General features: G+C 46.3%; 60 protein-coding genes (1 of these 60 running past the window's edge). 10 read left to right on the top strand and 50 right to left on the bottom strand.

Annotation, left to right across the window (positions count from 1 at the left end; translation table 11 throughout):
* Window positions 1–301: the end of a DUF362 domain-containing protein gene (locus DW819_RS10530; RefSeq protein WP_118733245.1), read on the top strand. The gene continues 830 nt to the left of window position 1, outside the view; the window shows 301 of its 1,131 coding nt (coding positions 831–1,131); its start codon lies off the left edge, out of view; its stop codon occupies window positions 299–301.
* Window positions 302–314: 13 nt separating this feature from the next.
* Here DW819_RS10530 and rsmH read toward each other — a convergent pair whose 3' ends face one another.
* The 3 genes from rsmH to tyrS all read right to left on the bottom strand — a co-directional run bounded on the left by rsmH (window position 315) and on the right by tyrS (window position 4,677).
* Window positions 315–1,397, bottom strand: a complete 1,083-nt coding sequence (gene rsmH / locus DW819_RS10525) for a 16S rRNA (cytosine(1402)-N(4))-methyltransferase RsmH (protein WP_118733244.1) — start codon at window positions 1,395–1,397, stop codon at window positions 315–317.
* A gap of 23 nt (window positions 1,398–1,420) precedes the next feature.
* Window positions 1,421–3,301 carry a DNA helicase RecQ gene (gene recQ / locus DW819_RS10520; RefSeq protein ID WP_118733243.1) on the bottom strand — a complete coding sequence of 627 codons (1,881 nt, stop codon included), beginning with the start codon at window positions 3,299–3,301 and terminating at the stop codon, window positions 1,421–1,423.
* A gap of 149 nt (window positions 3,302–3,450) precedes the next feature.
* Entirely contained in the window at window positions 3,451–4,677 is a 1,227-nt protein-coding gene (tyrS, locus tag DW819_RS10515) for a tyrosine--tRNA ligase (protein ID WP_118733242.1), read from the bottom strand.
* A 602-nt stretch (window positions 4,678–5,279) separates the two neighbouring features.
* On the opposite strand from tyrS, the gene sstT reads away from it, so the two are divergent.
* The gene (gene sstT / locus DW819_RS10510; RefSeq protein WP_118733241.1) at window positions 5,280–6,503 is read left to right on the top strand and encodes a serine/threonine transporter SstT; all 1,224 of its coding nucleotides are present in this window, start codon (window positions 5,280–5,282) and stop codon (window positions 6,501–6,503) included.
* Between the two features lie 59 nt (window positions 6,504–6,562).
* On the opposite strand, the gene DW819_RS10505 is transcribed toward sstT, so the two are convergent.
* The 5 genes from DW819_RS10505 to DW819_RS10485 form a co-directional block, all read right to left on the bottom strand.
* Entirely contained in the window at window positions 6,563–6,973 is a 411-nt protein-coding gene (locus tag DW819_RS10505; protein ID WP_118733240.1) for a ribonuclease Z, read from the bottom strand.
* 10 nt (window positions 6,974–6,983) lie between these two features.
* Window positions 6,984–8,765 carry a ComEC/Rec2 family competence protein gene (locus tag DW819_RS10500; RefSeq protein WP_279220951.1) on the bottom strand — a complete coding sequence of 594 codons (1,782 nt, stop codon included), beginning with the start codon at window positions 8,763–8,765 and terminating at the stop codon, window positions 6,984–6,986.
* Between the two features lie 203 nt (window positions 8,766–8,968).
* The gene (locus tag DW819_RS10495) at window positions 8,969–9,949 is read right to left on the bottom strand and encodes a hypothetical protein (protein ID WP_118733238.1); all 981 of its coding nucleotides are present in this window, start codon (window positions 9,947–9,949) and stop codon (window positions 8,969–8,971) included.
* Window positions 9,950–10,120: 171 nt separating this feature from the next.
* A complete protein-coding gene (locus DW819_RS10490; protein WP_118733237.1) occupies window positions 10,121–10,432 on the bottom strand; it encodes a hypothetical protein in 312 nt (103 codons plus the stop codon).
* A gap of 86 nt (window positions 10,433–10,518) precedes the next feature.
* The gene (locus DW819_RS10485) at window positions 10,519–10,839 is read right to left on the bottom strand and encodes a helix-turn-helix transcriptional regulator (RefSeq protein ID WP_118733236.1); all 321 of its coding nucleotides are present in this window, start codon (window positions 10,837–10,839) and stop codon (window positions 10,519–10,521) included.
* Window positions 10,840–11,228: 389 nt separating this feature from the next.
* On the opposite strand from DW819_RS10485, the gene DW819_RS10480 reads away from it, so the two are divergent.
* The 6 genes from DW819_RS10480 to DW819_RS10455 all read left to right on the top strand — a co-directional run bounded on the left by DW819_RS10480 (window position 11,229) and on the right by DW819_RS10455 (window position 16,563).
* Entirely contained in the window at window positions 11,229–11,606 is a 378-nt protein-coding gene (locus DW819_RS10480; protein ID WP_118733235.1) for a helix-turn-helix transcriptional regulator, read from the top strand.
* Between the two features lie 137 nt (window positions 11,607–11,743).
* Window positions 11,744–13,609, top strand: a complete 1,866-nt coding sequence (locus DW819_RS10475) for a recombinase family protein (protein WP_118733234.1) — start codon at window positions 11,744–11,746, stop codon at window positions 13,607–13,609.
* Window positions 13,602–14,321, top strand: a complete 720-nt coding sequence (locus DW819_RS10470) for an integrase (RefSeq protein WP_118733233.1) — start codon at window positions 13,602–13,604, stop codon at window positions 14,319–14,321. Before DW819_RS10475 ends, DW819_RS10470 begins: the two co-directional genes overlap by 8 nt.
* On the top strand, window positions 14,281–14,673 hold the full coding sequence (locus DW819_RS10465; RefSeq protein WP_243025796.1) for a hypothetical protein: 393 nt from the start codon (window positions 14,281–14,283) through the stop codon (window positions 14,671–14,673). The genes DW819_RS10470 and DW819_RS10465 overlap by 41 nt, the downstream gene beginning before the upstream one ends.
* Window positions 14,670–15,650: a hypothetical protein gene (locus DW819_RS10460; protein ID WP_118733232.1), complete on the top strand. Its 981-nt coding sequence runs from the start codon at window positions 14,670–14,672 to the stop codon at window positions 15,648–15,650. The genes DW819_RS10465 and DW819_RS10460 overlap by 4 nt, the downstream gene beginning before the upstream one ends.
* Window positions 15,640–16,563, top strand: coding sequence for a DUF6551 family protein (locus tag DW819_RS10455; protein WP_118733231.1), 924 nt, complete (start codon window positions 15,640–15,642; stop codon window positions 16,561–16,563). The genes DW819_RS10460 and DW819_RS10455 overlap by 11 nt, the downstream gene beginning before the upstream one ends.
* Here DW819_RS10455 and DW819_RS10450 read toward each other — a convergent pair whose 3' ends face one another.
* The 42 genes from DW819_RS10450 to DW819_RS10250 all read right to left on the bottom strand — a co-directional run bounded on the left by DW819_RS10450 (window position 16,564) and on the right by DW819_RS10250 (window position 55,702).
* Complete coding sequence (locus DW819_RS10450; RefSeq protein ID WP_118733230.1) at window positions 16,564–17,958, bottom strand: recombinase family protein; 1,395 nt, start codon at window positions 17,956–17,958, stop codon at window positions 16,564–16,566.
* Entirely contained in the window at window positions 17,900–19,408 is a 1,509-nt protein-coding gene (locus tag DW819_RS10445; protein ID WP_118733229.1) for a recombinase family protein, read from the bottom strand. The genes DW819_RS10450 and DW819_RS10445 overlap by 59 nt, the downstream gene beginning before the upstream one ends.
* A 151-nt stretch (window positions 19,409–19,559) precedes the next feature.
* Entirely contained in the window at window positions 19,560–20,834 is a 1,275-nt protein-coding gene (locus tag DW819_RS10440; protein ID WP_118733228.1) for a glucosaminidase domain-containing protein, read from the bottom strand.
* Window positions 20,827–21,246, bottom strand: a complete 420-nt coding sequence (locus tag DW819_RS10435; RefSeq protein ID WP_118733227.1) for a phage holin family protein — start codon at window positions 21,244–21,246, stop codon at window positions 20,827–20,829. The genes DW819_RS10440 and DW819_RS10435 overlap by 8 nt, the downstream gene beginning before the upstream one ends.
* A 76-nt stretch (window positions 21,247–21,322) precedes the next feature.
* Complete coding sequence (locus DW819_RS10430) at window positions 21,323–22,741, bottom strand: hypothetical protein (RefSeq protein WP_243025794.1); 1,419 nt, start codon at window positions 22,739–22,741, stop codon at window positions 21,323–21,325.
* 2 nt (window positions 22,742–22,743) lie between these two features.
* On the bottom strand, window positions 22,744–23,853 hold the full coding sequence (locus DW819_RS10425) for a hypothetical protein (protein ID WP_118733226.1): 1,110 nt from the start codon (window positions 23,851–23,853) through the stop codon (window positions 22,744–22,746).
* On the bottom strand, window positions 23,846–25,759 hold the full coding sequence (locus DW819_RS10420; RefSeq protein ID WP_243025792.1) for a hypothetical protein: 1,914 nt from the start codon (window positions 25,757–25,759) through the stop codon (window positions 23,846–23,848). Before DW819_RS10420 ends, DW819_RS10425 begins: the two co-directional genes overlap by 8 nt.
* A 318-nt stretch (window positions 25,760–26,077) precedes the next feature.
* Window positions 26,078–26,440 (bottom strand): hypothetical protein, encoded by a 363-nt coding sequence (locus DW819_RS10415; protein WP_118733224.1) that lies wholly within the window; start codon window positions 26,438–26,440, stop codon window positions 26,078–26,080.
* A gap of 2 nt (window positions 26,441–26,442) precedes the next feature.
* Window positions 26,443–29,373, bottom strand: a complete 2,931-nt coding sequence (locus tag DW819_RS10410) for a phage tail tape measure protein (RefSeq protein ID WP_118733223.1) — start codon at window positions 29,371–29,373, stop codon at window positions 26,443–26,445.
* A 101-nt stretch (window positions 29,374–29,474) separates the two neighbouring features.
* Entirely contained in the window at window positions 29,475–29,891 is a 417-nt protein-coding gene (locus tag DW819_RS10405; protein ID WP_118733222.1) for a hypothetical protein, read from the bottom strand.
* Window positions 29,892–29,941: 50 nt separating this feature from the next.
* Window positions 29,942–30,358 carry a YjdF family protein gene (locus DW819_RS10400; RefSeq protein ID WP_118733221.1) on the bottom strand — a complete coding sequence of 139 codons (417 nt, stop codon included), beginning with the start codon at window positions 30,356–30,358 and terminating at the stop codon, window positions 29,942–29,944.
* A 401-nt stretch (window positions 30,359–30,759) separates the two neighbouring features.
* Window positions 30,760–31,137, bottom strand: a complete 378-nt coding sequence (locus DW819_RS10395; protein WP_118524431.1) for a hypothetical protein — start codon at window positions 31,135–31,137, stop codon at window positions 30,760–30,762.
* A gap of 13 nt (window positions 31,138–31,150) precedes the next feature.
* Window positions 31,151–31,762: a major tail protein gene (locus DW819_RS10390; protein ID WP_117682654.1), complete on the bottom strand. Its 612-nt coding sequence runs from the start codon at window positions 31,760–31,762 to the stop codon at window positions 31,151–31,153.
* A gap of 3 nt (window positions 31,763–31,765) precedes the next feature.
* Window positions 31,766–32,083 carry a hypothetical protein gene (locus DW819_RS10385; protein WP_118733220.1) on the bottom strand — a complete coding sequence of 106 codons (318 nt, stop codon included), beginning with the start codon at window positions 32,081–32,083 and terminating at the stop codon, window positions 31,766–31,768.
* Window positions 32,080–32,463: an HK97 gp10 family phage protein gene (locus tag DW819_RS10380; protein ID WP_118733219.1), complete on the bottom strand. Its 384-nt coding sequence runs from the start codon at window positions 32,461–32,463 to the stop codon at window positions 32,080–32,082. Before DW819_RS10380 ends, DW819_RS10385 begins: the two co-directional genes overlap by 4 nt.
* A gap of 4 nt (window positions 32,464–32,467) precedes the next feature.
* The gene (locus tag DW819_RS10375; RefSeq protein ID WP_118733218.1) at window positions 32,468–32,797 is read right to left on the bottom strand and encodes a phage head closure protein; all 330 of its coding nucleotides are present in this window, start codon (window positions 32,795–32,797) and stop codon (window positions 32,468–32,470) included.
* Entirely contained in the window at window positions 32,797–33,072 is a 276-nt protein-coding gene (locus DW819_RS10370) for a head-tail connector protein (RefSeq protein ID WP_118733217.1), read from the bottom strand. The genes DW819_RS10375 and DW819_RS10370 overlap by 1 nt, the downstream gene beginning before the upstream one ends.
* A gap of 9 nt (window positions 33,073–33,081) precedes the next feature.
* On the bottom strand, window positions 33,082–34,290 hold the full coding sequence (locus tag DW819_RS10365; RefSeq protein ID WP_008117772.1) for a phage major capsid protein: 1,209 nt from the start codon (window positions 34,288–34,290) through the stop codon (window positions 33,082–33,084).
* Between the two features lie 13 nt (window positions 34,291–34,303).
* The gene (locus DW819_RS10360; RefSeq protein ID WP_118733216.1) at window positions 34,304–35,113 is read right to left on the bottom strand and encodes a head maturation protease, ClpP-related; all 810 of its coding nucleotides are present in this window, start codon (window positions 35,111–35,113) and stop codon (window positions 34,304–34,306) included.
* Window positions 35,110–36,408 carry a phage portal protein gene (locus DW819_RS10355; protein WP_118733215.1) on the bottom strand — a complete coding sequence of 433 codons (1,299 nt, stop codon included), beginning with the start codon at window positions 36,406–36,408 and terminating at the stop codon, window positions 35,110–35,112. The genes DW819_RS10360 and DW819_RS10355 overlap by 4 nt, the downstream gene beginning before the upstream one ends.
* A 73-nt stretch (window positions 36,409–36,481) precedes the next feature.
* Entirely contained in the window at window positions 36,482–36,970 is a 489-nt protein-coding gene (locus tag DW819_RS10350) for a hypothetical protein (RefSeq protein WP_118137957.1), read from the bottom strand.
* A gap of 131 nt (window positions 36,971–37,101) precedes the next feature.
* The gene (locus tag DW819_RS10345) at window positions 37,102–38,649 is read right to left on the bottom strand and encodes a terminase TerL endonuclease subunit (RefSeq protein ID WP_118733214.1); all 1,548 of its coding nucleotides are present in this window, start codon (window positions 38,647–38,649) and stop codon (window positions 37,102–37,104) included.
* Complete coding sequence (locus tag DW819_RS10340) at window positions 38,649–39,128, bottom strand: phage terminase small subunit P27 family (RefSeq protein WP_118733213.1); 480 nt, start codon at window positions 39,126–39,128, stop codon at window positions 38,649–38,651. Before DW819_RS10340 ends, DW819_RS10345 begins: the two co-directional genes overlap by 1 nt.
* 71 nt (window positions 39,129–39,199) lie before the next feature.
* Complete coding sequence (locus DW819_RS10335) at window positions 39,200–39,556, bottom strand: hypothetical protein (protein ID WP_118733212.1); 357 nt, start codon at window positions 39,554–39,556, stop codon at window positions 39,200–39,202.
* Window positions 39,557–39,689: 133 nt separating this feature from the next.
* Window positions 39,690–39,911 (bottom strand): DUF4314 domain-containing protein, encoded by a 222-nt coding sequence (locus tag DW819_RS10330; RefSeq protein WP_118733211.1) that lies wholly within the window; start codon window positions 39,909–39,911, stop codon window positions 39,690–39,692.
* Window positions 39,899–40,681: a hypothetical protein gene (locus DW819_RS10325; protein ID WP_243025790.1), complete on the bottom strand. Its 783-nt coding sequence runs from the start codon at window positions 40,679–40,681 to the stop codon at window positions 39,899–39,901. The genes DW819_RS10330 and DW819_RS10325 overlap by 13 nt, the downstream gene beginning before the upstream one ends.
* Window positions 40,682–40,777: 96 nt before the next feature.
* Entirely contained in the window at window positions 40,778–42,037 is a 1,260-nt protein-coding gene (gene dcm / locus DW819_RS10320) for a DNA (cytosine-5-)-methyltransferase (RefSeq protein ID WP_347560197.1), read from the bottom strand.
* Window positions 42,024–43,280, bottom strand: a complete 1,257-nt coding sequence (locus DW819_RS10315) for a site-specific DNA-methyltransferase (RefSeq protein ID WP_118733208.1) — start codon at window positions 43,278–43,280, stop codon at window positions 42,024–42,026. Before DW819_RS10315 ends, dcm begins: the two co-directional genes overlap by 14 nt.
* Window positions 43,261–43,716 (bottom strand): hypothetical protein, encoded by a 456-nt coding sequence (locus DW819_RS10310; protein ID WP_004843272.1) that lies wholly within the window; start codon window positions 43,714–43,716, stop codon window positions 43,261–43,263. Before DW819_RS10310 ends, DW819_RS10315 begins: the two co-directional genes overlap by 20 nt.
* A gap of 263 nt (window positions 43,717–43,979) precedes the next feature.
* Window positions 43,980–44,333, bottom strand: a complete 354-nt coding sequence (locus DW819_RS10305) for an HNH endonuclease signature motif containing protein (RefSeq protein WP_055180055.1) — start codon at window positions 44,331–44,333, stop codon at window positions 43,980–43,982.
* A gap of 158 nt (window positions 44,334–44,491) precedes the next feature.
* Entirely contained in the window at window positions 44,492–45,895 is a 1,404-nt protein-coding gene (locus tag DW819_RS10300; protein WP_118733207.1) for a hypothetical protein, read from the bottom strand.
* Between the two features lie 88 nt (window positions 45,896–45,983).
* Window positions 45,984–46,340 (bottom strand): type II toxin-antitoxin system PemK/MazF family toxin, encoded by a 357-nt coding sequence (locus tag DW819_RS10295; RefSeq protein WP_118733206.1) that lies wholly within the window; start codon window positions 46,338–46,340, stop codon window positions 45,984–45,986.
* Between the two features lie 9 nt (window positions 46,341–46,349).
* Window positions 46,350–46,835 carry a hypothetical protein gene (locus DW819_RS10290; RefSeq protein WP_243025788.1) on the bottom strand — a complete coding sequence of 162 codons (486 nt, stop codon included), beginning with the start codon at window positions 46,833–46,835 and terminating at the stop codon, window positions 46,350–46,352.
* A complete protein-coding gene (locus DW819_RS10285; protein WP_118733205.1) occupies window positions 46,804–48,177 on the bottom strand; it encodes a DEAD/DEAH box helicase in 1,374 nt (457 codons plus the stop codon). The genes DW819_RS10290 and DW819_RS10285 overlap by 32 nt, the downstream gene beginning before the upstream one ends.
* Window positions 48,158–48,439, bottom strand: coding sequence for a VRR-NUC domain-containing protein (locus tag DW819_RS10280; RefSeq protein WP_055180048.1), 282 nt, complete (start codon window positions 48,437–48,439; stop codon window positions 48,158–48,160). Before DW819_RS10280 ends, DW819_RS10285 begins: the two co-directional genes overlap by 20 nt.
* A 217-nt stretch (window positions 48,440–48,656) precedes the next feature.
* Complete coding sequence (locus tag DW819_RS10275; protein ID WP_207665307.1) at window positions 48,657–51,041, bottom strand: virulence-associated E family protein; 2,385 nt, start codon at window positions 51,039–51,041, stop codon at window positions 48,657–48,659.
* Entirely contained in the window at window positions 50,998–51,144 is a 147-nt protein-coding gene (locus DW819_RS15705; protein ID WP_021943365.1) for a hypothetical protein, read from the bottom strand. Before DW819_RS15705 ends, DW819_RS10275 begins: the two co-directional genes overlap by 44 nt.
* Before the next feature lie 9 nt (window positions 51,145–51,153).
* Entirely contained in the window at window positions 51,154–53,088 is a 1,935-nt protein-coding gene (locus DW819_RS10270) for a DNA polymerase (RefSeq protein ID WP_055272577.1), read from the bottom strand.
* 216 nt (window positions 53,089–53,304) lie between these two features.
* On the bottom strand, window positions 53,305–53,847 hold the full coding sequence (locus DW819_RS10265; protein ID WP_118733203.1) for a DUF2815 family protein: 543 nt from the start codon (window positions 53,845–53,847) through the stop codon (window positions 53,305–53,307).
* A gap of 3 nt (window positions 53,848–53,850) precedes the next feature.
* On the bottom strand, window positions 53,851–54,978 hold the full coding sequence (locus DW819_RS10260; protein WP_118733202.1) for a DUF2800 domain-containing protein: 1,128 nt from the start codon (window positions 54,976–54,978) through the stop codon (window positions 53,851–53,853).
* Window positions 54,978–55,319, bottom strand: coding sequence for a hypothetical protein (locus tag DW819_RS10255; RefSeq protein WP_118733201.1), 342 nt, complete (start codon window positions 55,317–55,319; stop codon window positions 54,978–54,980). Before DW819_RS10255 ends, DW819_RS10260 begins: the two co-directional genes overlap by 1 nt.
* 140 nt (window positions 55,320–55,459) lie before the next feature.
* Window positions 55,460–55,702, bottom strand: coding sequence for a helix-turn-helix transcriptional regulator (locus tag DW819_RS10250; protein ID WP_118733200.1), 243 nt, complete (start codon window positions 55,700–55,702; stop codon window positions 55,460–55,462).
* 171 nt (window positions 55,703–55,873) lie between these two features.
* On the opposite strand from DW819_RS10250, the gene DW819_RS10245 reads away from it, so the two are divergent.
* Together DW819_RS10245 and DW819_RS10240 are read left to right on the top strand one after the other, a co-directional pair.
* Window positions 55,874–56,227 carry a helix-turn-helix transcriptional regulator gene (locus DW819_RS10245; protein WP_118733199.1) on the top strand — a complete coding sequence of 118 codons (354 nt, stop codon included), beginning with the start codon at window positions 55,874–55,876 and terminating at the stop codon, window positions 56,225–56,227.
* Entirely contained in the window at window positions 56,227–57,615 is a 1,389-nt protein-coding gene (locus DW819_RS10240) for an ImmA/IrrE family metallo-endopeptidase (RefSeq protein ID WP_118733198.1), read from the top strand. Before DW819_RS10245 ends, DW819_RS10240 begins: the two co-directional genes overlap by 1 nt.
* Window positions 57,616–57,671: the final 56 nt, after the last annotated feature.

The following is a 57,671-nucleotide window of genomic DNA, read 5'->3' as shown; positions in this document are numbered from 1 at the left end:
GATTGTGGATGTTTCTCCAAACTGTGACTGCCATGGCGAAAACGATGTCCCGATCCTGCCAAATATCGGCATGTTCGCGTCCTTCGACCCGCTTGCCCTTGACCAGGCCTGCGTAGATGCCTGCATGGCCGCACAGCCAATGCCGGGAAGCCAGCTGGCAAAGCATCTGGCAGATCCTGACTTTCATGATCACCATGACCATTTCACAAACTCTACCCCGGAATCTGAATGGCGTTCCTGCCTGGAGCATGCAGAGAAGATCGGACTCGGCAGCCGTGACTATGAACTGATCCAGATGTAATTTCTGCTATTTCTTATTCTGCCCGCACAGCCCAGCGCAGCTTTGTAGATCTTGCGCGGCTGTTGCGGACACATTCTTCTGCAGACGGGCGGATGACATCGTCTGAAATCTCAGAGTAAAGTCCGGCTTTCCGGTACTGTTTAAAGGATTTCTTTACCATGCGGTCTTCGCCGGAATGGAAAGTAAGAACAGCCACCCGGCCGCCCGGCGCCAGAACATGAGGAAGCTTGTCAAGGAAGGCATATAACACCTCAAACTCACTGTTTACGTCAATGCGCAGCGCCTGAAAGGTTCTTGCGCAGGCTTTCTTTACCGCTTCTTTGCGCTCTTTTTCCGGGATAAAGCTGAGAGCCTCTTCAATGAGTTCCCTCACCTTTGTGGTAGTGTCCACCTTCTCACCGCGGCGGACCGCACCGGTGATGCAGCGGGCAATCTCCTCCGCATATGGCTCATCGGAGTTTTCCACCAGCATCCCGGCCAGTTCTTCCCGATCTACTTCTTTTAACCGTTCTGCGGCAGAAATGCCGGCCTGCGGATTTAAACGCAGATCCAGCGGGCCGTCAAATTTGTAGGAAAAACCGCGTTCCGGATTATCGATCTGCATAGAGGATACGCCAAGGTCCGCCAGAATAAAATCGAACGGACCAGCCTCCTCCGCGATCTGGTCGATATCTGCAAAATTCATCTGGCGCACAGTCATAATGTCCTCGCCAAATCCCAGATCTTCCAGTCGTTTCTTTGTCTTTACAGACTCGATCGGATCTACATCCAGGCCGTAGATATGGCCCTCGCCCTGCAGCTGCTCTAACATTGCACGCGTATGGCCGCCATAACCCAGAGTTGCATCCAGGCCTTTTTGTCCCGGCCGGATCTGTAGAAAATCCAGAATTTCCTTTACCATAATCGAGATATGCATCCCGGCCGGTGTGCCGCCTTTCTGAATGACATGCTCAATGGTATCTGCATATTTTTCCGGGTTCAGCTCTTTGTATTTTTCTTCGAATCTTCTCGGATGAGTTCCTTTGTAGCGGACGCGGCGCTTATGTGGCGTCTGCTGCTCCGGATTCTGATTTATGTTCTGATTCTTTTCTTCCATATATATTGATCACTCCTTTCTGCTCACACATGCTCCGCAATCCGCTGCAGAAACCGTGCGCCATACTTCTCAAATTTATGCTCTCCCACGCCGGATACCTCCAGCATTTCTGCCTTCTTCTCCGGACGCAGGCGGCACATAAGCACCAGGGTCTTATCAGAAAATACAATGTAAGGCGGCACACTCTCTTCCCTTGCGATCTCGGTTCGTAGGCCGCGCAGCGCCTCGAAAAGGAGTTCTTCCTCCTCCGTGAGAACCACGGAAGCCGCTGTTTTGAGTTTCTTCTTTTTACCCTTTGTATCGGCAGATTCCTTCGGTGCCTTGTCCTGCTCCTTTGCCATTTTCATAAGAAGCGGGCCATGTTCTGCCTGCTGTTCCGGATCCAGAAGCTGCGCGGATTTTTTCGTCAGCTGCAGGATGGCGTAAGTGTCATCGGTTACACTTAAGTAATCGTGCATCAGCAGATAGTTTAATACCTGGCGCATGCGGTAAGCAGGAACCTTGGCGAACTGGCCATACTGCGGCACCTCATCCATGCGGTACTGACGGATTTTCGCCGTCTTTGCGCCGCGCAGGGTATCCAGAACCACATTCACGCCATAGCGCTGCCGGCAGGCAGCCACGCAGCCGATGAGTCCGATGGCATACTCGGTCACATCCACCTCTTCAAACTGCGTCAGGCAGTTCTGGCAGTTGCCGCAGTAACAGGAGGAACCGTACTCGCCAAAATACTTCAGGATGTACTCCCGCAGACATTCGTTGGTATAACAGTAATAGGTCATCTTCCGCAGACGGTCGCGGTCCCGCTCTTTTACGATCTGAGCTGTGTAAGGATCCAGCTCCTGGTTTTCCTGGCTGTTCTCGATGAAAAACTGGTTGGTGATGACATCCTGGCCACTGTAATAGAGAATGCACTCTGCCGGTTCCCCGTCACGCCCGGCTCTTCCAGCCTCCTGATAGTAGGATTCCACGTTCTTCGGCATGCCGCAGTGCAGAACAAACCGCACGTTGGATTTGTCAATGCCCATGCCAAACGCGTTGCTGGCTACCATGATGGGCGAACGGTCATAGAGGAAATCATCCTGGTTCTGCCGCCGCTCTGCGTCGCTGAGTCCCGCATGATACCGGGTAGCCGCAAAGCCATCCGCGCGCAGGCGCTCGCAGATTTCTTCCACGTTTTTGCGGGTCAGGCAGTAAATGATGCCGCTCTCCCCCGGATGTGTTTCCAGGTAATGATGAATGGCGCCGTAACGGTCCTTGGGCGTCATAACCCCAAAGTATAAGTTTTTCCGGTCAAAGCCGGTGGTCTCCACCGCCGGTTCCCGAAGCTGCAAAATGTCGATGATATCGTCCCGCACCTCTTTTGTGGCGGTGGCGGTGAACGCGCTGACCACCGGGCGCGTCGGCAGACGGTCGATAAATTCTGTGATTTTTAAGTAGCTGGGGCGGAAATCCTGTCCCCACTGGGAGACGCAGTGAGACTCATCCACCGCCACCATGGAGATATTGGCGTTCAGGGCGAAGGACAGGAAGCTGTCCGTTAAAAGCCGCTCCGGTGCCACATAAATGATAGGATAACGCCCCGCTCTCGCGAAATCCAGTGCCTTAAAATACTGGTTCTGGGTCAGGGAGCTATTTAAATAGGCCGCATGGACACCTGCCTGATTTAAGCCCTCCACCTGGTCCTTCATCAGGGAAATCAGGGGCGAAATCACCAGGGTGATGCCCGGAAATAACAGCGCCGGAACCTGATAGACGATGGATTTTCCCGCGCCGGTCGGCATAATGCCAAGCACATCCTTTCCCGCAAGGATGGCGTTGATCAGGTGCTCCTGGCCCGGCCGGAAGCTATCGTAGCCGAATACCTGCTTTAACACCTGATATTTATCTGTAAATGTTGTCATAAAATCCTCATATATAAAATTTGCAAATGGTTGCAAAAATCCCCTGTGGCAGTTTCGTGCGAATGGTTCGCATCCTCCTGCCGCAGAGGATCTTTTGTCTGTTTCTGCTTTTGCGATGTCAGGCCAATATTCCGGCCTGTTTTCCTTTTTTATTCAGCAGTTACCTTCATAAATTTCTTCTTGCCGCGTTTTACGACCATGCCTTCGCCGGCAAAATCTTCTCTGGTGTAGGATGCCTTGATATCCTTCACCTGCTCACCGTTTACCGATACACCGCCCTGCTCTACGTTTCTTCTTGCCTCAGAACGGGTCGGAGCCAGGCCGGATTTCTGCAGGACTGCCAGAATATCGATGCTGCCGTCGGTAAAGTCCTCAGCGGTTAAGTTGTAGCTCGGCATATTTTCCAGGCTGCCCTGACCGCTGAACAGTGCGCGTGCTGCGGTCTGCGCCTTCTCTGCCTCTTCCTCTCCATGAACCAGCTTGGTCAGCTCGTATGCCAGGATTTCTTTTGCGGTATTTAACTGGCTGCCTTCCCATTTGTCCATCTCATCAATCTGCTCAAGCGGCAGGAAGGTCAGCATGCGCAGGCACTTTAATACATCGGCGTCTGCCACATTTCTCCAGTACTGGTAGAATTCAAACGGGGTGGTCTTATTCGGGTCTAACCATACAGCTCCGGACTGGGTCTTGCCCATCTTCTTGCCTTCAGAATTTAACAGCAGGGTGATGGTCATCGCATGCGCATCCTTACCTAATTTACGGCGGATCAGCTCAGTACCTCCTAACATGTTGCTCCACTGGTCATCGCCGCCGAACTGCATGTTGCAGCCATATTTCTGGTATAACATATAGAAATCATAGCTCTGCATGATCATGTAGTTGAACTCTAAGAAGCTTAAGCCTTTCTCCATGCGCTGCTTATAGCACTCTGCGCGCAGCATATTGTTGACGGAGAAGCATGCGCCAACCTCACGCAGCAGCTCCACATAATTTAACTTCAACAGCCATTCTGCATTGTTTACCATGAGTGCCTTTCCATCAGAGAAATCAATGAAGCGGCTCATCTGCTCTTTGAAGCAGTCGCAGTTATGCTGGATCATCTCCGGGGTCATCATCTTTCTCATGTCGGTACGTCCGGACGGATCGCCGATCATACCGGTACCACCACCGATGAGGGCGATCGGCTTGTTGCCTGCCATCTGCAGACGTTTCATCAGGCAAAGTGCCATGAAGTGACCAACGTGCAGGCTGTCTGCAGTCGGGTCAAAGCCGATATAAAAGGTTGCTTTGCCTTCATTTACCATTTTTTTGATTTCTTCTTCATTTGTAACCTGGGCGATAAGACCGCGGGCTACCAGCTCTTCGTAACAGTTCATAGCGGATTCTCCTTTTTTCATTACTTTTTATTGTTTCACAGGATGCAATTTCCTATTTCCTATGAAATAAAAAACTCGTCCTCCCGGCCGGAGCCAGAAAGGACGAGGGACGTCTCGTGTTACCACCTTACTTCACAGACAGCTCACACTGCCTGCCTCAGTGAACAAACTGCCTGCTGTGCCGGATTTCCCTGAAAGAATGCCGACTGCCGCATCTTTGTTCCAGCCTGATAACGGATGCTGTGCTCCGGCGCAGCCTACTGAAAACCACAAAGGTTTTGTTCGATGCGCGGCTCCGGGATGTATTCGCAGTGCGTCTCCCGCGCGCCTCTCATCTGCCGGCTGCTTTCTGTGCGGTACCTCAGACTGTTACTTGTTCCCTTCTATGCCTGGGATATATGTGTAATTGCATACATACTTATACCGCATTATAAAGGGGATGTGTAAAAATGTCAAGTGCCTGATGTAAGGATACGCATCCTGTGGAAATACACTCTCTCCAAAATGTCCGTGTATAAAAAACATTTGTATTACTTACACACATTGTGTATAATAACCTTTGGACTTTTATCCACTATCCAATGAAAGAAAGAGGAAAGATTATGAAAAAGCTATTTGAAACCTGGTGCGGCATCAGTCTTGTCAAACGGATCGTTGCCGGCCTGATCATTGGTGCTGTCCTGGGTCTTGCGCTTCCGCAGTTCTCCGCCATCGCCATTCTCGGCAGTGTCTTTGTAGGTGCCTTAAAAGCGGTCGCGCCGCTTCTGGTATTCTTCCTGGTCATCAGTTCCCTGTGCCACTCCGGTAAGAGCCACGGCGGCGTTATCCGCACCGTGATCATTCTGTATATGTTCAGCACCTTCCTTGCCGCAGTGATCGCCGTGATCGCCAGCATGATGTTCCCGATCACCCTGACGCTGGCCGAGGGCGCATCCGACCTGGCTGCCCCGGAAGGTATTGTGGAGGTATTAAGTTCTCTGCTCCTGAATATGGTAAGCAATCCGGTTCAGTCCATTGCAAGCGCCAACTATATCGGTGTCCTGGTTTGGGCTGTACTCTTTGGCATTGGCCTGCGCGGTGCCAGCGAAAACACCAAGAACCTGTTTGGTGAGATTTCAAACGGACTTGCAAGAGTAGTTACCTGGATCATCAGCTTTGCTCCGTTCGGTATCCTGGGCCTGGTCTTCAACACCGTTTCCGAAAACGGACTTGCCATCTTTACCGAATACGGAAAGCTGCTGGCTGTTCTGGTCGGCTCCATGCTGTTCATTTATTTTGTCACAAACCCGATCCTGGTATTCTGGTGCATCCGCAGGAATCCGTATCCGCTGATCTTTAAATGCTTAAAGAAAAGTGCCATCACCGCCTTCTTCACCAGAAGCTCCGCAGCAAACATCCCGATCAACATGGAGACCTGCGAGGAAATGGGACTGGATAAGGATACCTACTCCGTAACCATCCCGTTAGGTGCGACCATCAATATGGATGGTGCCGCGATCACCATTACCGTTATGACTCTGGCAACTGCGCATACCCTCGGTATTTCCGTGGATATCCCAAGTGCCATCATCTTAAGTGTTCTGGCTGCCCTGTCTGCCTGCGGCGCATCCGGTGTAGCCGGCGGCTCCCTGCTGCTGATCCCGATGGCCTGCTCCTTATTCGGAATTCCGAATGACATCGCCATGCAGGTTGTTGGTGTCGGATTCATCATCGGAGTGATCCAGGATTCCGTAGAAACCGCACTGAACTCTTCATCCGATCTTCTGCTGTCCGCATCTGCGGAGTTCAGACAGTGGAGACTGGAAGGAAAAGAAATTCTGTTCTAAAAAATCCATTGCCGTATCAAAAAGGAGGAAGCCTGCGCCTGCAGTTTTCCTCCTTTTTATCAGCCCTTTACATACCACTCCTGTGTGATCTTCTCATGAGAGCTGCCTGCGAACTCTTCTGTTGTCTTCTGTTTCCACTCCGACAGATCCAGAGTACAGCAAAGATCTGCAGGGTAGGTTCGGTTCCAGTGAAACAGAATCAGCTCCTCAATCTGTTCTTTGTACTGCGCCGGATCCTTATCCTCCAGAAAACAGTATTCGCCTGACCGGATATTCTGAAATCCGTTTTCCGCCACTGCAATGCGGCTCTCATCTTCTTTAGGAAACTGCTTTCGGCTGTACGCATTCATCCACAATTTCTTATCTCCTGCCAGCTCCAGCATGTGCTGACGCAGCACACGATCCTGACTCTGACGGCGTTTGTTGAACATCATTCCATTTTTATCATCTACACATACCATTACGATCATCGTTCTCCTCCTATCTTTTCCAGCTTTTCCAGGTTATATGGTGCCCGTCTGTTTTCCAGATGATAGCGCCGCTTTCTTTTGTCTGCAGGATCTCACTTCCACAGTCCGAAAGACGCTTCAGCGCATCCGGATGCGGATGGCCGTAGCGGTTTTTTTCTCCGCAGGAGATCACGGCATAATCCGGATGCATCCAGCCAAGGAAAGCTTCGCTGCTGGAATATCCTGAGCCATGATGCGCGACTTTTAATATCCGGATTTCATTTGCTTCCGGCATGGCTGCCCTCCATCTGTCCCAGATCTGGCCTGCATTCTGCGCATCCTCCGACTCCAGCGCAATCAGCTTTTTCTCTCCGTCTGCACTCATATCACCTGTTAAGAGCATATGAAACACTCCGTAATCCAGACAGAATACCAGAGAATGCTCATTGCGGTCCGTACCGGATGCCGATTGGCCTCGCCCGGAAGCAGACTCCGGGTACAGGCATGTAAGATGAAGCCCGGCATCCCTGCTTTCTTCATAGCCCCGCGCGATCCACAACACCTCTCCCCCCTGCTGGACGCACAACTGTTCAAGACGCCCATACACATCCTCTCCCTTTCCGATTTCCGGCATGGCCAGCTTTCTGATCAAAACAGCATCGGAAGCTCCTCTCGCCTTCTCCGCTGCTTTCTGCTCCATCAGCCAGCTTATCCCACTGATATGATCCCAGTCCCCATGCGTGACAATAGCCAGGTCAACCTGACGGATGCCCATGCTTTTTAAAAACGGTTCCAGACGATATCGGCCCAGTTCTTTCTGATCGGTACTGCCGCCATCCACCAGAATCACCTCGCTCTTGGTCCGGATGCAGATACCATCCCCCTGTCCGGTGTCCAGAATGGTCACTTCGAGACCGCGGACTGCCGGTGGACGCAAAAAAGTCAAGGCCGCAAGCAGAAGGAAAACCATGACTGTCTCCGATTTCCCATACAGGCTCCTGAGAATCCCCAAACCAGATTTTACCGCCGGTTCTGACCACCCCGGCACCCGGTATGCCAGTGCGGACTTTCTGTATCCACTGACAACAAATGTTATGATAACTCCCAGCACCATATAATACACCAGGATCTGCCACAGCTTTGGCCTCCCGCACAACAGGCTGCTGCCCGGAAGCTTCATAAAGCACCTGCAGCAGAATTCGTACCAGGCAAGCACGGCACGGCCGCCTCCGGTTATCCATGTACCCGCATGAATCGAAAACAGACTGCCCAAAATACCTCCGGCACCGGTTCCCACAATCACTCCCGTCAGCGGGACTACCAGAAGATTTAAAGCAATTCCATAAAGCGGATAGGAAAAGAAATGCCACAGGATGATGGGGAGGGAAACCAGCTGCATACAAAGTGAGAGGCGCAGCGTCTGTCCCCACGGATGGATTTCGCCACACTCTGTTTCCGGCGAAGGTTCAGCCATGGATGAGCTCACAGCTGATTCCTCCATTTCTTTTGCCAGTCCGATTCCTCCGATGGCCGCAAACGAAAGCTGCACGCCGGCCTGGTCGATCAGATACGGACTATTCCACAAAAGCATCAGAGCCGCCAGCCCCATGGCCGACAGAAGATCATAGGTACGTCCCAGATAAGCTGCCAGAAATCCGCACAAGGTCATAATGAAAGCGCGGATCACAGAGGGAGACGCCCCGGTCAGAACACTGTAGCTCATCAGGATCAGGCTGCCCGCAACAGCAGCTTTTCCATATCCGGCTCCCGCCTTTCGCAGAAGACCGTATGCCGCCATGCTCACCAGCGACAGATGCAGGCCCGTCTGGGATTTTCCCCTGTCATTTATAGAGAGCGTAACTTCTTATTAAAAAGGGATACCTAGCCCTCACGGCTTAGGGGGACTATCCCCTATAGGATATGCTCCCGGGGATAGCTTGAAAATCACATAATTTTCAGATTTGTATAATTTCTCAGAATTGTTTTTATGCACATTGTTGTACTTCACATATAAAGCTACTTAGACAGAGCGATCTCTGCCAAATCATTTTCCCTCACTTCAAACACTTTTAGTGTTTCAGGCGGTACTGAATTTCCAGCAAGCAATGACCCATATTCTTCTGCATTATAAAAATAGATGGATATAAATCTTCTCAAAAAAGTGATATTATCATATACTTTTTTCGGTATGGTTTCTTCCATATAATCAGTGAAATCAAAGCCACAAGAATATAAAAGTCCTTCATAATCTCGATAAGCATCTCTATAATTTATTGGAGCAAAAGTTTCCATTTCTGACCAACGACTAGCATACTCTAATACATAACATTTTCTCTTTTTGGCCATCCAACCATAGCATAAATTGTATGTAGTAGAAAACTGTCCATTTACTGCTGAACACACATCATCCAATGTATTCAATATTTCCGGGCATCTATCAATAGTCGAATACCTTTTCATTTCATCTAGTGTTGCATGAATGAAGCACTCCACAGTTGCACCATAATAATATAATTTAGTGGCAAGATAAGTGAGTTTTTTAAAGCTTTCACATCTTGAATATCCTGTGCAAATACGTTCTCTGCCATTGTAACATTCTGGACAGACTTCTTGGTTACTCAATATCGGATAATTTTTCCCTTTAATTTCTATTTTACGTCCATCAACATCCACTTTAATTTTGTGTTCCAATAAAAATTGAGATAAGGGGGTATTCTCTTGGAGCATGGTTCTTAAATCAAGAATACCCTTATCCACAAAGGAATAGATTTCATCTTCTGTAGATGTTGTCATATGACGGCACACTATTTGCAATTGACTGCTATCGTATTCATTTAATTTTAAGTCGAACTTTCTCACCAATGTTTCTGGTGTTAATGTATCAGGATTAACCCTACTAAAATAATCCTCAACCGTTTCCTTGTCTAACTTAAAGTACTCACAGAATTTTTCTACAAGTTCTGTTGAACTATCGTTAAAAAAATCAAAAGTTATCATAATGTTCTCCTGCATTTTTATATGTATTTGGGATTAAGCTGTTTTTCTTTTATATTTCAATATCCAAATTACTTTGGTGCTTATATCACTTCAACTACTTCAAATTACTTTTTATTATACCAAAAATGGTGCAGCTATCCAATCTCAGCCACACCATTTTTGATAATCAGGTTACAGTTCATTTTCTCTTTCTTTAAAAAGCACCCCGTAATCGAACATCTTCATGCTCTGATATCTGCCTATACTCATGAGATTTGATATGATGATCTCCACATCCTTATCTTCCGTGTCCGGCAATCCAAGTCTTCTGCATACCCTCTCATACGCTTCCAGCATCTGTGAATATAACTTTTCGCAGTATTCCCCTTCTGCAAACTCATCTTTTACCACACTACTTTCCGCAACTGGGTACTCCTCAAGATTGTAGCTTCCGCTCATCAGATCATAGATTTTTGTTTTGAACTCCTCATCTTTTACACTCATTATGTATCCTCACTGCTTTCTTCTGCCGTGGAAAGTGCATAGAAAAAGGGGAAACAATCAATCAGATACAATTGAACTGCTTCCCCTTATTTCTTCAATGATCTCACGAAGTTCATTAAAATTCTCCGCTCATCAGCATTTAGGTTATCCCATGTTTCCAATATCTCTTCCTGCTCATCTGTCAGATCTGGTCTCATGCCGTCCCCGGCAAAAAACTGTGCTAGTGAAATTCCGAATGCATCACAGATTCTTTCCAAAGTCGGTATCGTTGGAATGCTCTCTTGCTTGATTATATTCCCCAAAGCTGTCTGTGACATATCAGTGAGCTGTGCGAGTCGGTACTTGGAAACCTTATGCTTGCTGCATAATTCTTTTACCCTTTTCGGGATATAGTCCTCTGTACGCAAGTAAATTACACCTCTCTTCTGCTCTGCGATACATTTATTTTAACCGCAAACCAGAATAAATATTAGAACCATATCTCTTTAGCAATTTACTCCACTATACTTTACTATATGAATAAAAAAATATGAACAGCAGCACACCGCAGTTCAATATGTTTTTCTTATAATACCTTGTTTTTCCCTGTTTCTTTCACTTCCATGTTGTCCAGTTCCACCATCAGCATAGCATCTTTTACACTTCCCATCAATAAAAATCGTTCGACAAATGTCTACACGCATTGACATCAGGCTGTCCGGAAATACTCCACTACGCTTGATTAAATTACATAACTTTTTATTACCCGCTGATGGATAATTTATTTGCGTAAGAAAAAGAAACAGGAGGTAATATTATGAATGAATCACTTTCGTCTGTAAACCACAGGCAGATTGGATACCGCATTAAGGAAGTCAGGGAACAGAACAATTTTTCACAGGCACGTCTTGCAGAGGAGACGGAACTCTCCATATCCTACATAAGCCATATTGAGAATGCCAAACGCAAGGCAAGCCTTGAATCCGTCATCCGAATTGTAAACGCCCTTGGAATAACGGTCGATGAACTGCTCGCCGGAGTCCAGCTCCACAATCCGACAGCCTATCAGACCGACCTTGATCTGCTGATGGCTGAGTGTACGGAAAATGAGAAACGCTTCATTTACGAAATGGAAAAAGCAAGCATCGACAGCATGCATAAAAACGGATGGCATATCTCGGATGATGAAGCCTAGATGCTGCGGCACACTATTTTCACACATAAAATTTTGCTTTGAAATAGACTATGCGGATATGCCTGTCCGTATGGTCTATTTTATTTTTGTATGAAAATTTTATAATAAACCACATCATAAGAAAAAGGTGGTAAGACATGAGAGATAACGAACAGAAAGCTGGTTCCATTGCGGACCAGAAAAATAAGATCAGGGAGCGGTATAAAGGCGTCAGCATTGATGAACTTGACGTAATTCCGGCACTTCCGCAGGAAGATATATTTGCAGTTGAAAATGAACAGAGGGTAGCTGTTTATGCAAGGGTATCCACGGATGATCCAAGACAGACATCTTCTTATGAGTTGCAGAAAAACCATTACCACGATGTCATCAGCAAAAGTCCGAACTGGAAGCTCGTACAGATCTATGCGGATGAAGGCATCTCCGGCACTTCCTTACAGCATCGTGACCAGTTTAAATTGATGATCGAGGACTGCAAGAAAGGGGAAATCGACCTCATTGTTACCAAGAGCGTATCCCGTTTTGCCAGAAATGTCGTGGACTGCATAGGATATGTCCGTGAACTTCTAGCCCTTCCGCATCCTGTCGGTGTCTTTTTTGAGACGGAAAGACTGAATACCTTTGACCCGAAAAGCGAAATGGTACTCTCTTTCATGGCTACCCTTGCACAGGAAGAAAGCCATACCAAAAGCGAGATCATGAATGCTTCCATTGAGATGCGTTTCCGAAGGGGAATTTTCCTCACACCAACCCTTCTCGGCTATGACCATGACGAGGACGGGAATTTGGTGATCAATGAAGGGGAAGCAAAAATCGTGCGTCTGATATTCATGATGTACTTAAACGGTTGCACCTGTCAAGAAATTGCTGATACCCTGACGGAACTTGGCTGTGAAACAAAGAAAGGAAATACCGTCTGGTCTTCCGGTTCAATCCTTCAGATACTGCAGAACGAGAGGCACTGTGGTGATGTACTTGCACGAAAGACCTATACTCCGAATTATCTGAACCACAAATCAAAAAAGAACATGCAGAACCGTCCGCAGTACAGAAAACGCAATCATCATGAAGCAATCGTCTCCCGCGATGATTTCATTGCTGTCCAACGGCTCATCAGCAACGCCAAGTATGGAAACAAAGGGATACTGCCGGAACTGAAGGTCTTATCTGAGGGAATATTAAAAGGATTTGTATCCATCAATCCACGCTGGGCCGGCTTTAAGGAAAATGATTATATCAGTGCTTCCTTAAGTGTATATGACCAAATGGATCAGCTTCCTCCGTCCTCATCCCCCGTTGAGGTGCAGTCCGGGGATTTTGACCTGCGCGGATATGAAATTGCACGTTCACAGTTCTTTGACGGCACTGACCGTATTACCGTGACATTCAGTCTGAATGATATCAAATTCTCAACCGCAGCAGTAAGAAAATTAAGCAGTACACTGGTGGAGCTTCTGATACACCCAAACAAGCGTCTCTTTGCGGTAAGGACTGCCTTGCAAGCTCACAGAAATGCCATGCAGTGGGCAAAGAAACGTGGAGAACTTTCTATCCCAAGGGCAATCAGCGGTACTGCCTTTATGCCGACCATCTATTCCCTTCTCGGTTGGAACTCGGACTGCCGTTACCGTATAACGGGAATCAGACGTGGAAATGGAACAGATGCTGTCCTTCTTTTCAATCTGGAAGAGACCGAAATCTTCATCCCAAGTGATGTGATCGATGAACAACAGATATCCGATGAACAGCCGGACGTAAAGCCATTCACTGACAACCTGAAAAAGAATGTCCGTGCTTATCCGCCTGACTGGGCGGACACTTTCGGGAGCAACTACTACTGCCACGCACAGGCACAGGAGCTTGCCGGATTTAATGACCAGAACACGCTTTCCAGTGAAGCCGTTGCATACAAAGATTCAGACATACAGGTAACCAGTCCTGACGAAGTAGAAAAAAACATAGAACAGCTTATGTCTGACATGAAGGAGAACCGTAATGAATGAACAGCCAAACAATGAAACCATAACGCAGTCCTCTTCGAGGGATCTGCAGATCATCGAGGACGATGCCTTCAGTTACGAAGGATATCAAGTAGTGCGTGGAGAATTCTTCGCCCACACTTATGAACCGTCCTTTACCTTTAATGCAAACAAAGTATCCGTGAATACTGCATGTATCAAAAAACTGCCCCAGACAGATTTTGTGCAGATCCTTGTAAATCCGGATGAAAAGAAACTCGCTGTCCGCCCCTGTCAGGAAGATGAGAAGGACTCTTTCCGCTGGTGCTCTGCAACCAAGAAGCGTTCCCCAAGACAGATTACATGCCGTATCTTCTTTGCCAAGGTCATAAGCCTCATGGAATGGAATCCAAGCTACCGTTATAAACTGCTCGGCAAGCTGATAAGGTCTGATAATGAGCTTTTATTTGTCTTCGACCTTACCACTCCTGAAATATACGTCCGTGCAGAAAAAGCGGATGGCAAAACAAAAATATCCCGCACCCCGACATATCCTGCGGAATGGCAGAACCAGTTCGGTGTCCCTGTTGAAGAACACCAGAGCAATTTACAGGTCAACATGTTTGACGGCTATGCAGTCTTTGGAATTTCTGAGAATACGCAGCCGTCAGAAGAAAATGAAAACACAGCAGAACCGCCAAAGGAGGAAACACACTATGAACAATCAGCCCTCTTCCCAGCCAATCCTATGCATTGACTTAAAGAAAAACCGTATCCGAATACATAAACTTACCCTTCATATGCTCGGCGACCCGGAATACATCCAACTTCTGGTAAATCCATGCACCCATATGATTGCCGTAAGAAAAAGTGTCTGTCAGGATTATCTTGCACACCATGTCAGGGCATGTTATTCCGACATCAGAAACAGTTATGAGTTATACAGCCGTGAACTGCTCCAGACATTAAGGCAGACCAACTCGGAGCTTTCCAACAACAGGTCATACCGCATCTATGGTGCAATAAATCAGAAGGAAGGACTGGCAAGTTTCTCCATGCAGGAATGCGTCCTCGTGGATGACTCCGCCAGAACGGAGGAAATAGTATGAGTGACAGTCAGACACCAGAATTTGAAACCGACAATGGCTTTTTAGAACTTATCCAGCCAAGAGATGAAAAATATATGGAGGAACTTGAAGAAGATATCTTTGACCACGGCTGCCGTGATGCCGTATGTGTCTGGGGAAACACCCTCATAGACGGGCATCTCCGCTATTCCATCTGTAAGAAATGGGATATCCGCTTCAATATCCAAAGGCTTATCTTCCAGAGCCGTGATGAAGCAGAGGCCTATCTGTGTGCGGAGCAGCTCAAACGCACCGACCTTACAAGTGAATATAAAAAGTACCTTATCGGCAGACTCTTCCGGGCGGATATGAATGCTGCCAGTGCTGCTTTTTTAAAGGAGCATCCTGAAAAGCAGCCCAATGCTGACGGACAGATATCACAGAAATATGTACAGAAAACCGAGATTGCCACTATTATCGGAAAGGAATACAACTTCGGTTTTTCCACCGTCACAAAATATGATGTGTATGCAAGGGCACTTGATGAGATCCGTGCCAAAGGACCTGAAATAACCAACAGGATATTAAACGGGAATCTCCGTGTGTCTCATGAAAATGTCATCGAACTGTCGAGGCTACCCATCGAAGATATCAATGGACTCAAAAGACTGCTCGAAAGCAGTTCTATCGACCGTATCGGCTACTCCCAGTTACGGCATGAACTGAGATGGCAGAGACTGCCGACAGGGAAGCCTGATTACCGCAGACGCCGACGGGAAAGGGAAAATGCCGAAGCCGGAATCAAACAGATGCCTGTTACCGACCCGGATGCAGAACTGACAAGCCTTAAATTTACCATCCCGTCATGGTCAAAGACCATATCAAGGACAATGGAGCTTACGGATTTTCCTTCTACCTCTGCATCAGCCCGGCAGGAAGTAAAAACGCAGCTTGTGAACCTTACAAGAAAAATAAACAGACTGCTTAGGCAGTTGGAGGAGGACTCAGATGACAGATGACCCTATAATAACGGAACAGACAGACCTCATGCAGTATGTTCCCAAAGTACACTTTGAGCAGATTCCCATTAAAAATCTTGTATCCAATCAGGAATACCAGCGTAACCTCTCACAGCATCATGTCCAGCGTGCTGCTGCGAACTTTGACCTGTACCAGATAAATCCTGTAAAGGTCAGCCGCCGTAACGGTATCAACTATGTATTCAACGGACAGCATACCATTGAAATCGTGGCACTCGTCTCCGGCTCAAGGGAAACTCCCGTATGGTGTATGGTTTATGATGACCTCGTATATGAGCATGAAGCCGATATTTTTGCAAACCAGATGAAATATGTAAAGCCCCTGCTGCCCTATGAAATATTCATGGCAAACATTGAGGCCGGTAATGATAAGCAGCTTATCATCCGTGATCTGGTGGAATCCTACGACCTTTCCATCACCCCGTCTTCTGTTCCGGGCGGTATCTGTGCCGTTGCCACGCTTGAAACCATCCATGACAAATACGGCTACCACATGCTCGATCATGTAATCCGCCTGATCGTTGCAACATGGGAAGGAGCTGCCCAGTCCTTCAGTGCAAATATGATGAACGGACTGGCACGCTTCCTGAATGCCTACGGGAATGCCGTCAAGGATGATGTGTTTAAGGAAAAACTTGGAAGAATATCCATTAAGGAACTGTCCCGTACTGCCAAAGACAGACGTTCCGGCTCTCTTGGATTTGCAGAGGCACTCCTTATCGGCTATAACAAGAAATGCCGTAATCCGCTTCCGTGGGATAAGCTCTACACACATAAGCTGCCACAGAAGAAAACGGATGAGCCAGAGTCAGAAGAAGAAAATGATGATGATATGCCCCAGAGCAGCCAGCTTGACTTATTCGGTCTGAATGATGACGAGGTTTCCGAATGATCATACGGAAACCTTTACCCTGCTGCCTTCCAGAAATGCAAATTCATATTTCTTTACCCCGAATATTGTTATCTCTTCCAAGACAAGCTGTGCGGCTTCAGGAACATACTTCTGGAGCTGTCCGCTTTCCGTTGCTTCCATCATCTGCACCGCCCTTATCTTCTCAAGCGGAGTCCCTTCTGCTTTCATTGCATTCCATCTTTCCATGTTCTTTTCCCGTTCATTGACCAGTCGGTTGAATGCCTTTACAAATCCCTTTTCCAGATTGGCATTGTCTACATAAGCGTTGGTGCATGCCACCTTTCCATCCTTACGGTGGTTCTTACACTGCCATTGTATGATTCCCCTCGATTTCCAAGAATGTCTTGTAAAAAGGCTTCCGCATTCCCCGCAGAAAATCTTCTCACAGAATGGATTGCATTCCGAACCGTAACTGTAACGGTCCGTCCCATGTTTCTGCATAAATTTCTCCCTACGGTCAAATTCTTCCTGAACCGCATTCCATGTTTCCTTATCAATGATTCCCTTATGGCTGTCCTTTACATAAACCTGTGCCACTTCCCCGTTATTCTTTACCTGACGCTTGGTGAGGAAATCAGCCGTATAGGTTTTCTGCAGTAGCGCATCGCCCATGTGCTTTTCCTGTTTCAGGATTCCGACCACCGTGCTTGCATACCACTTGGTCTGTCCGAGGCATCCCGATACCTGTTCCTCTTCCAGTTCTTTCGCAATCTGTGCAGGATTCAGCCCCCAGAGGAAATCCCTGTAGATGCGTCTTACCGTTTTTGCCTGTTCCCTGTTGATGATGAGCTTTCCATTCTCATCCTTGTCATACCCCAAGAATTTGAATGTATTGAGATGCATCTCACCGTTCTTGAATTTCGTGCGGATGCCCCATTTACAGTTCTCTGAAATGTTTCTTGATTCATCCTGTGCAAGGGAGCTTAAGATGGTGAACAGAAGCTCACCCGTGGAATCCAATGTGTTGATGTTTTCCTTCTCAAATATGATGCCGATCCCTAAGTTCTTTAATTTTCTGGAATATGCCAAGCAGTCCTGCGTGTTCCTTGCAAAACGGCTGATGGATTTTGTTATGACAAGGCCTATCTTACCGCCCTCGCAGTCTGCGATCATCTTTTTGAACTGTTCCCTTTTCTTTGTGTTTGTACCTGAAATGCCTTCATCTGCATAGATGCCGGCCATTTCATAATTCTCATGCTCGTTGATATATTTTGTATAATACTCGACCTGTGCCTCAAAGCTGTGGAGTTGATCTTCCTGGTCCGTTGACACACGGCAGTAGGCTGCCACCCTTATCTTCTTTTCCTGTACCGCCTTATGCCCTGTCCGCACCTTTTGGCTTCTTGCTGGTATAACTGTAACGCTTCTTGCCATTCTTATCATCCTTTCTCTGAATATAAATATCTTTTTTGATCTCTCCCCATCCCTTTATGATGGTATCCGGAACCCTTGTCCCATCACAGAAGTCTTTCCCCTTCCGCTTTCTCCCATTGCATACCCATATGACCTTATGGTTTTTGGTGTTTACATGCCTCACGAGTCTGCTTCCGCATAATCCGCAGAAGATCTTCTCCCTGTACGGATACTCTGTTTCCGTATTTTCAGGAATTGGCTCCGGCTTTTTCTTCTTATGCCTTCTTTTCCATGAGGCTTCTTTCAGATAGGTAAATTCCTTTTTCCCCTTATCTGTCTGTTTTTCCCCTATATACATATTTTCATCGAAATGCCATGCCCCTCGCAGGACTCCATCCGGAATGTTTATCCCCTCGCAGAAGGACCTCCCATACCGCTTTGTACCGCTGCATCCCCAGTTCAGCCTGTTGCCGTTACTGTAGATTCTTTTGTAAAGCGGGTGTCCGCATCTGGCACAATAGATCTTGTTCATGTATGGATAATTTTCTTCCGTGAATTCTTCGATCACTGAGCCTTCCGCAAGATAATCCCGCTTTGCTTCCAATGCATCCTGTGCTTTCTGCCAGAGTTCGGGGGAAACAATGGCTTCATGGTCATCCTCGATGTACCAGGCATCTACTTCTCCCCTGTTTCTGACCAGTTTTCTTTCTTCATTTACAAAATACTTATGCATGATGTAATCGCCTTTGTAGATTTCATTTTCCAAAATACGAAGCACCGTGCTATCAAGCCATTTTGCACCACCCACCGTTTTTACATTATTTTCATTCAGGTAGCGCTTAATAGCTGCAAGGGTATATCCCTGTGCTGCCATATCATAGATTTTTCTTACCCATACCGCTTCCTCTTCATCTGCAATATAGACTCCCCGCTCATCCTTCTTAAATCCGAAAGACCGCTCAAGGTACTGCACGGGGATCCCTGCCTCGTACTTTCTCTGGTACACCATCTTTGCACCAACGCTTCCGCTCTCGCTTTCTGCCTGTGCAAATGCAGCAAGGATCGTAAGCATAAGCTCGCCTTCCCCTGACAGGGTATTGATATTCTGGAGTTCAAAAAAAACACCAACATTCAGTTCTTTCAGCTTTCGTGTAGCTTCCAGAACGATTGAGGTGTTTCTTGCGAACCGTGATACGGATTTTGTTAATATAAGGTCTATTTTTCCCTTACGGGCATCTGCTAACATCTTCTGCAGACCGGGACGTTTTTCCTTGAATCCTGATATGGCAAAGTCACTGTAAACTCCGGCATACTCGTAATCAGGATTACTGGTAATGACTTCTTTATAATGCCTGATCTGGTTTTCCAATGAATTTTCCTGTTCATCCGCATCCGTTGAGACACGGCAGTAGGCGCATACCTTAAGTTTTTGCTTCTGTCTGCTGTTTCCTTCCCTTATCTGAATCTCCAAATTCTTTCACTCCTTTCTCTTTGGGTAGTCTATATATCACTCTGAAAGCCAATAATAGCAAGTACAATCTGCGATACCTTTCACCTTTCTTTCCTTGGCATAAACAGAAAAAAATATGGCTGACAGCCATTACTGACCATCAGCCATATCCTTATTTCAGGAGTTCATTTACCCTTTTCTGTACTGCGGAATAATCATATCCGGCAGAAGTGATCCTCTTCTTTCTATCAGCACCATTTCCCCACTTGCCCTGGATGACTTCATGGGCAACCGCATCAATTGATTTCTGATTGGATGTACCTTTTGCAAGCTGGTTGACTTTTGCCTGTACGGCAGCATAGTCATATCCGGCAGCTTTCAGACGGTTCTTGCGTTCTTCTCCATTGCCCCATTTTCCTGCCAGGACTTCTATTGCCACCTCTTCCACACTCTTCTCAGCTGTGGACGGTACGGGTGTTACTGTTGCTGCATCGTACTTTGGAGCAGCATATCCCCGGATATATCCCCATCCGACAGGGATCACACGCCTTGCCACTGCTTCTCCCTTATTTCCTTCAATGACTGTAATATTACGACCTGACACGGATTCAACATATCCGATATGGTCTGCATATCCGTCATTCGGCTGTGTGGATCTGTCCCAGTTATATGCGATCACATACCCAGGCTTTGGTGTGATCGTGCCGTCCTCGATCCAGATTCCTTTCTGCTTAAAGATCTCAATGTGCTTTTCCACACCGCACTCCCTGCCGATAAGTTCTTCACACCCTGCCTTAACTGCTGCGGCAGATACACAGGTGTCACACCACTCATCACTGTATTTCACGGCATACCCTCTCGGCAGTGGTTTTGTACTGTTATACAGGTCAATGATTTCTTTGAATCTTCCGTTGGATTCATTAAATCCGAGCCATCCCCTCATCACGTTTAATACGCTCTCTGCTGTCTTTCCCATCGTTTTCTTTTCTCCTTCATCATATTTTGTCAGACCGTACTGGCGGATAAGTTTCATGCAGTTTTCCACGTAGGAAGACGATGTTGCATAGCCGTCAGCACGGATAGTCTCAAGGTACTTCTCAGGATCCGTGATTCCTTTCAGGTTCCGGTAACGGGGCAGCTGGATAAACTCGAAATAACCTTTGATCCCCTCTTCCATCGAATCGTATACACGGAAATTGTCACTGATCGTTGTAAGCGTTCCCGGTGTATACTCTTCCTGTGTTTCCATGTTTACAGACTTTCCAGTCCATCTGCTGCCACACTTCAATCCGAAATAATTGTGGTACTGGGACGAGAGTTTACTCCCGCCCCAGCCGGATTCCAGGACTGCCTGTGCGATCACGGGGGAATGTACCAGAATGTCGTATGCTGCTGCATACTTCTGCACATACCTTGCAACACTGGAAATAAATTCATTCTTAGTCATCTTCTCCCTCACTTTCCGAACGGTCATGTAACTGTTCCAAAACCTCTTTGATCTTCTCCGGCACCGGAAGTCCCAGATGGGATGCATTCTCCAACAGGCTCATACCCTCGTTTGAAATGTAAAAGAAGATCACTGCGGTTCTCAGCACGCTGCCTGTCCCAACCACGTGGATATCCAGAATGTTTGCAATACCCACCAGTAAAAAGATCAGTACCTTACGGCAGATTCCCCTAAAACCGACTGCACTTGACAACTTCCGGTCATTTACTGCACACATGACACCCGTAATGTAGTCAATGACCGCAAATGCGATCAGGGCATAGAGCAGACCGTCACAGCCCCCTAAAAAATAACCAAGCCATCCGCCTACTGCTGCAAACATGAACTGTACTGCATTCCAAAATTCCTTCATTGTCTTGTCCTCCTTCTAAATTTTTGTATGAAAAAAGCAGCCGCCCGTAATGGGAAGCTGCCTGATTCCGAAATTGCTATTCTTTTGTTTCCGTCAGAGTATAGGTGATCTTCATCGTCTTATCTGCAGTCTTGATAACGGGTGATGCCAGATTATTGATGGTTGCAAGATACGGTGTGTATAAAAATAATTCTTTATAATTGCAGTATCTGTTGTGATTGTATACCCACTCCCTGAGCATGTAGGTCTTATATCTTGCCATCTGGTGTATTCCCCATGCACAATAACTCTGGTATCCGATGCTGCCTATCTTCTGTGCTGGATGCCCGTCTTCAAAATACCATCCGTTGATCACGATATCATCATCCACAATATAGCTGGATTCATTACTGCCGTTGTAGGTATAATCCGTGACCCTTTCAATATTGGCAACATTTGTGGTATCCAGACGGTACAGCTTGTTGTTATCACTTGATACACACATCATCCACTTCCCACTCATGCCGATACTGTAAAAATCACTCACACCGGACGGCGCTTCTATCTTTTGTGTCGAACACTTGCCCTTTTCGATCTTATCCATATAGAACTCATAGCTGACATAATCGAACTGTTCCGTATCACGATATGTGCGTGAATATTTCTGGTTGGTCTTTCTTGCAATCCCATACCAGCATCCATCCGCACCATGAAAGAAATGGTTTCTTATATTTGTATTATCCTCATATGGAATATCATAATCCCCCTTTGAGGGAGAACCTATCCTGTGTATCCAGTAGGGATAATGCCCAAGGTCTATCTCCGTTACCTCGGATGCATCAAAGGCTTCCTGTGATATCAGATTTTCCACGAGCCCTGCGTGAAGATACTCCTCCGGCACTTTCTTCAGCAGTGCCTTTTCCGAGTTATTTCTCGCTATCATCTCCATGCGGTAACCTTCCCTGATATAAGTCCTTTTATTCTGCCTGTAGCTTTCTTCACTATATGAATCGTTCTGTGAGGAAAAAGTCCCAAGCCGTACCAGATAATTATTTCCATTCTCCTGTCCTATCCCGGCTATCCTGTTCGTGAGTGCTATTGCTGATATCGTTCCGTTTGCCTGTGAAGTAGCAAAATCCCAGACGAACTTATACCCTCCATCGATTCTCTTGCTCTCCGTTAAGTTCCTGCTGCCCCTTCTGACATCCGTTGTATTGTTTGCATCACTGGATGCATAGCCGATAAGGGGATTTGAAAACGGGGCATACAGATTATCGACCCTTTCTTCCAAAGGCTCCTGATAAAGCAGGATACCGCCCGTAAGTTTATCCACGATCGGCAGCATCCATTTTTCACCGCTCTGCCCGTCAAATGATGTGTTATCATAAAGCATGCCTAAAATATTGGAATTAAGGATGGCATTGACTGCATCCGTGACAAGGTTGGTATCCTCGTGCACTTCTTTTTTACCCGTATTAACGTCCGTAAGTTCTATTACACTTTTTCCTTTTAACATTGCTATTCCTCCGTATTCAAAAAGTCTGTTATCACATTTGTGATAAAACCGTCAGCCCCACTCAGGACAAATCGGTATTTTATCGTTCCCGTGGTTGCTTTCTCTGCCCACGCATCAGAACTGACCGCTTCAATGGCTGCCCTGGACATCCCGGAAGATTCCTCCGTAAATTTCACCCATTTATTATTTACATAGCCAAGCCACGTTTTCCCCCTGTCAAATGATACGGCAAACAGGCATTTCTCATCACAATCACAAGTCACCTTTTCTATTCCGAGAATGCTTGCATCCGACATATCAATATCTTCGGAATAAATGACCTGTGGTTTCGGCACACCCTTATAACTGATCTTCATATCCGGGAATCTGTTATGGGAATCATGCCAGTAAAGTACGGACGGATTTTTCAGCCCAAGAAGTACATTTCCATCCGGCAGATCTGGAACGCCATACATCTCAAACAATTCTGCTGTCAGTTCCGTTTCCTCAAGAGGTGTAAGTGCATCATCTGTGATGGTATAAAGCATCCCCTCTCCGTCCTTAAACAAATACCTTCGGTTATACGGATCTAAAAAGACAGGAGGATCATCCGACAGTTCATACTCATTTCCTACATCGTCCTGATGAAGGAATGTTACCGTTTTTCCTTTTGCGATCTGGAACGGTATATTTTTTGATTTTGTGTAAAGACCGCACTCTCCAATGCTTGAGGAAGAAGCCGGGACTTCAACAAAATAAAGGACAATATCCCTGGTATCAAAAAACAGTGCATCCCATATAAGTCTGGTCGATGCGTTATTATTTCCGTGGGCACTATAGCCTTCCCATCTGATACGCAGGAATTTATAGTGTTCTAACAGAGTGCCCTCTTCCCTTTTCAGCGTATACAGATCGGCATCCCTCCGGCTTATCTTAAGCTGCTCAGAATTCTGGCCGATGCCTATCCACGAATTACCGCTGACATAAAAACTTGCAGCCGTTGTTTCCCGGAACCTGAACCAGTCCACACCTGTTACCGTATCTGTACCATCATCATTTAAACGGTTATCTCTAAGAACCGTCATATTTTCTGTTGTTTCAAATATATCTTCCAACATGACATAATCAGCCATTATGCACCTCCAGTATCTCTATTTCATCGAACTTATCAAAGCCTGGGTCAAAGACCGCAACCGTTCCCTTATCCAGTTCTTCCACAATGCCTGTCAGTTTCTCTTTATAATCCGTCACAAGGACCAGATGCCCCGCTGCGAGCTTTGTGTAATGATTTGTTCCAAGCCTGTCTGCTTTGACCTTATGCTTATTTACAAACGGTGCTGTTTCAAACTGCAGTATTCTGATCTCCGTCAGTTCCTGAAAAGATTCTGTATTGACCGTAAGGCTGACTGCCCTTCCCCTGTCCATAACGATAGGAGCACCGCCGGACAGGGAGTATTCCTTCCGGAGCAGGAACTGCTTATCGTCCTCCACATAAGTTCTCCGGTATTCCATCTTATCTTTATCTGCTGTTTCGACCACATCCCTTACAATCGGTACAAAGAAGGAAATGTTATCATAAAACTCCGGCACCATGAGACCCGTCATCCTGATAGAATCAACAGGCTGTGTAATACCCGTTTTCTTCGGTGTGATAAATGCAGCCACCGCCTTGTCATTGATCCTATTTGTAGGAAGCCCAGAAAGTTCAACCATCTTGATTTCTTCATCAACCGTGATCCTTCCATCCCATCTTTCCTGCGCACCAAGCCCCTGACCGGATATGGTTGCCATTGCATTCTGAGGTTCGATCGTTGCTGTTCCGTCCGTAAGTTCTATCAGTACTTCAAAGGTGTGAAGTTCGTTTGCCTTCATTTCTATGATCGGATAATACAGATTCAGCAGATGCTTTCCGCTGAACCATGTCTCTGATGGATGAAACTGTTCCACTTCTTTCCCGTCAAGGACATAATAGACTTTCAGAAGGGTCTTTCCATCGTCCGTCCAGTTGACCGGGATCGAAATTACTTTGCTTTCTTCCCCAATCTCTATTGTTGTTTCTGCATCCGCCTTTCTGCTTACTGCATTGGATCTTACATCCAGTATGACTTCTGCATGAAATTCCGCATTCGTCTCATCCCCGGATGCAAACTCTATATTAATGATGGAAGTTTTCTCAGCTCCTGCGTTTATCTTCAGGGCATTCACATAAGTGTATATGCTGAGTTTATTCTCATTCATGGAACTCTGAAGACCAGCAATATTCTTATCATTCTTGCTCTTTGCTCCCGCAAGTCTCGGATTTTTTCCAACACACTTTATTTTTTGCTTACCGTTTATCTTTGTTTCAATGGATGTGATGGCAGACCTTTTTGTTTCGTCAGCATGACCGCCCGTGAACTTGATGACATCACCAAGGTCAAGAGCCGGGTCACCGATGGTATCCGAATCAAACGGCACATAATTTACCACTGTGACCGCTGATAAAATATTATTTATGATCCGCTTGCGCTTCTCTTCCAGACCAAACTGCAGTAACGGGTTCACCCCCAGATTCATTGTCAGTCCGTCATCCGGCTTTACCGAATAATATTCTGCAATATCCGTCTTTTTGTTTGTGGAACTGACAGCCGTATACCTTATCACAAAATCTGAAAATGTGCTCGAAAACCTGTGTCTGCTGTCCACTGTCTTGTTATCGGTAATTCCATATGGGATGAGCCTTAACTTTCCTTCACGGTCTATCGTGGAAAAGCATCCGAGTGCCTGTGCCAGATAATATAGGAAATCCCTCCATGTCTCGATATCATTCTCCTGGTAGATACCGAGCAGTTCTGTTCCATTTGTAAGCGCTTCTATCTCTTCTTTTGTCTGTGCCAGTTCTACATGACACGCTTTGGAAAGTAAGGATAGAAAATCATAAGGGAATGCACTGGACAGACCCTTATCAAAATTCTTATCCAGATTCAGCATTGCATCATATGCCTTTAGCTCCAGTGTCTTTATCTTCCTGTTCGCCTCGGCAATATAGAAGATCCCCATCGGGACTTCCTCATATGTTCCAGCCCCTGCTTTCAGATGGAATGAGAGCGTTATAGACGCATCTTCCAGACTGTATCTGTCAATATCTGAAAAGAGGGATATTCCAAGTTCTGCTGCATACACGGATCCAAGTTCGATCTCTGACGAACCGGAACACTGTCTGCTGATATAACCGGAACCTTTCACAATGTCTTTATTTCCAAATGTATATTTTTTGCCCGCCTTAGTCGTGATCGCCCCCGTCCAAAAGAATGAACGTGATGACTCACTAATGGCTTTCTGATATTCTTTTGAAACCGGGTACATATAACCACTCCTCTAATACTCATTTAATGTAAAGGACACCGTCCACAATCCTTTGTAGCTGGTGTCCTTTTCCAACTTTGCCTTAAATCCTGTAATATACATTTCCGTGTTTTTCAGTTCCAGTTCTTCCGTATCAAAATACTTCACGGCAATTTTAGGTTTCTTACTGTATGCCGTCAGTATCTTTAACCACCTGCGTGAAACGGAAAAAGAAACTGCAATGGAAATAACTCCTGTCCTTACCACATCCCTCTGTGTTGTTCCTGCTTCCGTCTCCCCGGATGAATCCGCCTCTACGTCAGAAATGTCAAGGTCATAGGAATCCGGCAGAGGAAGGTCCTGTTCATCAAATTTTAAATACTGTATAAATGCCATGTTTATCTTCCCCCGCTTCTAAGATTTGCCCTCTGCTGTGCCGTTACGATCACCTCATCGAGCATTGTCCCTCCAAGGTATACAGGGATCACGATATCCTCGGGATCGCCCTTCATATCTTTAACTGCAGACGTGATGGCTGACAGCATACTGGAAATTCCGCTGTCCGGCTGTCCGGAAGTCTGCACTCCCGCAGCTGACTCCATTCCGCTTACATTCGGACTGATTATCATATCCTGCGATACCCCTTCGATTGCCTTTGCCACCATGCCTTTGCTCTTTTCGATTCCCTTTGCAATTCCTCCCATAAAGTCCGGCATCCATGATTCATAATCCGTAAGTGGTCCTTCATCCGGTACGGAGAAATGAAGGAACGACCTGATCTTATTTGCCACGGAACTTACGGCATCACCGACTGCACCGATGCAGCTCCTGATTCCGTTTACGATTCCCATGATAAGATCCTTACCCCAGGTAAATGCCTGTGAAGCAAGTCCCGTGATATGGCCCTTCACATTGGAAAAACCTGTCTTTACTGCATTCAGGACATTTCCCATCGCACCTTTCACCGCATTTACGATTCCATTGAATACAGAACTCACAGCATTCTTAATTGCTCCAAGTACCGTGGAAACTGTGGATTTGATAGTATTCCATATGGTGGAGATCGTGCTCTTTATCGTATTCATAATGGTGGTAATGGAGTTCTTGACCGCAGTAAAATTCCCTGTGATCAGTCCCTTGATCCCGCTTACCACGGCACTGATGATGGTCTTGATGGCATTCCATACCGTGCTAAAGATCGTTTTTATCGCATTCAGCACGGTTGTAATGACCGTTTTTATCGTATTCCATACTGTTGTTATCACAGTCTGGATAATGGTCAGGACTGTCTGGATGATTGTTTTGTAGATATTGAAGTACGTTGTCACCAGTGTTTTTATTACATTGAAAACTGTAGTAAATACACCCTTGATAGCTTCCCAGATGGTCGTGATGACCGTCTTTATCACATTGAAAACCGTTTCAATGATCGTCTTATACAGATTGAAATAAGTCGTTACCAGGGTCTTTATCACTTCAAACACGGTCGAGAAGATAGTCTTGATGCCTTCCCACACCTGCGAAAAGAATTCCTTGATTGCATTCCATACCGTGATTGCAACCTGTTTTACATTCTCCCAGAGGTCGATCCAGAACTGACGGAATCCGTCACAGTTATTCCAGAGATAAATAAAAGCAGCCACAAGAGCTGCAATGGCTGCGATAATAAGTACGATTGGATTTGCGAGCATCGTTGTATTCAGTGCTGCAAAAGCCCCCTTCACCGTATTGATGACTCCGGCGATCTTCGGTACAACCGTCATGATCGTACCGACTGCGGATATGACCTTTCCGATCACGATAAGTACAGGACCAAGTGCTGCCGCCAGAAGAGCTATCATAACGACCGTCTTCTTCGTGCCCTCGCTCAGTCCATTCAACCAGTCCACAAATTTCTGCACCCATCCCACAATCTGTTTGATGGCCGGCATCAGAAGTTCACCAAAAGATATCGCTAGGCCTTCCAGTGCAGATTTTAAAATAGTAATCTGTCCCTGTAAGTTATCAAGCTGTGTATCTGCCATCTGCTGTGCAGCACCACCACTGGCAGTGATCTTCTGCTGGAGGTCATCCCATGTGCTTCCTGTATTAGCAAGCAGTGCATTTACGGAAGACAGGTCCGTCTTGTTAAAGATCGTGCCTATGATGTTGGACTTCTCTGCTGATGTCATTCCGTCCATGCTCTTATTCAAGTCACCAAGGATATCATTCATTGACCGCATGTTTCCTTCGGAATCATATACGGAAATGCCCAGTGCTTCCATCTGGGCAGCTGCCTTATCCGTAGGATTCTGTAGTGACAGAATAATGTTACGCAGATGCGTACCACCTTCTGCCCCCTTGATACCATTATTGGCAAGGATACCAAGTGCGGTATTGAGTTCTGCCGTACCGCCCTTGATGGATTTGGCTGTCGCACCAATGGTAAGGATTCCCTCGCCCAGCTGTGCAACCGATGTATTCGTGGTAGATGCGGTCTTTGCCATCTGGTCAACCATCGTTTCTGCCTCGTCCACACCCATACCAAGTGCGGACATTGCATCCGTTACCATGTCTGAAGCATCCGCAAGGGCAATATCCCCGGCAGCTGCCAGGTTAAGTACAGTCGGCAGTGTATTACACATCTGCTCCGTGTCATATCCGGCAAGAGCCAGATAATTTAATGCCTCGGCACACTCGGATGCAGAGAAGGCTGTTTCTGCCCCCATCTTCTTTGCCAGCTTGGAAAGGGTATCCATTGTATTTACGGATTGTCCGTTTACCTTAGACATGGAATCTTTTGTGATTCCCATAGTAGCCTGTACCTGTGACATGGAAGATTCAAAGTTTGCTGCCGTTGTTACGGATGCCGTACCAAGTGCAGTCACCCCGGCTGTTACCGGAAGTAGTTTCTGTCCGGCAGAAGAAATGTTATCCCCGACCGTCTTTAACTTCTCACCTGTTGCTGCGATCTTCTGCACTGCCGTTGCGGACTGGTTCGCCTGTGTTTCCAGATTCTTTAAGTCCTGCTCAGTTTCTACAATCTCCCTCTGAAGGGCATCGTACTGCTCCTTTGAGATCTCGCCATTGGCAAGTGCCGTATTTGCCTGTTCTGCTGCGGTCTTTAAGGTAGCCAGTTTCTCTTTTGTTTCGCTGACCGCTTCTGCAAGCAGCTTATGCTTCTGTGCCAGAAGCTCCGTATTGCCCGGATCAAGTTTCAACAGCTTGTTCACATCCTTAAGCTGCGACTGGGTGGACTTGATCTGTCCGTTCACACCCTTCAGGGCGTTCTGCAGTTTGGTTGTATCACCACCGATTTCAACGGTAATACCCTGAATACGGCTTGCCATGCCTCTCACCTCCTCCTAAAAATGGGTACAAAAAAAGGAGCATCTCTGCTCCGTAACAAAAGAAAAACACCTGCCATTTCTGACAGATGTTCTATGTAATATTAATCTTCTTCTAAAATCAGTCCCGCTATATCAGCCAAGTGCTGTGTCATTTCAAATTTCTCTTCACAGTTATCACCATAACCATAGCAGCACGTGATTTTCTTATTTTCAGGCCATACCTCTTTCAGAATGCCTGTGCGGAGCGCATTGCTTAAAACACCATGCTTTCTCCATTTTCTTAAAACATACCAATGAAGATCAATCCTTCCGCACCTCAATATGATAGCCTGTTTTTCTCCGTTTTCTGCAATGATAAGAAACTCATATTCATCAGTGACATATCCGTATGTACCATCACCATGACTGCACCGTTGTCTCACGGGTCTTCTGCTATAATAAATATAATTTTCTATGAGTTCCTCGCACTCATCCAGATTTATCTGTTGAAGAATATATTTTAACTGCTCATCTTTCAATCTTATTCTCCCCCCCTCAAACTATAATTTGAGCAAAAGCCCAAGGGACTTTAATGCCCCTTATGCTTTTCTCTTTTCTTTTGCTGCTTCAACTCAAGCATTCGCTGTTCTTCCGCCTCTTTTTTCTTGCGGTTTCTCTCTTTACGCTCCTGTTTGTTCTGTTCTTGCTGTAATTTCAATGCCTGCTGCGATTTTGTTCCGATGCCTGTTTCTATTGTCTGCCTTTTTGCTTCTCGCTGCATTCGTTTCGGATTTCTTTTCATATCCTTTACAACAGTTTCAACAGCCGGACTGAATTTCAAACTGAAATAGTATTTTTTAATATATTCCTGAACTTCATAATCTTTTGGTTCTGCACCAAATGTTACCTTCGCTACAGATAGTCTGCCATCTTCAATACGCTCAAATACGCCTACCCAAAATGGTTCTTCAAAAAACACCGTCAGTTTTCCACTTGCTTTGTCCATAAGAATCCCTCCTAAAATTGATTGAACAAAGAATGGACAACCCGGAGGGGCAGGTTACTTACCCTATTTACATAGGACGGCTGGGCTACCTACCAGCTCTAATACATTTTTAATGTACATTGCGTTTTTATCTTTGTATTTATAATCAAGCCATATGGCACGATTAACTTAATTTTGTAACTGAGAATCCCTCAGTCGTTTTCTGCTGATAAGTATAACAGAAAACGACTGTATTCTCAATCAGAAACGGTCGAAGTCCTCCTGTGTTGCAAGCTCGGCATACTTATAGTCATCGTTCCGGCTCTCACTGTACATATCATTGATAAGCCCTATCGACAGCAATTCAAGGTCTGCCATTGACAAACCTAACTGTACACATCGAAGCAGAAACAGCGGTGTTGTCATTTCACGCTCTGTTGGACGAAGTTTTTTTTAGCTTCTACATCTGTTTTTACATTCAGTCCCCACAGTTCGATCAGCTGTGGCAGAACCTGATAAATTGAAAATGTATTGAAATTATCAAGCCATTCCTCCGGTGTATCCGGGATAGATGGATCTGCATGCTTTGCCATAATAAAAGCAATGTTCTCAAACATCTCAAGGGAAAACATATCAAGGTTTGATGATTCCTCTTTTCCGTCACCGATGCTCTTTTCAAGTAATGCCAGGTCTTTATAAATATCCCTCTGGAATTTTAATCTGTAGATTCTTGGAATGGCTGCACTCGCCTTGAATGCAACCATCTGTCCGTCAATTTCTATATCCTTTCTGATACCCATGTCTTAGTCCTCCTTATGATACACTCTTGGTTGATTTTGCTGACTGCTGCTCTGCCGGGGAAGCTGCCGGAAGATATACGCTCTTATACCAGTTATTGTAAACAGTCTCAGTTGTAGAATCTCCCGTTTTTGCCTTGACATATCCGTCTGCCATAGGTCTTGCCTTGATGGTCAGTGTTTCCGTCTGCACTTCCTTATCTTCCTCATTCGTCTTTGACTCAATGGTCGGACGGGATGCGGAACAGTTATAAAGCACATGGCGGATCTTGCGGATATCCCCGTCAAACTCAAACAGGAGTGCAAAACTGCCTGTCTCGGAATTTGCATTCTCCACAAGCACCTTATTGGCATCCTGCTCCTCTTTTAAGATATCCGTGCGGAATGATTCAGGGATCATGGCAAGTTCAAGGTCACCATCGTATCCCTGGTTGTTATTGATCACGTAATATTCAATACCATCTGCATAGAATGACTCCGGCTCTCCTGTCGGATCCATGCTGATGGATACCGCACCAGGCATCGGTACGGGTGTTCCAAAGCTGACCGTACCTTCCTCTGCAACCGTAATCGGTGCGTAATGCACGTTGCAGATATTAAATTTGACTTTATTCTTTTTATTCGCCATCTTCTATACCTCCATCTGATAAAGCACCTCATACAGATTTTCAGATTCGATCCATACTTCGCTTTTTTCATAAAAAATACCATGCCCGTCAAGCACGGCTTCTGTCTGCTGTTCCAGTTCTATATTTTTTATATCCGTGTAGATTTCTATGTTCAGACGGTCTGCCTTAAAATAGACTTTCCCGTCTGCAGAGAAATTGTTGCTTCCCGGATATAGGAATACCGCAAAGGGCGGATCAGGGGATTCCCCTTCCGCAAAGTGATGATAGGCATATGGAAGTCCGATTTCTTCCATCACTGCCATGACTTCTTCATGCGTCACGAACGTAACCCCCTCTCTATCTTCTGCACTAGCTCCCTGTTTCCCTTTTCTTCAGCCGGGGCAATATGCTCCCTTCCGGCTACCCTGCCCCCGCCGCGTTTTGCATGACCATGTTCCAGGAGATGGGCGATCTGGTATCTGTCCTTAGAATGGACCGTCATGGTAAGGAAATTACTGCTCTCTGCTGTTTTTTTGACCGCCCAACTCTTCTTATACCTTCCTGTCCGTTTTGGGGCATTTGCCTGTATATCCTTTTTCACGTTCTTGGATACATCCTTTACCGCCTCCTTGACGGTATCCGTGGCAAGGTCTGCATATTCCTTCAGCCCATCCATGATCGCATCCGCCAGACCGTCAACGGTCGTACTTCTCTCTGCCATCTCCTCACCTCTTTGCCAGGGCAGCCCTGATCTTCAATGTCTTATTCTTATACTGCACGTTGTCAACAAATGTAATATTATAAAGTCTTCCACGGAAAACTATGCGGTAATGCTCCGTATCAAGTCCTGACACCTCACTGCAGTATCTGATAATAAAATCCAGTTCTGTTTCCGCATTGACCTGTTTTGCTTCCCAGTACTCCTTACCGGAAAGATTATTCACATAGGAATAACATTTATAATGGTCACTCCATACAAGGGTATGGTTTCCTGTTTTATCCGTCTTCGTGCTGCTTTTCTGTATCATGATCCGTTCACGCATGAGTTCTATCATCAGAATATCTCCTTCCTGATTCCAAAAAACAGATACTTCAGTGTTTCCGTCATTGTCTTATGGTCTGCTTCTTCCCGATGCTCATATAGGTAGGCAACAACATACAGTTCTGCAGTACGGACAACAGATTCATACTCTTTGAGTTCTTCCGGGGTTTGTCTTGTCACGTCTAAGATCAGGCAGTCGGATGTATCCATCAGACGGAGGATGAGTTCATCCTCGTCTGACGAATCGACCCTGAGATACCCTTTGGCTTCCTCAAGCGTTACGAACATCCTGCCACCCTACTTTCCGGCAGCCTTGATATCAAGTGTCTTGACTGCCTCGGAAAGGATCAGCTTGCCGTCCACACGCTCGGAAGCAAGGAATCCGACCTGTCCGGTTGTAGCATAAAGCTCATTCAGTCTCTTGAAACTTCTGCCCTGGCGGTCTGCGATCCAGTAGTAACTGTAATCACCGAATGCCATGACACGGTTTCCGGCTGCAAGTTCCGGTACATAGATGGATGTGCGGTAAGGACGGTTTAAGATTTTATCAGGCTCTCCTTCCCTTACGGACGGCTGCCAGATATAATTTCCGTTTCCGTCCTTCAGCTTTCTGATTGCCTTTACGGTCGAATCATTCAAAAGCCATACTGCCTTGTTACGGTAGGGGGCACGGAGGGAATAGTAAAGATCCATGACATCATCAAACGTAATGGATGTTCCGGTAGATGTCACGCCTGTCTCAGCACCGCCTGTGGCATTGAAGATTCCGGTAGGCTTACCCTTGCCGTCACCGATAAAGAATGCCTCTTCTTCCTTTGTACCGATCCTTCTTCCAAACTCCCTTGAGATGTACTGCTCGATATTGAACACACTGTCATTTAAGAGTTCATCGGACACCTTGATCATGGTTGCCAGCTTAAAGGCACTGATAGTTGTCTGCCCGAAGCTGTCATCAGATTCCGGGAACTGACCGCCCTCATCGATCCATGCAGCCTCACCCTTGGATGTAACGATTGGGATCTTACGGTCACCGCTCGATGTCTTGATGACGGTTGCAAGGTTACGGAAGAATACCTCCTCTTCCAGTGCTTCCACCAGTTTCTTCTCGTACTCATCCGGTACAAGATAACCGCCCTCGGAATCCGTGCCGATGGTAAGGGCATTCTGTACTTCATAGGACAGCACCTTGTTTCTCATGCCGTTCCAAAACGCTTTTCTGTACTCATCGGTTGCCCTTCCGGTCTTTGTGTCACCGCCAGTCTTTGCATCCGGCTTGTTGGTGATCGGTGTGCTTGTTGCCTTTGAAAGTTCTGCATCGATGGCAGCCTGTCTTTCCAGTCTCTCGATCTCCTTTCCGAGATTTACGACATCGTTTTCCATCTTATCGTAGGTTGCTGCGTCCTCAGCGGACACAAATCCTTCCTGTGTTCTCTTGGCATCGAGGAATGCCTTTGCTGCTTCCCATGCCTTTGCTCTTTTTTCTCTTAATTCTAAAATCTTACTCATCTTGAAATCCTCCTTAATGTGTTAAAAGACTCAGTCTTTTTTCTAACTGGCTGACTGGTATCATGGCATCCACACGGGATACCCTGGAAAGGAACGATTCATTCATCGCCTTTGTGGAATACATCATGGAATCCTGCTGGAACGGGAACTTCTTTTTCTTGTCCTTATCCTTGTCTTCCTTTTCTTTTCCTTCCTCTCCATCACCGCCTTCCTCCGGTTCTTTTTCCGGCTTTTCAGGCTTTTTCTTCTCTTCATCCGTCTCACCGGAAGAAAAGAGTATCTTATCCGCAAATCCAAGCTCCACTGCCTTCTTTGCATTGAACCAGGTCTCATCATCCATCATATGGGAGAGCCTTGCACGGGTAAGCCCCGTCTTGAATTCATAGGCATTTAAGATTGATTCCTTGACCTCATTCAACATAGCGATTGCTTTTTGCATATCCCTTGTCTCGCCCATTGCCATGGTCGCAGGATTGTGGATCATCATCATTGCAACAGGGGATACACAGACCGTGTCTCCTGCCATTGCGATCACGGATGCTGCCGAAGCTGCAATGCCGTCTATCTTGACTGTCACGCTTCCCTTATAATCACGGAGCATGTTGTAGATCTGTGCTGCCGCGAACACATCACCGCCCGGAGAATTGATCCACACCGTGATATTTCCGTTTCCGACATTCAGTTCATCCTTGAAAAGCTGCGGTGTCACTTCATCCCCATACCATGTTTCATCCGAGATCATGCCATTTAAAAAGAGCGTCCTTTCCATGTCAGGCACGCTCTCATCTTCATTCTTTATCCAGTTCCAAAACTTCCGCTTCATCGTTTACCTCTCTTTCCGCTGTTTTCCTGTGCCGGAGCGTTCTGCTGCCCCGTATCCGTCTTTGCAAAGGCTCCAGCATCCGCAAGTTTGGTCATTGCACCGTTTATCAGATACAGGTTTCCCCCTTCCTCATCCGGGATTGGGTTCATGTTTTCCATCTCACGGATGTCATTGGCAGAAAACCATCCGTTCTGTCTTCCGACTGCATAGCCGTTCATCCTCGACTGGTAATCCCCACGGAGCAGACCGTCCACATTCAGCTTGATAAAATACTTTCCTTTTTCACCAGGCAGAAGGAGCGATCTCTGTAAGGACTGCTCCCATCTGATCACCCACGGATCAAGTGTGTATTTAACGAACTCCAAGGACTGCTGTTCGATATTGGAAAAGCTCGACTTATCAAGGTCACCGACCATATGTGGCGGTATCCTGTACAGTCTTGCAATCTCATTGATCTGGAATTTCCTTGTTTCAAGGAACTGTGCTTCTTCCGGCGGGATGCCTATCTGCTGGTACTTCATTCCTTCCTCAAGCACTGCGATCTTGTGTGCGTTACTCACGCCCCTGTACACGGAGTTCCAGGACTCCCTCACCTTTGACGGGTCTTTCAGGACACCCGGATGCTCCAGGACACCGCCCGGATTTGCCCCGTTTGCAAAGAAACTAGCCCCGTATTCCTCACAGGCAAGCGTCATGCCGACAGCGTTCTTTGCCATCGCAATCGGAGAATATCCGATCAGTCCGTCAAACCCAAGTCCGGGGATATGAAGCACATCTTCGGCTTTCAGTTTGATATTTCCATATTCCTTGAACATGGGGTTCTCATCACTGTTTCTGGAATACACATAATAGATGTTTCCTTTGTCATCCCTCTGCACCTCCATCTTGTCCGGAAGGAGCGGATACAGTCCAAGCACCCTTCCTGCCCCGTCCCTTATGATCTGGGCATAAGCATTTCCCCATATTAAAAGATGACTCATTAGTGTTTCCCTGAACACAAATGAAGTCATCTCCGGGTTCGGCTCATCATGGAGCAGATAATATAACGGATGGTCATACACCAGCTTCTTGCCTCCGTCATCCTGATACTCATATACATGAAGTGGTAAGGATGCGACTGCTTCTGCCAGTATCCTCACACAGGCATACACTGCCGTGGTCTGCATTGCAGTTCTTTCATTGACAGGTTTTCCACTTGTTGTCCTTCCAAACAAAAACGAATATCCTGCATCTGCTGCCTTATCCACAGGCTTATCCCTTGCCTGTCCGAATCCGAATAAACTCTTAATTCCCATATAGCACCTCCTAAAAATGTGCATGAAAAAAGACACCTCCTGAGGAAGTGCCTTATTTTTCTACTTTAATATATTATCTGACTGGCGTGATCTCAATGCCGTACTGTTCTGCGATTGTCAGGATATTTCCAATATTTGCGATTCCCCACTGTGTACATACCACACATGGCTGGGTCCTCGTCTGGATCTGTTCTTCAGGATTCGCAAAAAATCTGGTTTTATAATCCGAACAGTTTTTCTCTACATCACTCAGCGTCCTTACTACCCCAAGTGAGCCCTGAAGGCTTTTATCAAATGCACCGATCAGCTCAGATGCTGAAATATCAGGATGCATTTCCATATACTTCTGGACCACGGCAAGCACAAGTCTGTTTTTTGCATACCTTTTTCCGTCCAGCATATACTTGGTCGTATCCCTTCCACTGCTGCTGACAACAGGTTCATTTTCTTCCGGTGTGATTTCCTGTGCTGCAGAAGTCCTTTCTTCTTTCAGTTTTTTCACTTCATCCTCCAGTGCGGATACCCTGTCGAGCAGTTCTAATATGATTCTGTCATAATTCATAGATTTGTCCTCCTTCTTATTTATCTCTCGTTTTCTATTTATCTATGAATTAGTTATATCATGTTATTTAGATAATGTCAATAGATAATTTATTTTCTATAATTATCTTTAATTATCATTTATTATCTATTTTAAAGAACAAGAATACCACGGTCATCGTATACGCTTCCGTCACTGCCTTCATTCCTAATTGCACGGTCAAGCGCCATAACGGTTGCTACGGCCCCGTCAATCTTCTCTGTGGATTTTTCCTTATCCATTTTGATATTTCCTGCCGGATCCTGACGGACAAACACGTTATCCATCATCCAACGCAGCACCTTATGTCCGCCATGTGCGATCCGCTCTTCCAATGTCAGCTTCATCAGTTCCTTTGTCGGTGGACTCATATCCTTATACCCCTGTCCGAACGGGACAACAGTGAATCCCATGCCTTCAAGGTTCTGCACCATCTGGACTGCTCCCCATCGGTCAAATGCGATTTCCTTAATATGAAACTTCGTGCCAAGTTCATCAATGAACTGCTCGATAAATCCATAATGGATGACATTTCCTTCCGTGGTCTTTAAGCACCCTTCGGCTGCCCAGACATCATAAGGAACATGATCCCTTCGGACACGCAGTCTCATGTTATCCTCCGGTATCCAAAAGTACGGAAGGATCACATATTTCTCCGTATCATTCCTTGGCGGGAACACAAGCACGAATGCCGTGATATCCGTGGAACTTGAAAGGTCGAGTCCGCCATAGCATTCCCTTCCGAGAAGCTCCTCCTCATTCACGGCAAAAGAACAGGCATCCCACTTATCCATCTGCATCCACCTGGTGCTCTGTTTCACCCACTGATTCAAACGGAGCTGCCGGAATACGTTCTCCTCTGCTGCATTCTCTTTTGCACTGATATATGCATTCTGCACTTTTTCAATGTCAATCGTGTATCCGAGTGACGGATTTGCCTTATACCACACATCCTCACTAGACCAGTCATCCTCATCGGATGCCCCGTAAATCACAGGATAAAATGTCGGATCTATCTTTCTTCCCTCTATGATATCCAGAGCCTTCTGGTGCTGTTCAAAACACACGGAATTCCGGTCTGTCCCGGCTGTCGTGATCAGGAAGAACAACGGCTGTGTCCTGGCATCACCGGAACCCTTGGTCATGACGTCGAACAATTCCCTGTTCGGCTGTGCGTGCAGCTCATCAAAGATGACCGCATGGACGTTCAGTCCATGCTTTGTGTATGCCTCTGCCGACAGCACCTGGTAGAAGCTGTTGGTTGGTTTATATACAAGCCTTTTTACGGACATGACAGGCTTGATCCTTTTCTTCAGTGCCGGACACTGGTCCACCATATCCACCGCAACATCAAATACGATGGAAGCCTGCTGCCTGTCAGAAGCACAGCCGTAAACCTCTGCTCCCCATTCACCATCACCGCATGTCATATACAGTGCAATGGCAGCCGCCAGCTCCGATTTTCCGTTTTTCTTTGGTATCTCACAGTAACAGGTATTGTACTGCCTGTATCCGTTTTCCTTTACCGTCCCATAAAGGGTACGGATGATCTCGTCCTGCCACGGGAGAAGTTCAAACGGAACTCCCCGCCACCTTCCTTTGGTGTGTTTCAGGCAGTTTATGAAATTGACCGCATGGTCTGCTTTTGCCTTGTCAAACATTATCCTGCACCGCCTTTCACAAGCAGAAGCTCCATTTCATCGTTCTGCTTATCCTCACCGCTGTCCGTGGAGATACGGCTTCTTGCAGACGGGGTCAGACCGAACTGCTCACAGAACTTATTCATGATCTTCAGATAGGTCTGGGCAATGGACACTTGCGGTACCTGCTGCCAGTATCCGCTCGGGGTCTTTACGATGGTCCCGTGCTGTGTAATGAACTCCTCTGCCTCTTTCCATCTCGCATATGCCTGACAGTATCCTGCGAATGCTGCCATATCGATCTCAGTAAGGATTCCCAGATGCTCCAACTGTTTTGCCATCCGCTTCCATTCCTTCTTTGCTTCATCCTCAAGCCATGCCGGACAGCGCGGGGCCTTTTTCTCAGGCTTTGGTTCGCCCGTATTAAGGCTTCTCTTGCCCGGATTGCCCTCAAGCACCTTTACTGCCGTAGGCTTTGGTTTTCTTCCTCTCTGCGCCACTGTCCTCACCTCCCCGCAAATGGCATAATAAAAAGACCTCCGAAGAGGCCTTCCGATTTGTGTGTTTATTCTTAAAGTGTCATTCTGATTGCCGGAATTCTTGCCTTCTTTCCTGTTTTCCAATCCGAGTATGTTGCATTCACCTCGGTAAGCCCTGCCATCCTGATGCCCTCCTTTTCAAATGCTGCGAGGGTTTCGATCAGGCTTGAAAATGTACTGCTTATCGTAAATTCGCTGATGCCGTTTTCCTTTAAAGCCTTTACAATTTCCGGAATGTCGTAATCCCAGATGACTCCGTTGAAATCAATGTTATCGTTTCCTGTTTCCTGGCAGTCTCTGTATGCTGCAAACAATGTGCTGTTGATCCCGTAATCCTTAAGGCTTCCTCCCTCGTTCATGGCTTTTTCAAAAATCTCAATCTTCTTCATGGTCTTGTACCTCCGCTTTTTCTTTGTTTTCCCTTTCGGTAGGTACATATTCGCTCTAAAACACACATATATCCAGTTATATATGCGCCATAAACTGCACAAACATCAGCCGGAAAAACTGTGTATATTATGACTATATTTTACGCCATTCATCCACTCCGTAGATCATCGCAAGAGAGCCGTGTCCTTCCCATACTGTGTGGAGCTGTCCTGCATCATCCACAAACTCTACCGTTCCGATGGTTCCTGACGTGATCTTTCGGTAGGGATCATCAAGACGGATAAGCTCCACCCTGGTTCCCGAAGGATATTCCTTTCTCAGTCTCTCAAGTGTCTGTCTGCTTACTCCGAACATACCGTTGACCCCCTTTCTGCCCTGCGGTTGGCTTTCCATTTTTCCGCATCTTCCGGAGTCCGGAATGCCGTATGACCTTTCAGCCCCTTAAGGAAGAAGGACCTTGTTTCCTTTCCTTCGCTCCCTCCAAATCCGATGGATACCAACCATGCCCTCATGTAATATTTTTCATTCTCTTCAATGGTCTGTTTCGGATTCACACGTTTCTGTTCCGATGCTTTCTTTACCATTGCCGATGCAAGTCTGCAGTATTCCATCATGCCATCGGTATGTGGAAATCCCGTGAACTCAATATTCCCGTCTGCAAAGGTAACACCGCTGCATCCGCCCTGCTCCGTAATGAACCCTGCTGCCGACTCCGTATCTTCAAAGTTACTTTCGGCAAGGGCATTTATAAGGCTGTCTGCTATGGAAATGCACTCCCTTCCGACTGCCCTGTTGATAAGGTACTGTTTGGAATGCATCATGTTTATCAGGTTGATGATGCCCTGCGGTGTCATGCTGCCGATTGGTATTTTGATTTCCGCTTCCGGTTCTTCCGTCTGTGTTTCCTGTGTCTCTTCTGCCACGTCATTCTGGAAAAGCACCCTTCTCACCTCGTCTTCCATGCTGTCATCTTCAAGTATGACCTTTGCGTCCCTGTCCACCGTGATGCTTCCGATGCGGTATGCAAAGGATGGCGGTCCAAGGTATTCTGACCTCTGTCCGAAATGTCCGGATAAGGCTTTTACTAATTCTTTCCTGTTCTCAGCGTTTGTAATAATTTCCATTCCGCTGCTCTCCTTTCCTTTTGGTAGTACCATATATCACTCTGAATGCCCGTATAGTCAAGCAGATAATGGTACTTTCCAAAAGAAAATGTAATGTCAGCTTCTGGACTCCGGAAGTGACATCGCAACCGCATAAGCGACCGTTGCGGTGACTGCATTTCCGGCCTGTTTATAAAGCTGTGCATCGGAGTTGACGGCAGAGGCACGGTCAAAAAGCTCATCAGAAAATCCCTGTAAGCGGAAGCACTCCCTCGGAGTCAGCCGTCTGATGCGGCCGCCCCTCATGAGCGTTCCCATCTGCCCGGAACAGTCCAGTGTCTGGGAGCATCCTTTTCCGACCCGTCCCCTTCTTGTCTCACTGTCCGGGTAGGCAAGGTTGATACCGTCCCCTTCCCGTGCCACTTCATATCCTGCCTTCGTGGCATTTTTCACTTTGACGGAATCCACCTTTTCACAGACATACACACCGTGCCTGTCCTGTGAGGTCAGGGTGAACATCGGCTCTCCGTCCTCTTTCATCCTTCTTCCGTTCTGCCGTTTCTCCATCCGCTCCGGTGTAAGCACCGGGTGGACTTCCAGCACGGCTGAGTTCATGGCGGTATGGTTGGTCATCCCGGCTGTGTACCTCGCTGTCAGGCATCTTGCCGTATCCGTGATCTTCGGATCATGGTTGCTCTGGTCGATGAAGTAAAGCCCTGTCTTGGCCCCGACACCGCCCGCATTCCCCACAAGGGTTGCCGAAATGCCGTCCGTCCCATAAACACGGTAGCCCTGCATGCCTCCTATAAGTTGGTTAAGAGCTGCTGCGTTTTCTCCGGTGAGAGGTAATATTTCTCGTCTACCTCTGCTTCTAAGATTTGCGATAATGAACACACGCTCACGGTTCTGCGGGACTCCGAAGTTTTTTGAGTTAAGCACCTGCCACCGACAGTCATACCCTGCTTCGTCCATTTCAAACAGAACTGAGGCAAAATCGAATCCTGCATTGATCGATAACAGGTTCTTAACGTTCTCAACAAGTAGGTATGAGGGTTTAGCACTTTCCTCTTTGCCTTTGAGGAGGTCAATAATGTTGTAATATATTCCACTTCTTTTTCCGACCAGTCCCCGCTGTTTTCCGGCAACGGAGATGTCCTGGCATGGGAATCCGAAGCACCAGATGTCTGCATAGGGGACATCTCCGGGTTTGAGTTTTGTGACATCATGAGCTTTCCACTCTCCTTCCGTATCATACATTGCCTCATACGAGGCTCTTGCAAATTTATCATATTCACAGTACCCGATGCATTTATGGCCGGCAGTTTCAAGACCGAGCCTGAAGCCGCCGATGCCGGAACATAGATCAAGGAAGGTCATCTGTTTCATTATACTGCCCTCCCCTGCATAATTGCTGATATGAAATTTTCATATCGTCACGGATGACAAATACATCCGCATCCGAACCGCACTGTTCAATGTAGCGGTTTACGATCACATCCACAAACTTCTCATCCAGTTCGATGCCGTAGCAGATACGGTGTGTCTGCTCACAGGCGATCAGCGTAGAGCCGGAAGCAAGGAACGGATCAAGCACGATGCAGTTGCTCATGCAGGAATTCTGGATCGGATATGCCATAAGCGCCACAGGCTTCATGGTCGGATGGTCCTTGCTTGCCTTCGGACGGTCATATTCCCAGATGGTGGTCTGCTTCCTGTCGGAATACCACTGGTGCTTCCCGCCTTTCTTCCATCCGAACAAACACGGCTCGTGCTGCCACTGGTACGGGCTTCTTCCAAGGACCAGTGCGTTCTTCTTCCAGATGCAGCACCCGGAAAGGTAAAATCCGGCATCCTTGAATGCCTTTCTGAAATTCAGCCCCTCTGTATCCGCATGGAATACATAAATGGAAGCATCCTGTTCCATTGACTGCTCCATATTTACAAATGCAGCAAACAGGAACTTATAGAAATCCTCATCTGGCATGTTGTCGTTTTTGATCTTGCCGGCCGTCTCCTCAACATTTACATTGTATGGCGGATCCGTCAGGACAAGATTTGCCTTCTGTCCATCCATCAGCTTATCGTAAGTTTCTGGCAGAATGGAATCACCGCAGATGACACGGTGCTTTCCAAGCAGCCATACATCTCCTGTCTTTGCCACGGTCGGCTTTGCAAGCTCCGCTTCCACATCGAAATCATCCTCCGTGATCTTCTTATCATGCACGGAATTAAAAAGCTGTTCGATCTCCGGCGGTTCAAAACCCGTGATGCCGACATCGAAATCCGAATCCTCAAGGTCTTTGATAAGGTCAGCCAGGAGTTCCTTGTTCCATTCGCCCGTAATTTTATTGAGCGCTACATTGAGTGCCTTCTCCTTGGTCTTGTCGATATCGACCACGATACATTCCACTTCCGTGTATCCGAGGTCTGCAAGGACCGTGGCTCTCTGGTGTCCTCCGATAATGGTCATGTCTGAGTTGATAATGATCGGCTCGACATACCCGAACTCCTTAATGGAGTTCTTGATTTTTTCATATTCCTTATCACCCGGTTTTAACTTCTTCCTCGGATTATAGGAAGCCGGGATAAGGTCTGCTATTTTATAACTCTGAAACTGCATCTTCCATATCCTCCTCTGCCAAAAATCTGTGCCGGAAATAACATTCACGGCCGCAGTATTTTCTGTTCTTGTTTCCATAGGAAATGAAAGGCTTCCCGCACTGCTCACATACAAGCGTGTAGGAAGCCTTCTCGCTTTTCTTCACTGCTTCCGGGTGTGCCTTCCACCATTCCCTTCTGCATTTTTCACAGCAGAACCTTCTCGGTCTGCCAGTCTTCGGCTGCGTGATCGGATTACCGCAGAAGTGGCACACCTCTTTACCGTCCACCATGAGTTTCATATTTTTTGAAACCACCGTGGCGTATCCGGCAAGGTTATGTCTCTTGCAGTAATTCCTTACGATGTCACGGGACAGTCCGATTGCCATTCCGATGGCTTTATAGCCCATCCCCTTCATCCGCATCTCATTGATCTGCTTTGCCTGTGCGTCCGTCATCCTTTCCACTCTCCTTCCGGCACACAAAAAAAGACCGGAAAAACAATGTTTTTACACTGTTTTCCAGCCTTAAATAATGCTTTTTTCCTGATTTTCCGGCAAAAGGAAATACCCCTTTTTGCCGTGTTTTAAGTACATTCTGCGAAAATTACCATACCCTTTTTATATCCCCCCTGTTTAGTTCTGCGAAAATTCACGCAAAGGGGGCCATCGGTCTTCAGCGGTTCACTCCGTAGAGATTTTGATACCCCCACGGTCTGCCATCAGAACCGATACTCAGGATTGTTATCCTCGTTCCATGTCTTTTTATCATGACAAGGTTTGCATAAGCTCTGCCAGTTCTTCTCGTCCCAGAACAGAACGGGATCACCACGGTGTGGCTTCACATGGTCGACAACGGTTGCGGTCACTGCCCTGCCTTCCTTCATGCACTGCACGCACAAAGGATGTGCTTTTAAGTACCTCGCCCTTGCCTTCTGCCACCGCCTATTGTAACCACGCTTACTGCTGCTCGCCCTGTCACCACGGTGCAGTGCTTCATGCTCCTCACAGTACAGACCGTCTGTCAGCTTCGGACATCCGGGATGTCTGCACGGTTTCTTTGGTTTCATCGGCATCTGCCATTCCTCCCTTCTATGTACACGGGCGGTGTGAAAGGATTGGAAAGACACCGCCTCCGGGCATAAAGAAAAGGAGCATTTCTGCTCCCTTCGATTTTTGCCATCTTAATCATAGCACCTGTAAAATAAAAAGTCAGTACACCTTTAGTGCACCTCTAGTACACCATCTGTTCACCATGCTTCTCGTTCTCAACGAAATACCGATATCCGTGCTGTTTCAAAATATTTCTAAGCATCTTTTCTAAACGATCAATATCATTAGATGCCGTATATTTAATGCACTCTAAGCTGATTCCATGCTGCTGACAATATTTCTTCTTTTTATCATCGTATTTTAGCTGACGCTCAAACCTGTCATTTATACTTTTATTGTCCGAACAATCGTCTGTTACGTATGTACCGAACTCATCATAATATCCTTTTTTATAATGGTGTGGTCCCTGTAATTCTATTGCCAGATCAAATATTGCTTTCCCAGTTTCGTCTACTGATTTTGACAATATGAAATCAAACCGAAGATTCTTTCCGGAATCTCCAACCAAGCCATCAAAGGATTTTTCCCGGATATAAGTAATTCCCAGTTGATCTAATATATCCATTGTTTTTGCTTCAAAAGATGAAACACCGTGACAGCTACAGCTTTTTTCCAGATAATACCCTCGTTCCTCATCATATGATATCTTCATGCTGGATGAAAGTATCTTCTCTTCCTTTCCACAAATCTGGCACACGCAGGCATATTCTTTTGCAATTGTTACTACTGGTTTTCCATATTCCGGCTTATCTAAAGACAGATGCTGCATATCTGTACACTCTTTTATAAAATAACTGTCCCAGTATTGATTGGAAAAATTTCTTTTATATGACGGATCATAATGAACAACTGCCTCAAAATCATCATATTGATGTTCTTCTTCGTAGCGTTCCTGCTCCCGTCTTCTTCTCTCTTTATCGGCTTCATCCTGTTTTTTATCATATTGGAATGACAGCCTATAACTCTTCTTCTCTGTTTCCATTTCCATCTTTGAAAAAGCATTCATTTCCTGATGATACTTTTCATTGTATGGTTTTTTACACTCAATGCTGCTCTCTAAATCACTATATTGATCCAGAATATTTTGTAAATATGAAATCATAGGTGACAGTGATTTTTTTCTATACCACTGCGCCCAGCGATTTGCAAATTTAATTGCATCGTCATTTTCCAGATTTTTTATAAAACGATGCTTTGGTGCAGTCATATCTGCTACCATAGCCTCTATTCTTTCCCGTCCATATTTTTTTACAAGCTGTTCCTTATCGTTATAAGAATATTTTCTATTCAATTCAGGGATCTGATTTGGAAATGATAATCCATCTGGGACTAAATAATCGCTTCCGTGATTTCTCTCATAATGATATTTTTTCTTACAACTTTCACAGAAAATCTCAACAGCCGTGTCATTCTCTTTTTCCTGTCCCCAGTCATTTGACAGATGTATCCTGTAAAATTGTAAGTAACCCCGACCACAAACGCATTTTGCACGATAAGGTTCTCTATAATCTTCTTCATAGGACATAAAATATCACACCTTCCCAATTTCACACATTAAAAGCATATTAAGATTTTACCATAGTGCAAACAAAAAAGACAGCCGTCTGACTGCCTTAATTGTACTCTGCATATGCACCTATCTGTATCTGAAGTGCCACGGTGATCTGTTCCATGACCATGTCATCCAGCACTTCCCCGATTCTGTCACCAAGCCTTGTCTTATCAAGTGCTTCCACCTGTTCCGCCAGAGCCATGCTCGGCTTATTCAGACCGCTGCCTTTGGGAATCTGCACATGGGTCGGAAGATACTTTTTCTTCCACACCCTTGCAGAAAGCGGAACGACCGTAACAACAGGGGAATGCTTATTTGCCTTATTGTTGCTTACCACCAGTGCCGGACGGACACCGCCTTGCTTGCTTCCATCTTTTTCTCCAAAATCCACATAATAAATATCTCCACGCTTACACATAAAAACCTCCTATCCGAGGACAAAGGCTTCCACCTGTCTGTCCCTCAGTTCATACTGTTTATCAAGTTCCTTCAATGCTGCTTTTCTGTACTTTGCTATCATCGTATGGCTCACATGGTATCTGTCCATCATGATGTCCCATGTCATGTCCTCATCCAGAAGATCCGTGATAATGCTTCTATGTCTTTCATCCAGTCCGTTCACTGCATGCTCGAAAAAATCTAGTTCTTCCTTCAGGAACATATATCTGTGGAAAAGGAATTCATACCACTCGTCATTCTCCCTTTCGATTGCTGTCCTGTACTTGATTGCTATGTTTGCCGTCTTATCGGAAAGAGTGCTGGTCTGCACCCTTTCCCCTTCCGGATGGGAATAGAGCATGGAATCGATCATGTCCTGTTCGCTCACTCCCTGAAACTGACGGAGCTGGAACCCAGTCACGGTCAGTTCCTTTTTCATGTTCTTATATTCCTTCATCATTACTTCTGCCGTCATCCGCCATACCTCCAATCCTTGCCTTTACCGCTTCTATCATTGCATTCTGTGTATTGTCCTTCCTCTCGATTGCATGAAGGATATCCTCATCGACCGTCCCATCCGTTACCAGATGCTCTATGACAACCGTGTGTTTCTGCCCCTGTCTGTAAAGTCTGGCATTAAGCTGCTGATACAGTTCAAGGGACCATGTAAGGGAAAACCATACGATTGTCGATCCGCCCTCCTGAAGATTCAGTCCGTGTCCTGCCGATGCCGGATGGATCAGTGCAATAGGGATCTTTCCGGAATTCCAGTCATCAATGTCTTTCTTTGTATTGATATCCCTTGCCGGAAATCTCTTTAATATCCTCTCCCTGTCATGCTTGAACCAGTATGCAACCAGAAGCGGTTTCCCGTTTGCCGATTCGATCAGGTCTTCCAGAGCATCCAGTTTTCTGTCATGGATATTTCTGACATTACCGGATTCATCATAGACAGCACCGTTTGCCATCTGCTGGAGCTTGTTGGAAAGTGCTGCTGCGTTTACCGCATCGATGTCCTGTCCTTCTCCGTATTCAAGGATCATCTCATCTGCCATCCTGTCATAAAGAGCCTGTTCTGATTCTGACATGGTAACGGATACACGGTTGCTTACACGCTCCGGCATATCAAGATAATCAACAGCCTTCATGGAAATGCTGATATCAGAGATCAGCTCATATATTTTTTCTTCAGCGCCTTCCCTCGGCTTGTAGGAAAAGATGATCTCACGGTTACGCTTATCCGGAACAAAGAACCTGTCACGGTATCCACCGATGAATCTCCCAAGCCTCTGCCCCATATCAAGAATCCCTATCTCCGCCCACAGGTCCATAAGATTTCCCGGTGTTCCGGTAAGTCCGACCACCCGCTTTGCCATCGGCCTTACTTTTTTCAGGTCTTTGAACCTCTGTGCCTTTGGGGACTTGAAGCTCGACAGCTCATCGATGATGACCATGTCAAAATCAAAAAACATATTTTTTGTCATCCACGAAACATTGTCCCTTCCGATGATGGTCACATCTGCTCCTGACAGAAGTGCTTCTTTTCTCTGTGCTGCAGTTCCCATTGCCACTGCAGATGTCATACCGTAAAGATGCTCCCACTTTTTTATCTCTGCCGGCCATGTGGTCTCAGCCACACGTTTTGGTGCAATCACCAACACCCGCCTTACTTCAAAATAATCAAACAGCAGAAGCCACAGTGCCGTGAGCGTGATGACCGTTTTCCCAAGTCCCATGTCAAGGATCAGGCAGCTCACGGGATGTTCGATTATAAAATCTGTTGCATATTGCTGATAATCATGTGCTTTGTATTTCATCAAGGATACCTCCGATCTGTTCGATATTATCAACTACATAAACGGGAAATCCTAACCTCTCAAGCATCCTCTTTCTCTTCAGCTGAAGCGGTCTCGGCTTCTTCCCCGGTGCTTTCAGTTCCACAAATGCCATTTTCCCGTCCGGCATCAGGACGATGCGGTCAGGCACTCCATTCATACTGGGCGATACGAACTTTAACGCCATGCCTTTCCGCTTTTTAGCTTCTTCCCTCAAATGTCTCTCTACTGTACTTTCTAGCAAAACCAGATACCTCCTTTGCCGATTGCGGTTGCCATATGCCTTTAACTCCTATACGCGCATATATACATGAATTACTCTTTTTATCTTTATTTTTAATTCTCAACTGGATTTAATGGGAAACTGGGAAACTAAGAACCGCAACCCCTTATTTTCCAAGGTGTCAGCACGGTTTCCGACTACCGTTGCCCATCTGCATCTGGGAAACCTCGGAAACCGCCTAACGGGTTTCCTCTGGTTTCTCATCCATCCGCACAAAAGTCTTCTGCACTCCGTAAAGGGGGACTTTGGTCTTGCCCGTGGTATTGGAATCATACTTCTTCCATCCCCCGATCTTGTTTAAGATGCCTTCAATCTCATAGGAATCTGCCTTCTTTAAGTTCTGGCGCTCTTTGCCGAAGCACTCCACCCAGATCTCCATGATGCACACACGCTCACGCATGACCGTTCCTTTGACACCTACCGTCTCGAACTCTCCTCCGCCAAGGAATGCCCTTCTCTGGTAAATATCCATCGATGCCCAGTTGTCCGGCAGCAGTCTGTCAAGATAGTCCTGCACGATGCCCTCACGGTCATCCGACTCCATTGCCTCCTGCTGCATCTTATATGCTTCCTCTGCCTCCGCACCTTTTAAGAACAGCACCTCGCCTTCGTTATACAGATGGATTGCCTCTGCCCAGATCTGGTCGACACAGTCAAGCTCCCACGGATGGTGTTTTCCTGTCCCCGGCACATGCACGGGCCAGAATCTTCTGTTTCCTGTCACGTCACGTAAGAATCCGCCTTCAGAGTTGGTGCTTCCCACAATGATGCATTTTCTTGGGTGGGACTCTACATTGACTCCATATGCCTGACGGAATTTATCATCCTGACGGGTAACAAAGGACTTTACTACCTCGACTTCCGTCTTGCGGATACCGTTCATCTCACTGATCTCAAGTATCCAGTTTCCGAGCAGCTTCTCGGCAGCAGTCTTATCCCTCATATCCGAAATGGATAAGGAATCCGAGAACCACTGCTTTCCAAGGATGGCAAAGAAGGTGGATTTTCCCATTCCCTGCGGACCGTTCAATACGAGTATGGAATCGAACTTTACTCCCGGCTTATAGATACGTGCTACCGCAGCCACCAGTGTCTTGCGGATGACTGCCCTTGTATACGGTGAATCTTTTGCACCAAAATAGTCGATGAGCAGTGTATCGATACGCTCCTGTCCGTCCCAGTGAAGTGTTGCAAAATAATCCTTGATCGGATGATAAAGCCTGTCGGATGACACCACGGCAAGCAGTGCATCCTTAAACTTGGTCGGTGACCAGATCCCGTACACCCTCTCGAAATACACCTTTGCATTGGCAAGGTCGGAGTCATTCCATCCAGGCTTTACCTGTTTCCACGGAAGCGGACCGATGACATCAATGGTATCCTTGAACTCGTTATACACGATGTGTTTGAAATTCTCATCGTTGCGGATGATCAGTACAATGTTCTGCAGTGTATCTTTGATGTTTCCCCTGCGGTCGAGTGCCAGTTTATTCTGCCAGTCCTCATCCGGCTCTGCGGAAAATTCCTGTACTGCTAGCTCCTGTCTTTCTTTTGCAAGCGTGTTCTTTACTTCTTCATCTGCAGATACAAAATCCTGCATGGCTTTAAAGGACGGGAGTTTTCCCGGTTCTGTCCCTTCGGCTGCCCTTGCATCCTTATCACCGAATTTATGAAGCCTTACCACATCAAACGCATTCATCAGCTTTCCGCAGCACGGGTCTGTTGCATGGTGGCTGTATACGAACAGGTCATCATATACCACGACTCCGGCAGCCGAGTCCGCCGGGATATAATCGTATCTTCCGAGGATCGCCCTTGAATGCCTGTACACATCCGGGATGAATTTGTCGATTGCCTGTGTCACCGTGTATGTGCGGTTGAAGGCCCCAATCAGTCCGTCCTTGGAAAGCGGGTCAGCCTGTTTTTTGATATCCCTCTGCACAACGGATGCCTGACGGTTGCTCACCGGCCACGCTGATACATCATGCCAGTCCTTATAACGTGACAGCACTTCATCTGGATCAACTTCGTTCCCTTCGATTTCCTGAAACACATACTCACCGTCACTGGAAGTGCTCGGCCAGTACATGAGTCTTGATGGTTCATAGGTGGAATCATCAAAAAGCTCGATACCGATATCCGATGCAAGCATACGGCTGACTGCCCCGTACTCATCAGGTGTGACATTCCTTGTCAGGAATATGATGATACGAAGCCTAGGTTTCTCCGGCGTATGCTTATGTGTGGAATACACCACCATCTTCATGTCAAAGAACATTTCCAGTTCATCAATAATGCCCTGTGTTCCGTAATCCATATCAAGCGTGATAGCGGATCTGGAAATCACGCAGTCCTTCTTCCTGCGTCCGCCCTTCAGCTTTCCAAGCACGAACCCTCCTACATCCTTGATATTGTCCTGCTGCCCTTTCGGCATCTTCCTGTACTGTTCCATTGTTTCCGCAGTATATTTTGTCTTGGACAGACGGCTGACAAAATCTTCATATGTCATATCCGTGCAGTTAAACTTTTTGTCCATTCTTGAGTTTCCGATCGATACGAACATCCTTCTTTACCTCCTTCTTTTTACGTTTTTCCTGTTTCATGACCCGTCCGATTGCAATACCTGCGGTCGGATCCGGATACCCTTCCCTGTTGCATCCTCCCATAAGTTCCTCCTAATCTTTCTTGTAAAACGGACTTTCAAATCCGGCAGCCTTAAGTGGAAGCCCCTCACACCAGTCAGGGCATACCGCCATGATTTCATTGACTTCTTCCACCGAGGATGACCCCTCCGGCACTTCAAGCACCACTTCATCATGGATGTGGCACACGATATCAAACCCCTTCTTTTCCAGACGGAGCATTGCCTCTGCCAGTACATCCCTGGCGGTTGCCTGAACGATGTTCTCACAGAATTTTGCACCGTAAGATTCGATCCTTGTCCACTTGCGGTTCGTGCCGATTCCTTCATAGCTGACACTTTCCGAGCCGAAGCGGTTCACGGTCATCCTTGGTCTTACATAGGACAGAACCCTTCCGGACGGCAGTGCGATCTTTAACATCCCGGACTGGTAATATACCGTAACCATTCCGACCTTTGTCATCTTCCGCTCTTTCACGGCAGCCTTTACTGCGCCGTCGATCTCGTACCAGTAATTCACGATGTGCGGATTGGCAGTCCGCCATGACTGCACCAGCCCTTTCAGTTCCTCTTCTTCCACAAAATTTAATGCTCCCATGCTGATGAGTGCACCTTCCGCACCACCATACTGACAGGCAAGTGATGCCACCTTTCCCCTTGCACGGTACGGGCTTCCCTTTGTGATCTCTTCGATTGGGATATGGAACATCTTGGATGCCGTCTGTTCATAGATCTTTCCGGCACCACGGAACTCCTCCATGACCCATCCCTCTCCGGCAAGGTAGCCCATGACCCTCGCCTCGATCGCAGAAAAATCACTGACGATGAATCTGCATCCGGGTCTTGCCACGAATGCGGTACGGATCAGCTCAGAAAGCACATCCGGTGTGGAATCATACAAAAGCTCCACCAGGTCATATCTGCCTTCCTTTACAAGGGAGCGTGCCAGTTCCAGGTCTTCCATATGGTTCTGCGGAAGGTTATGGATCTGCACGAGTCTGCCGGCCCATCTGCCCGTGCGGTTGGCCCCGTAAAACTGTAATAATCCATGCACCCTCCCGTCAGGACATACCGAACGCTCCATTGCTTCGTACTTTTTTACGGATGTCTTTGACATGGCAAGTCTCAGCTTCATCATTTCTGCCACATCACCCTGTGTGTTCTCCACAAGTTCTTCCACGGCAGCCTTGGCAAGGGAATCCACCTCGATGCCCTTTTCATTCAGCCAGTCCTTGAGCTGCGATACGCTGTTCGGATTTTCCAGTCCTGATATCTCATATGCCTTCTTCGTTACCGTCTCCTTATACAGAAGGTCGCATGCCACAGCGTGTCCGATCAGCTCCTGATCCACCATGATACCCCTGTCATTGATCCTCTGGTCCATGCAGTAGAGTTTCTGCTCCCTGTCCGGTATCGGGAACTTCGCAAGTTTATTCCTGATCTGTTTTTCCACATCCACGTCACGGATGCAGTATGTCTTGAACAGTTCCCACTTCTCCGGTGCATCAGACGGAAGATTCCTTGTCCTGCCCCCGTTTGCCTTGGTAGGCTTGCACGGCATACAGAAATAGCGGATGAGGTCTTTGCCTTCCGACATCTTTTTCTTATCAAGGTTCAGTGCTTCCCCCACGCCTTCCAGTGACAGTGGAAGTGACAGCATGGATGCCTGTACAAGTGTGCATCTCCATCCTTCCGGTTTTAAGGAAAGACCGAAGAATCGGTTGATACAGTTCCGCTCGAATGCTGCATTATAAGCAGTCTTTATTACGGAATCATCCGTAAGATATTCCATGATTTCATCCGGTATCTTCTCCCCGGATGCCAGGTCAATGATCTGTGTCGGTTCGTCATTCAGACTGTATGCAAACAAAAGGATCTCGAACTGCTCCGATGCTGCATACCTGTGTACCCCGCAGTCCGGCAGTGACACATCTGAATAAGTTTCAATATCAATTGCAAGTGTGTCCATGCTTCTGTCCCTCCGCTCTTTTCTTTATTCTGCTGATCCCCGTTCTTGCTGCTTCCACGTTGCCGGACTTTATCTGTCCTTTGATGGTGCGGAACGTATTATATGGAATATATTTTTTTATGCTATTTAACTCTTTCATCAGTTCCTTCATGGCATCTCCTTTATGTATCCGGGCGGTGTATGCCACCGCCCTTCCTATGATCTGCTGCTTTGTTCCTATGCGAGGAAATCATCCTCTGCATCCACTGCCTCGAACTCATCCCTGGCATTTGCTCTGGAGCCGAGAGGCTCTCCATCCCTTAACTTCTGTACATTTCCGAGTCCGGCAGCAACACCCTTATTTCCGTTGCTGTTGTAAGCGTAAAATGTAATGGATACCCTTCCATAGCAGCCGGAATATACCTCGCTCTGGTCAAGGATCGGCTGTACCTGTCTGTCCACGATCTGAGGTGCCTGTTTACTGTTGGCATTCAGGAACATTCCGTTCTGGTACGCCTCGTCTTCAGGTCTGTCAATGTCACCGTCTCTGAGCGGTGTCTTCAGGTTCGCCGGGATCTTACCGCCCCACTTGCCTTTTCCTTCATCCTTTGCTACCTCGATTGCCTTCTTGATCTTGGCAATGGTCTCCTTATCATTCTTGTCGATGATGCAGGATACGGAATACTTCGGTTCGCTTCCGTTGATGGAATCCGGCTCCCACAGGTGTGCATAGCTAAGTCTGCATGGTACGATCACTTTTGTTAAATTTGCTGTTGTCATAGATTATTCCTCCTTAAAATCCGCTTCTGCGGTTGCTGTTTTAACTACTTCTCTTTTATCTGAATCCGGCACCAATGTGACCTTGCCGTCAGGCTTGTATACCAGTGAACCAATGATCTCATTAAATTTCTTTTTGCCCATCAGTCTTTCCATCTCGGTAATGCCGATCAGGCTCTTTTTGAAGATATCCGTGTATCCGGCTTTCTGTGCTGCCTCTGCCACATCCTCTTCATCCGTATATTTACGGTTGCTTCTTCCCAGGACCAGCTTATAGCCCGGCCATTCTTTATGGTTAACTACTGCTTCATTCTGAGCATAGGTGTAAACCTCCTCTGCCCATTTCTTCAGCGCATCTGCCTTGGAAAGGACTTCTGCAATTTCCTCATCCGACATAAGGGCCGGCTCGGCAAATTCCATCTGGGCAAGTTTTAAATATTCCTCTGCCCTTGCACGGCACGTAAATCTTGCCTTACAGAATCGGCAGTGGTCTCCGGCTTTAAATTCTCCCTCTCCTGCAAGAGCCTTTGCTGCCCCCGGTTCAAGAACATCCTTTCCCCACGCAAGCAACTCCCCGGCTGATATCTCCCAGGTGGAGAAATGCTCGATCCTCGGCTGGACAATGGTAAGCTCCACCGTGTCGATCTCATATAAGAAACCGAGCATGTCCAACACTCCCAGTCCGTAGATCATAAGTTGGACATTCTGTTCTGCATCGACCACCACACCCTTGCCGAGCTTCAGATCGATAATATGGATCTTATGGGAATCGACCACCACCATATCTGCAGTACCGAAACATCCTTCGATCCTGTGTGCCAGGCTGACCTTCAGTTCCACTCCAATGAATGGTTCATCACAGTCCTTCCTTGCCTGTTCGATCTGGGTGATGTTATATTCCACGTAATCATCCACGGCTTCGAGCAGTTCATCCGAATAATAATCAGATACAGGTCTTTTGGTCCTTTTCTTCAGATACTTATTGATGAGGTACTCTGCCATCGCATGTCCGGCACTCCCTTCTGCTGCGAAGGGAGATTCTTCATCCGGGAACTGCTCCTCCAACAGTAATGATGGAGGGCATTCCAGACGTCTTTTACCGGACGATGGGGAGAACCTAGCGTGTCCGCCCATTAGAGCACCTGCGCTTTCTCATACAGTTCCGGCAGTTTCTCATCAGGAACGTCTGACAATTTCTGGAATCCGAACTGCTCGATCAGGTTCTTGACTTCCGATGTCTTTCCTGATCTGGACTTTTCCGCAAGGAAAACACGGACCGTCTTTCTATCCACTGTTTTCTCCTTCGGGACAGCTTTATCCTTCGGTGTATCTGCCACAGGAGTTTCCTTCTTTTCTGCCTTCTTCACAGGCTTCTCATCTTTCTTTGGTGTATCTTTCTGTGCTGCGACCATCTTTCTGATTCCTGCGGCAATCTGCTCGTAGCCCTCGGCTACCAATAATAATGCTTCGCTCATTTCAGTTACTCCTTTCTCATACATATCCTTTATTTTCTATTTAATTTCTTTTTTGCTTGTGGTAAACTAGTTAATGAAATCTGGGTGATTTACACAGCATCTGTTTTCCCGGCAGCATCTGTGTTTTTCATCCTTTTTTTTCACACTGTTCCATCAATGCTCTTGTGTTCCTTTAATGGAACATCTGAAACAAAAAAAATATCGTCAATCCTAATTTCTGGGAAGGATTTTTTGAATTTAGCTATAAATTCCTGTCCTACTGACGAATGCCCCGTCTTAATTCTCCATAATTGAGAACGGCTGATCCCTAATTTTTTTGCCATCTGTGTTTCGTTCATTTCTCCTTGTAGTTCGTATAATTTGTCGATATTTACACATAACATCAGGTTTTCCTCCTTTCATTTTTTGTGTTCCATCAATGGAACAGTTAAAGCATATCACAGGTGTTCCATCAAATCAACACTTTATTTATATTCTTCACAAAAGTGTTGCATGGGTGGAACATTCATGCTATACTAAGGGTACAAAAATATGATAAGAAGGAGGCTTTCGCAATGGATGAATCATTAGGAAAAGTTATCGCACAACGAAGAACTGAACTTGGCATTACTCAAAGAGAACTTGCCCGTGGTGTAAAAATTAGCAATTCTACTGTTTCACGAATTGAGCACGATGATAACATTACTCCTGACAATGAAACCCTGAGAGCCATCGCAGATTTTTTGAAACTCGATTATAATTATTTACTTGCTTTAAATAAACAAATTGATGATCAGCCAGAAATCAGAATGATTCAAAGAGCTGCAAAGAAAATGACATCTGAAGATTTAGACAAAATGATGCAGATTCTTAACCTCACATTCAGTGAGGCATTCAAAGACGCTGGTGGTGACAAGAAGGATGTCTAGTGATAAATTATTGTGCTAATTATAACAAAGCTGTACGAAAAGCTGTTGAGGTGCTTGAGGATTATGAAATTCCTCAAGCACCTGTTGATTTAGATCTGATTTTTGACGCCCTCTCCCGTGAAATTTCACTTTTTACATATGGAGAGTACATGAAACTTTCTGGATGGACCCGCCAAGAAGTTATTAATCATTTTGACAGCGAATTAGGCGTCTGCTGCTATAAACGAACAACAAATCAATATGTAATTTTATACAACGAGACAAAATCTGATCCATTTATTCATTTTACCCTTGCTCATGAACTTGGACACATTTTTCTCGATCATCATCAAGTAGCTGGAACTGAAATTTTAAATCGTTCTTTTCTTACACAGGAACAGTATGATGAATACGAAAAGGAGGCTAACTGTTTTGCCCGAAATCTCCTAAGTCCTGCTCCACTTGCATGGACGGTCATTGAAGAAGGCAAAAGCCGGAATCAAAATATAGACATACAAAACGCCTTTAATATAACGGAATCTGCCGCAAATGTTCGTATCAATTTTATCAGAAGGGATCTACGAGATTATACAACCCCCATGAAACAGCTGATCTGCAACATCTTTATCCGATATCGTAAAAGATGTTGCCGGTGCCGAAGCCTTGTTCCTATGGGCGCAAAATACTGCGTGATGTGTGGAAATAAAAGAATTGGGAAAAGTTTACGATACAATCCTCTTCCACCAGACATTGCAGCTGATAAAAATGGCTTTTTCTATGTATGTCCACGCTGTGGTAATCAAGATTTGGGCGAACATTCACGTTATTGTATGATATGCGGTTTACCTCTTTTCAATTATTGTTCCGGGCATGGACAGGATGGTAAAACGCACAAACGTCATTTAAACCGTTCATTCGCAAGATATTGTGAAGAATGCGGAGCAGAAACTTTCTACGGACACTTAGATATAAAAATAAGAATGGAGGATTCAGAAGTGAAATACACAGATGGTGTTGATTATAACGAAAATACATTAAGAGTAAATGTCTGCCCTGTATGCGGAAATGACGAATTTGGCAGCAATGCTGAATACTGCCGCATCTGTGGAACTAATTTATATAATAAATGTGAAGGTGAGGCGGATCAGGATATCAACGGAAATATTATATACCTGAATCAGCATGCTAACCCAAGCAATGCACGTTACTGTGAAATCTGTGGTAAACCAACATATTTTTCACAGCGAAAAATTCTTCCAACTTATCAAGTTTATCTCCAACGTCAGGAGGAAGAGGATGCTAGGTTTATGGCACTCGCATTGGAAGAAGAAGAAAATATTTCCTACGAAGCCGAACCCCCACAGGCATATATTGAAGATACCCCTCCCTTTTCCGACATTCCAGAGTGAGACCGTTTCAAGTTTTGTGTAAACGTTAAAAACTGATATAAGATTTGTGAATAGTT

The organism is Clostridium sp. AM33-3 (genome assembly GCF_003480315.1).
GTDB lineage: Bacteria > Bacillota > Clostridia > Lachnospirales > Lachnospiraceae > Brotaphodocola.
This window is presented reverse-complemented; position numbering and strand designations above follow the sequence as displayed.

Bases quoted from the DNA above. Each gene is read 5' to 3' on its own strand.
- rsmH (WP_118733244.1), bottom strand. From the start codon at position 1,397: ATGGAAGAAAAGAATCAGAACATAAATCAGAATCCGGAGCAGCAGACG.
- recQ (WP_118733243.1), bottom strand. From the start codon at position 3,301: ATGACAACATTTACAGATAAATATCAGGTGTTAAAGCAGGTATTCGGC.
- tyrS (WP_118733242.1), bottom strand. From the start codon at position 4,677: ATGAACTGTTACGAAGAGCTGGTAGCCCGCGGTCTTATCGCCCAGGTT.
- sstT (WP_118733241.1), top strand. From the start codon at position 5,280: ATGAAAAAGCTATTTGAAACCTGGTGCGGCATCAGTCTTGTCAAACGG.
- DW819_RS10505 (WP_118733240.1), bottom strand. From the start codon at position 6,973: ATGATCGTAATGGTATGTGTAGATGATAAAAATGGAATGATGTTCAAC.
- DW819_RS10495 (WP_118733238.1), bottom strand. From the start codon at position 9,949: ATGATAACTTTTGATTTTTTTAACGATAGTTCAACAGAACTTGTAGAA.
- DW819_RS10490 (WP_118733237.1), bottom strand. From the start codon at position 10,432: ATGAGTGTAAAAGATGAGGAGTTCAAAACAAAAATCTATGATCTGATG.
- DW819_RS10480 (WP_118733235.1), top strand. From the start codon at position 11,229: ATGAATGAATCACTTTCGTCTGTAAACCACAGGCAGATTGGATACCGC.
- DW819_RS10475 (WP_118733234.1), top strand. From the start codon at position 11,744: ATGAGAGATAACGAACAGAAAGCTGGTTCCATTGCGGACCAGAAAAAT.
- DW819_RS10470 (WP_118733233.1), top strand. From the start codon at position 13,602: ATGAATGAACAGCCAAACAATGAAACCATAACGCAGTCCTCTTCGAGG.
- DW819_RS10465 (WP_243025796.1), top strand. From the start codon at position 14,281: ATGAACAATCAGCCCTCTTCCCAGCCAATCCTATGCATTGACTTAAAG.
- DW819_RS10460 (WP_118733232.1), top strand. From the start codon at position 14,670: ATGAGTGACAGTCAGACACCAGAATTTGAAACCGACAATGGCTTTTTA.
- DW819_RS10455 (WP_118733231.1), top strand. From the start codon at position 15,640: ATGACAGATGACCCTATAATAACGGAACAGACAGACCTCATGCAGTAT.
- DW819_RS10450 (WP_118733230.1), bottom strand. From the start codon at position 17,958: ATGGCAAGAAGCGTTACAGTTATACCAGCAAGAAGCCAAAAGGTGCGG.
- DW819_RS10440 (WP_118733228.1), bottom strand. From the start codon at position 20,834: ATGACTAAGAATGAATTTATTTCCAGTGTTGCAAGGTATGTGCAGAAG.
- DW819_RS10435 (WP_118733227.1), bottom strand. From the start codon at position 21,246: ATGAAGGAATTTTGGAATGCAGTACAGTTCATGTTTGCAGCAGTAGGC.
- DW819_RS10430 (WP_243025794.1), bottom strand. From the start codon at position 22,741: ATGTTAAAAGGAAAAAGTGTAATAGAACTTACGGACGTTAATACGGGT.
- DW819_RS10425 (WP_118733226.1), bottom strand. From the start codon at position 23,853: ATGGCTGATTATGTCATGTTGGAAGATATATTTGAAACAACAGAAAAT.
- DW819_RS10420 (WP_243025792.1), bottom strand. From the start codon at position 25,759: ATGGGGATCTTCTATATTGCCGAGGCGAACAGGAAGATAAAGACACTG.
- DW819_RS10415 (WP_118733224.1), bottom strand. From the start codon at position 26,440: ATGGCATTTATACAGTATTTAAAATTTGATGAACAGGACCTTCCTCTG.
- DW819_RS10410 (WP_118733223.1), bottom strand. From the start codon at position 29,373: ATGGCAAGCCGTATTCAGGGTATTACCGTTGAAATCGGTGGTGATACA.
- DW819_RS10400 (WP_118733221.1), bottom strand. From the start codon at position 30,358: ATGGACAAAGCAAGTGGAAAACTGACGGTGTTTTTTGAAGAACCATTT.
- DW819_RS10395 (WP_118524431.1), bottom strand. From the start codon at position 31,137: ATGGGTATCAGAAAGGATATAGAAATTGACGGACAGATGGTTGCATTC.
- DW819_RS10390 (WP_117682654.1), bottom strand. From the start codon at position 31,762: ATGGCGAATAAAAAGAATAAAGTCAAATTTAATATCTGCAACGTGCAT.
- DW819_RS10380 (WP_118733219.1), bottom strand. From the start codon at position 32,463: ATGGCAGAGAGAAGTACGACCGTTGACGGTCTGGCGGATGCGATCATG.
- DW819_RS10375 (WP_118733218.1), bottom strand. From the start codon at position 32,797: ATGATAGAACTCATGCGTGAACGGATCATGATACAGAAAAGCAGCACG.
- DW819_RS10370 (WP_118733217.1), bottom strand. From the start codon at position 33,072: ATGTTCGTAACGCTTGAGGAAGCCAAAGGGTATCTCAGGGTCGATTCG.
- DW819_RS10365 (WP_008117772.1), bottom strand. From the start codon at position 34,290: ATGAGTAAGATTTTAGAATTAAGAGAAAAAAGAGCAAAGGCATGGGAA.
- DW819_RS10360 (WP_118733216.1), bottom strand. From the start codon at position 35,113: ATGAAGCGGAAGTTTTGGAACTGGATAAAGAATGAAGATGAGAGCGTG.
- DW819_RS10355 (WP_118733215.1), bottom strand. From the start codon at position 36,408: ATGGGAATTAAGAGTTTATTCGGATTCGGACAGGCAAGGGATAAGCCT.
- DW819_RS10350 (WP_118137957.1), bottom strand. From the start codon at position 36,970: ATGAATTATGACAGAATCATATTAGAACTGCTCGACAGGGTATCCGCA.
- DW819_RS10345 (WP_118733214.1), bottom strand. From the start codon at position 38,649: ATGTTTGACAAGGCAAAAGCAGACCATGCGGTCAATTTCATAAACTGC.
- DW819_RS10335 (WP_118733212.1), bottom strand. From the start codon at position 39,556: ATGAAGAAGATTGAGATTTTTGAAAAAGCCATGAACGAGGGAGGAAGC.
- DW819_RS10330 (WP_118733211.1), bottom strand. From the start codon at position 39,911: ATGTTCGGAGTAAGCAGACAGACACTTGAGAGACTGAGAAAGGAATAT.
- DW819_RS10325 (WP_243025790.1), bottom strand. From the start codon at position 40,681: ATGGAAATTATTACAAACGCTGAGAACAGGAAAGAATTAGTAAAAGCC.
- dcm (WP_347560197.1), bottom strand. From the start codon at position 42,037: ATGACCTTCCTTGATCTATGTTCCGGCATCGGCGGCTTCAGGCTCGGT.
- DW819_RS10315 (WP_118733208.1), bottom strand. From the start codon at position 43,280: ATGCAGTTTCAGAGTTATAAAATAGCAGACCTTATCCCGGCTTCCTAT.
- DW819_RS10310 (WP_004843272.1), bottom strand. From the start codon at position 43,716: ATGACGGACGCACAGGCAAAGCAGATCAATGAGATGCGGATGAAGGGG.
- DW819_RS10305 (WP_055180055.1), bottom strand. From the start codon at position 44,333: ATGCCGATGAAACCAAAGAAACCGTGCAGACATCCCGGATGTCCGAAG.
- DW819_RS10300 (WP_118733207.1), bottom strand. From the start codon at position 45,895: ATGTCCTATGAAGAAGATTATAGAGAACCTTATCGTGCAAAATGCGTT.
- DW819_RS10295 (WP_118733206.1), bottom strand. From the start codon at position 46,340: ATGTGTAAGCGTGGAGATATTTATTATGTGGATTTTGGAGAAAAAGAT.
- DW819_RS10290 (WP_243025788.1), bottom strand. From the start codon at position 46,835: ATGACGGCAGAAGTAATGATGAAGGAATATAAGAACATGAAAAAGGAA.
- DW819_RS10285 (WP_118733205.1), bottom strand. From the start codon at position 48,177: ATGAAATACAAAGCACATGATTATCAGCAATATGCAACAGATTTTATA.
- DW819_RS10275 (WP_207665307.1), bottom strand. From the start codon at position 51,041: ATGTTCGTATCGATCGGAAACTCAAGAATGGACAAAAAGTTTAACTGC.
- DW819_RS15705 (WP_021943365.1), bottom strand. From the start codon at position 51,144: ATGGGAGGATGCAACAGGGAAGGGTATCCGGATCCGACCGCAGGTATT.
- DW819_RS10270 (WP_055272577.1), bottom strand. From the start codon at position 53,088: ATGGACACACTTGCAATTGATATTGAAACTTATTCAGATGTGTCACTG.
- DW819_RS10265 (WP_118733203.1), bottom strand. From the start codon at position 53,847: ATGACAACAGCAAATTTAACAAAAGTGATCGTACCATGCAGACTTAGC.
- DW819_RS10260 (WP_118733202.1), bottom strand. From the start codon at position 54,978: ATGGGCGGACACGCTAGGTTCTCCCCATCGTCCGGTAAAAGACGTCTG.
- DW819_RS10255 (WP_118733201.1), bottom strand. From the start codon at position 55,319: ATGAGCGAAGCATTATTATTGGTAGCCGAGGGCTACGAGCAGATTGCC.
- DW819_RS10250 (WP_118733200.1), bottom strand. From the start codon at position 55,702: ATGTTATGTGTAAATATCGACAAATTATACGAACTACAAGGAGAAATG.
- DW819_RS10245 (WP_118733199.1), top strand. From the start codon at position 55,874: ATGGATGAATCATTAGGAAAAGTTATCGCACAACGAAGAACTGAACTT.